Genomic DNA, 56,574 nt, shown 5'->3' on the forward strand with positions numbered 1-56,574 from the left:
CGGCGGGCGAGGGCCGGCCTCGGGGCCGCCGCCTCGGGCCCGAGGACGGGGCCCGCCTCGGGGTCGCGGGACGGGTCCCGGTCACGGCGCTTGCTCCCCCGTGGCAGGGGCGGCCAGGCGACGACGGAGCCGGCTCGCGAGAAAGGGCACGAGGTGGACGGCGGCGGCCCGGGGGGCGGCCCCGAGGACGCCGTCGTCCACCAGCTGCCCCAGGCACCCCCGGGCGCGACGCCGGTCACCGGCCAGGGCGAAGGCCACGGCGAAGCGCAGGTGGTGCCAGGCCAGGAGCCGCCGGCGAGCGGCCCGGTCCAGGGGCTCGGTGGCCCCCTGGAGCATGCGCCGGCCGGCCCGGTAGACCCGCTCGAGGTCCTTGCTGTAGCTGGCGTCCCGGTTGCGGTAGGCGACGAGGGGCAGGTCGGCCTTCACGATGGGGCCGTGTGCTGCCAGACGGCGCCAGCAGTCCCAGTCCTCGACCCCGTCGACGCTCCGGTCGAAGCCGCCGATGCGGCGGAGCAGGTCGGTTCGGGCGAGGACCGTCGAGGTCTGGAAGCGGTTCAGCACCAGGAGGTCCTCGGCGAGGAGGAGACGGGTCGGCGCCGCACTGGGGTCCTCGGGCAGCACCGGCGCCGGCTGGTCCTGGCGGACCCAGTCGCCGACCGCGGCCACCGCGTCGGGGTGTTGCGCCAGGAGGGCCAGTTGGAGCCGGAGCTTGCCGGGGAACCAGCGGTCGTCGGCGTCCAGGAAGGCCGTCCAGGCGCCCCGGGCCAGGGTGAGGCCCCGGTTGCGGGCTGCCGAAGGGCCGGCGTTGGCCTGCTGGACGAGGACGACTGCCGGCCGGTCGGCGGGCTCGTCGGCTGCGGCGGGCGACGGGCCGGCGCCGTCGCGCACTGGGCAGCCGAGGGCCGTCGCGGTGGCCCGCACGACTGCCACCGACGAGTCCCTCGAGCCGTCGTCGACCACCACCACCTCGAGGGGCGGGGGTGTCTGGGCGCAGGCCGAGGTCAGGGCCTCGGCCAGGGTGCCCTGGTCGTCGTGGACCGGCAGGACCACCGAGACCGGGCAGTGGGCCGGGGCGCTCACCAGGCACCCCCGCGGCGGCGCCCAGCACTGCCGGCCGGCGCCGGCCCGTAGCCGAGGGCCGCGAGGGCCTGGCGAGCTTCCTCGCGGTCGTCGAGGGGCAGGGCTTCTCGACCCACGTGCTGGATCCCCTCGTGGCCCCGGCCGACGATGAGCACGACGTCGCCTGCCTGGGCCTTGCCCAGGGCCAGGGCGATGGCCGCCCGACGGTCCGGCTCGACGAAGACCTCGGCGTCGGGGACCTCCCAGGTCCCGATCCGGAGCTGCTCGATGATCGAGAGCGGGTCCTCCTCGCCGGGGCTGTCGGTGGTGAGGACCACCCAGCCCGCGCTGGCCGCCACCTTGCCGGTCTGGGGCCGCTTGAAGCGGTCCCGGCCCCCCCGGGCCCCGACGACCACCCGGACCTGGCCCTCGGGGCCGGCGAGGCGGCGGGCGGTGGCGACCAGGGAGGCGAGGGCGTCGGGGGTGTGGGCGTAGTCCACGACCACCAGGAAGGGCTGCCCCAGGTCCACCAGCTCGAAGCGACCTGGGGGCCGGGGGCAGGCCGCCAGGGCGGCCCGGGCCGAGGCGTCGGGCACCCCGAGGAGGCGGGCGGCCACGTAGGCCAGGGCGACGTTCGCGCCGTTCACCGTGCCGATCATTCGGGTCGGGATGACCACCTGGCCGAGCCGCCCCTCCAGGTGGACGGTGCTGCCGGCCAGCAGGCGGTCCTCGACCCGGTAGCGGACGGCGGCGTCGGGCCGCTGGCCGACGGTCAGCACCGGCACCTGGGCCTGGGCGGCGAGCCGCTGGCCCCAGGGGTCGTCCACGCACACCACCCCCTGTTCGCAGCGCACCGGTTCGAAGAGCCGGGCCTTGGCCGCCCAGTACTGCTCCATGGTGCCGTGGTAGTCGAGGTGCTCGCTGTCCAGGTTGGTGAACAGGGCGAGGGCGAACCGGGTCCCGTCCACCCGGAACTGGTCCAGGGCGTGGGAGGAGACCTCCATGGCGACGGCCGTGACCCCCCGCTCGGCCATGGCCCGCAAGGTGGCCTGGAGCTCGACCGGGCCGGGGGTGGTGAGCCGGGCCGGCTGGCTCTCGTCGCCGATCCGGACGCTGATCGTGCCGATGAGGCCCACCTGGTGGCCGCCCTCGGCCAGGCAGGCTCGGACGAGCTCGGCGGTGGTGGTCTTCCCGTTCGTCCCGGTCACGCCGACCAGGGCCAGTCGGTTGGCGGGCCAGCCGTGGAAGCAGGCGGCCAGGGGGCCGAGGGCGGCGGCGGTGTTCGGCACGAGCACGACGGGCACCCGCAGGGGCGTGGCCGGGGGCCGTTCGAGGGCCACCGCGGCCGCCCCCCGTTCGAGGGCGTCGGCCACGAAACGGTGCCCGTCGGCCCGGGTCCCCCGGCGGGCCACGAAGAGCCAGCCCGGCTGGACCTCCCGGCTGTCCTCGGCGACACCCCGCACCAGCCCGTCGCCGAGCAGCCGGCTGCCGGGCACTGCCGCGGCCAGCTCGCGGAGCCAACGGGCCGGTGCCGTGGTGCCGCTCATCGCGCGATGCCGCCTGGGCGCACGGGCCCGACCGTGGCACCCGAACCTGAAGCCGTGGTGAACCCCGGCTGTGGCCCAGCTGAGGATCCGGGAGGGCGAGCACAGCCGGCACGCTCGGTCATCGTCGGCGCCGGCCCCCCTGGAAGACCTCGGGCGGGGGGTCGTCGAGGGGGACCCGAGGCTCGGGGCGCAGGGGCGCGCCCCGCCGCTCGACCCGGACCACGGCCGTGCCCAGCACCAGCAGCTCGACCGCCCGAACCATCACCGACACCACCGGCCGTTCCTCGAAGCGCACCCCCACGACCCCCAGGGCACCAGCAGCCGCCGCCTCGGCCCCCAGGCCGGCCATGGCCCGCTCCCGGGCCTCGTAGAGGGCCGCCGTCCAGCCGGCCAGTTCGCCGTCGCTGCGGGACCAGCCGATGGCCTGGCCGGCCGCCCGGGCCGGGAGCGCGGCCACCGCCGCACCGACCACTAGGGCGGCGGGGGCGTAGCCGGCGCGGAGCAGCAGGTGGAGCTCGCCTGGGCCGAAGGTGGTGGCGAAGGGCGCCGGTCGGCGCCGAGCGTGCCCCGGCTGCCTGCGCTGGGTGTCCCGGATGGCCGTGCCGAGCAGCTGGCAGGTGAGGAGGTTCCCCGGCTCCCGCTCCAGGCGCAGCTCGGCACTGGCGACCCCGTCGGCCCCCAGCCGGCTCGCTTCGTCCACGAGCTCGGCCCGGGCGGCGCCCAGCGCGTCGAGCAGGGCCCAGGTCCAGCCGTCCTCGCCGCCGCTGCCCACCCCGGCCAGGCTCCAGCTCGCCGAGCCCGACCCGCCGACCAGCCCCAGGGGCTCGAGGCCGACCTCGGCCAGGAGGGCCAGCTCGCCGGGCCCCAGGGTGGCGAGGACCGGCCGGCCGACCCTTCCGGGGTTCGGCTGCGCCAGGGCGGCCAGGGCCTCCTGGGTTCGGTTCCGACCGCCGCCGCTCACGGCCGGAGGGCCACGGTGGCCGTGGGGGACGCGGCGGGCAGGGGGGCGGCGAAGGGCCGGACGACCGTACCGACCGCCTCGGCCAGCTGCAGCCAGGACTCCCCCCAGCCCGGGAGGCGCAGGTCCTGCCAGGTGATGCCGAGGACCTGCCCGCCGGCCTCCTCGGCCGCGGCCTCGAGGGACCGACGAGCCCGGTCCCGGACCAGGGTCAGGGCGTCGCGCCGCTGGTCGACCCGTCCGGGCACGGTCGGGTCGCCCCGGGTCCGGCAGCTGGGCTGCACCAGGCAGGCGCCCGCGCCCACGGCCACCGTGACCGGGACCAGACCCTGGAGGAGCAGCCGCTCGAGCTGCCGGCCCGAGAAGGCGGCCAGGAACGGGGTCCGGCTGGGACGGGGCGGGTCGCCGCCCTCGGGGACCAGGGCGACCGCGGTGCCGAGGGCCTGGAAGGTCCAGGCGGTGCTCCCCCCGACCCGGCGGTCCACCGTGAGCTCCAGGCCGACCACCCCGTCGGCCCCCATGCCGAGCGCGTCGGCCCGGGCCCGCTCCAAGGCGAGGCCGAAGCCTGCGAGGACGCTCCCGGTCAGGCCCGGGTCCTCGACGTTCCACCCCCAGTGCTCGGCGGGCCCCCCCAGGAAGTGCTGGCAGGGGTAGCGCCGGGCGCTGCCCGACACCGGGCCGGCTCCGGCCCAGGCCGAGGAGACCACCTGGAGGACCGCGGTGCCCAGGACCAGGCCGACCGGGCGCAGGCCCATGCGCCGGACGGCGGCGGCCTCGGCCACGCTCAGCCGGCTGCCCGGGGCGCGTCGGGGTTCGGTCACCTCAGCGGTCCATGGGCACCACGGGCACCGGCGGGGGGATGACGTGGTCCGGTCGCAGGGACCGGACGGCGGTGCCGATGGCCAGGAACTCGATGGTGTGACTGCCCCAGAGGTGGGACCGCTCGACCAGCTGGACCCCCACCACCCCTTCGGCCCCCAGGCGGCCGGCCTCGTCCTCCATCCGGGTCATGGCCCGCTCCCGGGCCTCGTAGAGGGCTTGGGTGAAGGTCGGGAGCTCCTGGGCCCGTCCGGTCTGGGCCAGGGCGTTGCCGAGGCCCCGGTGGGCGACGTGGTAGACGCAGGTGCCGAGCACCAGGCCCAAGGGGGCGAAGCCCGACTGGAGCAAGGTCCAGAAGTCCTGGCCGGAGAGGTCCGAGGTGAAGGGCTTGCCGGCCGCGGTCCGCCAGGAACTGCCGTCCCGGGCCCGCACGGCCGTGCCCACGGCGATGAACTCGGCGGTCTGCCGGCCCCACTCGTAGTAGTTCACGTCCAGCCGCACCCCGACCACGCCGTCGGCCCCGAGGACCTCGGCCTCGTCCTCCATGCGGCTCATGGCCAGCTCCCGGGCCGTGTACATGGCCTGGGTCAGCCGCTCCAGCTCCTGGGACTGGCTCCAGCGACGGGTCTGCAGGCCGATCTGGTAGATGGAGCTGCCCAGGACCAGCCCGAGCGGCTCGAAGCCGGCCTCCTCCACCAGCAGGAACTCGTTGACCGAGAGGTCCGAGGTGAACAGTCGCCGCCCTCCCGGCCCGACCTCTTGGAGCCGACGGACGGCGTCGGCCGGCAACGCCTGCTCCGCCTCGACCAGGTTCGCTGCCACCTCGCCGGCCTCGGTGCCCGCCGGGTCGGTTCCCGCCGCCTCGGTGCTCGCCGGCGAGGGGGGCGGCTCCTCGGTGCTCGCCGGGCTCACGTCAGCAGGCCTCCGAGGGCGCTGCGGGTCTGCTCGGAACGGGCCGCCAAGGCGCCGAGCTCTTCGACCAAGGTCGCCACCCAGCTGTCGGGGGGCACCGGCCGGTTCGAGACCAGGACCCCGCGGACCGACCGGGCCACGCTGCAGCGCAGCTCCTGGCCGGCTCGCTCGGCCCGCAGGATCGTCCCGTCGCCCCCCTCGGCCAGGTTGACCTCGACGGCGGTGACCTCCGGGGGTCGGCGCCACCCCGGTCGCCGGCGTTCGACCGCGACGCGGCCGGGCAGGCTGTCGGCCAGCTTGTCGGCCAGCACCGCGAAGAAGGTGGCCACGTCGCTGGCGTCCGCCCGCAGCTCGGCGGCCAGGAGGTCCAGGCCGCGTGGACCCTCAGGGGTGGCCGGGACGGGAGGCTGGGTCGCCATCGCCTGGGTAGTCTAGGGACGCCCCCACCGGCCCCGCCGGCCAGGTGGTGGCCAGCGACCAGCGTTCGAGCAGCCAACGCCACGGAGGGAGCGAGGGATGGCCGTCGTCGAGCCGAAGCCGAGCCGACGGGAGCAGACGAAGATGGCCCTCGGGATGGCCGCCGGCGGCCTGATCGGGGCCGTCCTGGTGGGCATCGTGGCGCCCATCGTCCTGGCCATGCTGGTCGGGGCCATCTGGGGCGGCCACTGAGCCGACCTGGGGACCAGCGACGCCCGGCGTACACTGCGGCCGTGGCTGAGGGGTACCACCCACCGGTCGAGGAGTACCTCGAGGCGATCAGCGAGCTGGCCGACGAGGGGACCCCGGTCATCCAGGCCCGGATCGCCGAGCGCTTGGGCCGCTCGGCCCCCTCGGTCTCCGAGATGCTCGAGCGCCTGGCCGAGGACGGCTACGTCCGGCGGCAGGGCCGGGTCATCGAGCTGACCCCCGCCGGGCGGCAGCTGGCCGACAGCGTGGTCCGCAAGCACCGGCTGGCCGAGCGGCTGCTCGTCGACGTCATCGGCCTGCCCTGGCACCTGGCCCACGAGGAGGCCGGGCGCTGGGAGCACGTCATCAGCGACCAGGTCGAGGCCCGGCTGGTGGAGCTCCTCGGGAACCCTTCGACCTGCCCGCACGGCAACCCCATCCCCGGGGCCCCGGCCCCCGAGGAGCCCCAGGTGCCCCTCAGCGCGGTGGTCCCCGGGGAGCGGGTCCGGCTGGCCCGCATCACCGAGGCGGTCGAGCTGGACCTCGCGATCCTGCGGTACCTCGACGAGCACGGCCTGGTCCCCGGGCGGGACCTCGAGGTGCTGGAGCGAGGGCCCGACGGGACGACCACCGTGGCCCACGAGGGCGGCTCGGCCGCCCTCGGCCCGGGCCTCTGCTGTCAGCTCTACGTCTCCCGACCGGCCTTGGACGGTGCCGGCCGGCCGCTCGGCGTGGTTGGTTCGGCTCGCTGAGGCCCGACCGCCTCGGTCGTCGCAGCGCGCCTGGCTGACCGGATGTCGGCGAGGGGCACCGGGGGCCAGACGTCCGGGCTGCCCATCGGCCAGCGCCCGGCGAGCCAGCGGGCGGCGCGGGCCCCCACCAGGACCAGGCCGCTGACCAGGGCGAGCCGGCCGAGTCGCCGGGCCGGTGTGCCGCTGGCGGGCGGGGCGGCTCCAGAGCTGCCGGCGGCGAGTCGGCGGGTCGGCACGAGCCGGGAGCCTAGCGGGCCGAGCCGAAGGGCCCGTGGGCAGCTGTTGTGACCCGGCGGCCTTCAGTCGGGGAGGGGGCCGGTCGACACCTTTTCGCGTGAGGGTCCGTCGCACCGATCCGGGGGTTCGGACCGGGCGGGCGGACCGGCGCGGCGCCGGGCACCCCGCTCGGCTGGGCCGGGCCCTGCGGCACGTCGCCGGGCTCTCCTGGGTGCTCCTTGTGATCGGGTTGCTCGTGGCCGCCGTGGCCGGCTCCGAGTGGGCCGGGACGGTCCAGAGCCAAGAGCAGCGGGCCACCGACGTCCAGGCCGGGGCGATCGAGAACCGGCTGGCCGAAGCCCTCGGAGCGTCGGCTGACCTGGCCCACGCCGTCGGGGCGCTGCTCAGCGTCGACCCCCAGCTGACCAACGGCCAGTTCGACCGCTGGTTCCAGAGCGAGGGCACGGCGGCGGAGCGGACCGACGTGGTGGCTCTGGCCTACACCCAGGCGGTACCGGCCGGCCAGCTGGCCGGCTTCGCCGCCCGGGACGTGGCCGACCCCCCCTTCGGTCTTCACGTCGGGACCTTCGCCCTCACGCCCCCCGGGGCCCGGTCCCGCTACTGCCTGCTCTCACTCGGGCTCCTCCACCTGCCTCCCTTACCGGCCAGCCGGAGCGCGGCGGTGAGCCAGGCCCTCGGGGCGTTCATGGGGTTCATCGACCCGGGCAACGACCAGTGCGACGGGCCGGCCGCCCCGCTGCTGGCCGCGGCCGCCTCGAGCGGCCACGCCGTCACCGGGCCCCTCAGCCAGCTCCTCGGCATCCTCGGTGCCGAGCAGCAGGCAGCCAGCAAGGCCATCGGGCAGCTCTTCGGCGGCCTGGCCCCCTTCTTCGAGCTCCGGGCGGTCTACGACACCGCCACGCCGCCGGCCACCGTGGCCGCCCGCCAGGCCGAGGTGCGCGGCTGGGTCATCACCGTGCTCGACGCCCGGGAGCTCCTCCAGCCCGTCGTGGCCAGCCAGTCCGGGGTGGCGGTCGACCTGAGCTCCCAGCCTGAGAGCGGCCCGCCGGTCCTCCTCGAGCGGGCCGGCCGGCCCCGACCGGGGTCCATGGAGCGGACCCTGGCCTTCGACGCCGGGGGTCGCTGGCTCGCCGAGGTCTGGGTGCCGGCCTCGGAGGACCTGACTCCCACCGAGCAGGGGGTGGCCGTCGGCGGGGGCATCGCCCTGTTCGTCCTCCTCCTCGTCTTCTCCATCCGGGTCCTGGCCCTGGCCCGCGCCCAGGCCCTGGCCCTGGCCGAACGGGCCACCGGGGCGCTCCAGCACCAGGCCCGCCACGACAGCCTGACCGGCCTGGCGAACCGGTCCGAGGTCCTCGCCACCGTGGACAGCCTGCTGGCCGCCGGCCGGGACGCCGGGGGAGCCGACGGGTCCCTGGCCCTCGTGGTCTGCGACCTGGACGGCTTCAAGGACCTGAACGACGCCTACGGGCACCACGTCGGCGACCAGTTGCTCCGGGAGGCCGGGGACCGCCTCCTCGAGGTGGCCGGCCCTGCTGCCCTGGTCGGCCGCATCGGGGGCGACGAGTTCGCCCTGGTCGTCGAAGGCGAAGAGCTGCCCGACCCCGGCCAGCTGGCGGCGGCGGTCCAGGCCGCCTTGGCCCTCCCCTTCCGGCTGCCCGACGTGCCCGGCCCCGTTCGGGTCAGCGCCTCGGTCGGGGTGGCCACCGGCCTGTGGGCCTCGGCCCGGGACCTCCTGCGGGACGCCGACATCGCCCTGGCCGAGGCCAAGGCCGAAGGGCCGGCCCGGGCGGTGGTCTTCCGCCCCGAGATGCGCGCCGCCGTGGTCCGGCGCTTCGACCTGGAGAGCGAGCTGCGCCAGGCCCTGCGGCACGGCCAGTTCTTCTTGGTCTACCAGCCGACCTTCGACCTCGAGGGCCTCGGGGTGACCGGGGTGGAGGCCCTGCTGCGCTGGCGGCACCCCACTCGGGGCATCGTCCCCCCGGTGGAGTTCGTGCCCACCTTGGAGCACTCCGGGCTCATCGTCGACGTGGGCCGCTGGGTGCTCCTCGAGGCCTGCCGGCAGGTGCAGCAGTGGCACGCCCAGGGGTATCCGGTGAGCGTGGCGGTGAACGTCTCGGGGCGTCAGCTCGAAGGCGACGAGATCGTCCGGGACGTCCGGGCGGCCCTGGTCCGTTCGGGCCTCGACCCCCGGGCCCTGGTGGTCGAGATCACCGAGACGGTCCTCATGCGCGATCCCCTGAGCATCGCCGCCCGGCTCCGGGACCTGAAGGCCCTCGGCATCCGGGTGGCGGTCGACGACTTCGGGACCGGCTACTCCTCGATGGCCTACCTCCAGCAGTTCCCGGTCGACATCTTGAAGATCGACCGCAGCTTCGTGACCGGCATGGTCGAGTCCCCCGAGGGCGCTGCGCTGGTCCGGGCCTTGGTCCAGCTGGGCAAGGCCCTCGGCCTGGTCACCTTGGCCGAGGGCATCGAGGACGAGCTGCAGCTCTACCGGCTCCGGGCCGAGCACTGCGACGCCGGCCAGGGCTACCTCTTTGCCCGCCCCCTGCCGCCCGACGAGGCGGTCCGCTTCATGGCCGAGCGGGCAGCCCAGCTGGCCAGCCGGGGCCCCGAGGCGTCAAGCGGCTCGGCGCCGACCGGTCCGATGGCCTGAGCACCCCCGGTCGAGCAGCTCCAGTCGAGCAGCTCCGGCGGGGGCAGCCGACGAAGGGGCTCGAGCCCCTCAGCTCGGGTTCGGGGCCACTCGAGGGAGCCAGTCGGGCAGCGAACGCTCGTAGGCCTCGATGGCCGGTTCGTGGCGGAGGGTCAGCCCGACGTCGTCCCAGCCGTGCAACAGGCGCTGCTGGGTGAACTCGTCCAAGGGGAAGCGGCCGGCCAGGCCAGCGGCGGGGGCCTCGATCGTCAAGCGGACGACGTCGATGGTGACCTCGAGGCCCGGATCCTCCTGGACGGCCCGCAGCAGGGCCCGGCCCAGCTCGGGGTCCACCTCCACCGGCACCAGGCCCTGCTTCGTGCAGTTGGTCCGGAAGATGTCGGCGAAGCGGGGGGAGACGACGGCGCGGAAGCCGTAGTCCATGAGGGCCCAGACGGCGTGCTCCCTCGACGAGCCGATGCCGAAGTTCGGCCCGGCCACCAAGATGGTGGCCCCCTGGTGCTCGGGCCGGTTCAGCACGAACCCCGGGTCGTCCCGCCACTCCGAGAACAGCCCCCGCCCGAAGCCGGTCCGCTCGACCCGCTTCAGCCAGTCCGAGGGGATGATCTGGTCGGTGTCGACGTCGGAGCGGTCCAGGGGCACCGCCCGGCCGCTCACCACGGTCACCGGTTCCATCAGAGGTCCTCCGGGGCAGCGAAGTGGCCGGCGACCGCCGTGGCTGCCGCCACCGCCGGCGAGACCAGGTGGGTCCGCCCCCCGCGGCCCTGGCGGCCCTCGAAGTTCCGGTTCGAGGTCGAAGCGCAGCGTTCGCCGGGCTGGAGCTTGTCGGGGTTCATGGCCAGGCACATCGAGCAGCCGGGCTCCCGCCACTCGAACCCGGCGGCCTTAAAGACCCGGTCGAGGCCCTCGGCCTCGGCCTGCTGGCGCACCCGCCGGGAGCCGGGGACGACCAGGGCCCGCAGGCCCGGCCGGACCCGCCGACCCTCGAGGACGGCGGCCGCGGCCCGCAGGTCCTCGATGCGGCTGTTCGTGCAGGAGCCGATGAAGACCGTGTCCACCGGGACCTCCCGGATGGGGGTGCCCGGCTGGAGGCCCATGTAGGCCAGGGCCCGGGCGACGGCCTCGCGGGCGGCCGGGTCGGCGAACTGGTCGGGGCTCGGCACCGACCCGTCGATGGGCGCCACCTGGGCCGGGTTCGTGCCCCAGGTCACGTGCGGCCGCAAGGTGGCGGCGTCGAGCCGGACGGTGGTGTCGAACACCGCCCCTTCGTCGGTCGGCAGGGTCCGCCAGTCGTCCAGGGCCCGCTCGAAGGCAGCGCCCTTCGGGGCGTGGGGCCGGCCCTCGAGGTAGGCGAAGGTGACGTCGTCGGGGGCCACCATGCCGGCCCGGGCCCCGGCCTCGATGGACATGTTGCAGATCGTCATCCGGCCCTCCATGGAGAGGGACCGGATGGCGCTCCCCCGGTACTCGATCACGTGCCCGGCGCCGCCGCCGGTGCCGATCCGGCCGATGACCGCCAGCACGATGTCCTTGGCGCTCACCCCTAGGGGCAGCTCGCCCTCGACCTCGACGGCCATGGCGGCGGGGCGGCGCTGGGGCAGGGTCTGGGTGGCCAGGACGTGCTCGACCTCCGACGTGCCGATCCCGAACGCCAAGGCGCCGAGGGCGCCGTGGGTCGAGGTGTGGCTGTCGCCGCAGACGATGGTCATCCCCGGCAACGAGAGGCCCAGCTCGGGCCCGATGACGTGGACGATGCCCTGGTTCGGATGGCCCATGGGGAAGCAGGCGATGCCGAACTCGGCGCAGTTCTTGCTCAGGACCTCGAGCTGCCGAGCCGAGATCGGGTCGGCGACCGGCTGGTCGATGTCGGTGGTCGGCACGTTGTGGTCGGCGGTGGCCACCGTCAGCTCCGGATGGCGGACCCGCCGACCGGCGAGGCGCAGCCCGTCGAAGGCCTGCGGCGACGTGACCTCGTGGACCAAGTGCAGGTCGATGAACAGCAGGTCCGGTTCCCCCGGGGCGCGGTGAACGACGTGGCGCTCCCAGACCTTCTCGAACAGGGTCCGGGGGGTGCCCCGGTCGTCCCCGACTGGCCCGGTGCTCACTGGTCCGGTGCTCACGGGTCCAGTGCTCACTGGCCCGGTACTCACTGGCCCACCGCCACGATCTCGACCCGGAGGGTCCCGCCGGGCGCCTCGTACTCGACGGTCTCCCCGGGGCCCCGGCCGAGGAGGGCCTGGCCGAGGGGCGAAGCCGGGGAGACGACGCTCACGCCCTCGGTCTGCTCCTCGATGGAGCCCACCAGGTACCGCTCGACCTCGTCGTCGCCCTCGTAGCGGATCGAGACGACCGTGCCCGGGGCGACCTTGTCGGAGGTCCCCAGGTCGTCGACCACCTCGCAGTTCGCCAGGGTCGCCTCGATCTGGCGGATCCGGGCCTCCATCTTGCCCTGCTGGTCCTTCGCCGCGATGGCCCGGGCGATCTCCACCCGCCCCCGGGTCCGCAGGTCCTCGAGCTCGGCCTGGAGCCGCTCGTAGGTGCTGCGCGTGAGGGGGGTCTTCTGGCCGTCCGTCACAGACCGACAGGCTAGCTGGCCCTCGCCGCGGCTCGTCTCTGCCGAAGGGGCCGGAGGTTTGACCGTGGGGCCCCGGTGGACGAACATAAGAGGAATGGTCCAGCGCGCGACCGCTCTGCTTGGCGCGACGTGTCTTAGCGCGCGCCCCGGTGCCGGTGCGCAGCGCAGGTCGTGCCACACCGCTCGGGGGGGCTCCGCCGACCCCGGTCCGTCCGGACCGAGCCAGGTCGGTCGCGGGCGGGTCGGCGTACGAATTCGCCCGGCGCGTCCCTGAGCAGGGGCGCGCCGAGACGAGCGCCGGCCCGGTGCCGGCAGCCGGTCCGAGTCGGGCCCCGCGAGCGACCCGACGGCGATGGGACCGGGGCCCGCTTTCGAAGAGGGTCCAGCGGGCCGATGACGAAACGGAGCGGACGGGAGCAGGAGCAGGCATGAGCAGCGCAGGCAAGGCGCATCGGGTGGCGGTGATCGGCGGGGACGGCATCGGCCCCGAGGTCGTGGCCGAGGCCTTGAAGGTGGTCCGGGCCACCGGGGTGGCCCTCGAGACCATCGAGGTGCCCCTCGGCGCGGCCCACTACCTGGCCACCGGCGAGGTCCTCGAGGACGACACCCTGAGGACCCTCCAGGGGGTCGACGCCATCCTGCTCGGGGCCATCGGGCCGCCCCTGGGCTCCACCGAGGTCCCCTCGGGCCTCCTGGAGCGGGGCCTGCTGCTGCGCCTACGCTTCGCCCTCGACCTCTACGTGAACCTCCGGCCGTTCACCGGGGTCCCCGGGGCCATCGGGGCCGGGGCCGACTTCGTGGTCGTCCGGGAGAACACCGAGGGTCCCTACGCCGGCGAAGGCGGGTCGCTGCGCCGGGGCACTCCCCACGAGGTGGCCACCCAGGGGTCCGTGAACACCCGCATGGGGGTCGAGCGCTGTGTCCGCTACGCCTTCGACCTGGCCCGGCGCCGGCCCCGACGGCAGCTGACCCTGGTGCACAAGACCAACGTCCTGACCTTCGCCGGGGACCTCTGGTACCGGACGGTGAGCGAGGTGGCCGGCGACTACCCCGAGGTGACCTGGGACTACCTCCACGTCGACGCCTGCTGCATCCACCTCGTCGAGCGCCCCGAGCGGTTCGACGTGGTGGTGACCGACAACCTCTTCGGGGACATCCTGACGGACCTGGCTGGCGCGGTGGCCGGGGGCATCGGCTTCGCGGCCTCCGCCAACCTGAACCCGGCCCGGACCGGCCCCTCGATGTTCGAGCCGGTCCACGGCGCCGCCCACGACATCGTCGGCACGGGCAGGGCCAATCCGCTCGCGGCCATCCGCTCGGCGGCCATGATGCTCGAGCACCTCGGGGAGCAGGACGCCGCGGCGCGCATCGAGAAGGCCCTGGCCGACTACGTCGCCGACCACCAGCTCGGTACCCCGTTCCCGTCGACCACCGAGGTGGGCGACGCCATCGCAGAGAGGGTCTGAACCGTGCCCATCACCCCGACGAAGCAGGTCTGGATGGACGGGGAGCTGGTCCCCTGGGCCGAGGCCACCGTCCACGTCCTCACCCACTCCCTCCACTACGGCACCGGGGTCTTCGAGGGCATCCGGGCCTACCCGACCCCCCAGGGGGTGGCCGTCTTCCGGCTCAAGGAGCACATGGAGCGGCTGCTGGCCTCGGCCCGGATCCTCATGATGGAGGTGCCCTACGGCCGCGACGAGCTGGTCGCCGCGGCGAAGGAGGTGGTCCGGGTGAACGGCCTGGACGAGGGCTGCTACCTGCGGCCCCTGGTGTTCCTGGGCGACGGCGAGATGGGCCTGAACCCCCTGCCCTGCCGGGTCCGGGTGGCCATCGCTGCCTGGCCCTGGGGCACCTACCTCGGCGAGGAGGGCCTCGCCCGGGGGGTCCGGCTGAAGGTCTCCTCCTGGCGCCGCCACGACCCCAACGCCATGCCCACCGCAGCCAAGGGCACCGGCATGTACCTGAACTCGGCCCTGGCCAAGATCGAGGCCCTGAAGGCCGGCTACGACGAGGCCCTGCTCCTGGCCCCCGACGGCCGGGTCTCGGAGTGCACCGGGGAGAACGTCTTCGTGGTCCGGGACGGTCGGCTCCTCAGCCCGCCCACCTCGGCGGCCGGGGCCCTGCCGGGCATCACCCAGGACGCCGTCGAGACCCTGGCGCGGGACCTGGGCATCGAGGTGGTCCACCAGGACCTCGTCCGGACCGACCTCTACCTGGCCGACGAGGCCTTCCTGACAGGCACGGCGGCCGAGCTGGTGCCCATCCGGGAGGTCGACGACCGGCTGGTCGGCGACGGCCGTCCCGGCCCGATCACCACCGAGCTGCAGCGGACCTACTTCGCAACGGTGCGCGGCGAGCTCGACCGGTACAAGGACTGGTTGGACCATGTCCAGCAGGCCTGAGACCCCCCGCTCGGCCCACCGCCACGCCCCCGGGGCCCACCCGGTCCTCCCCGGTCTGCCGGAGGCGGTCGAGGTCTTCGACACCACCTTGCGGGACGGCTCGCAGCAAGAGGGCCTCTCGCTCAGCGTCGACGACAAGCTCCGGGTCGCCGAGCAGCTCGACCACCTCGGGGTCAGCTACATCGAGGGGGGCTGGCCCGGGGCCAACCCGAAGGACGAGGAGTTCTTCGCCCGGGCCCAGAAGGAGCTGCGGCTGTCGCACGCCACCTTGGTGGCCTTCGGCTCCACCCGCCGGGCCGGGGTCCGGGCCGAGGAGGACGAGGTCCTCCGGCACCTGGTGGCAGCGGGGACCGAGGCGGTCTGCATCGTCGCCAAGGCCTCCCTGCTCCACGTCACCGAAGCCCTGCGGACCACCCCCGAAGAGGCCCTGGCCATGGTGGAGAGCTCGGTGGCCTTCCTTCGCCGCCAGGGGCTTCGGGTCTTCCTCGACGCCGAGCACTTCTTCGACGGCTACCGGCAGGACCCGGCGTTCTCCCGGCAGGTCCTCGAAGTGGCCGCCCAGGCCGGGGCGGAGACCCTCGTGCTCTGCGACACCAACGGCGGCTCCCTGCCCCACGAAGTCGAGCAGGCCGTCGCCGAGGTGGTGGCCGAGTTCGACCGCCGGATCGGGGTGCACTGCCACAACGACACGGGTTGCGCGGTGGCCAACAGCCTGGCCGCGGTCCGTGCCGGGGCCACCCACGTCCAGGGCTGCGTGAACGGCTACGGCGAACGGGCCGGCAACGCGGACCTGGCGGTGGCCATCCCGAACCTCTCCTTGAAGCTCGGCATCCGGACCATCCCGGCCGAGCGCCTCGAGCGCCTGACCCCCGTGGCGCACCACATCGCCGAGATCGTCAACGTCCCCCCGAACCCCCAGCAGCCCTACGTCGGCCACGCCGCCTTCGCCCACAAGGCCGGGCTGCACACCTCGGCCATCGCCCGTCGCCGGGACGCCTACGAGCACATCTCTCCCGACGCCGTGGGCAACGGCACCCGCTTCGTGGTCTCGGAACTGGCCGGGCGCTCCACCGTGGCCCTGAAGGCTGCGGAGCTCGGCCTGGACCTCAGCTCCGAGGAGGTCGGGCGGGCCCTGGAGCTGCTGAAGGACCTGGAGCACCAGGGCTACCACTTCGAAGTGGCCGACGCCTCCTTGGAGCTCCTCCTGCGCCAGGTCGGGGGCTGGCGACCCCGGTACTTCGAACTCGAGTCCTACCGGGTCATCGCCGACCACGGGGGCAACGGCCATCGGGCCGCGGCCGACGGCCGGCCCGTGCTCACCGAAGCGACGGTGAAGCTCACCGTCGGCGGGGAGCGCCGGATCGCCACCGCCGAGGGCAACGGCCCGGTCCACGCCCTCGACGGCGCGCTCCGCCGGGCCATCGAGCCGTTCTACCCGGCGCTCCGCCAGGTCCACCTGACCGACTTCCGGGTCCGGGTGCTCGGCGGGGGGGCGGGCACCGCGGCGGTGACCCGGGTGCTGGTCGACACCGCCGACCCCGAGGCCACCTGGACCACCATCGGGGTCTCGGAGAACATCATCGAGGCCTCCTGGCAGGCCCTAGTGGACGCCGTGGTCTACGGTCTGCTCCGTGCCGGGGTGGCACCGGCCACCGGCCCCGATGTCCTGCCGACGGGCACGGCGACGCCGACGGCCGAGACGGCAGCGGCAGGAGCGACAGCAGAGGAGGTGCGGGTCCCATGAGCCAGCCGAGCTTCGCCCCCATCCTGGTCCAGGACCGGGCGCGGCCGGCCGAGCACCTCCACACCCCGAGGCCCTGGTGGGGTCAGCGACCCGGGGACCGGCGGGGGCGGCCCCGCCTGCCCCGGCACCAGCGCGGCGTCCCCGGCCCCGACCAGGGCTACGCCCTGCTGCTGGCCGAGCGGGTGCTCGAGGGTCGCCTGGCCCTCCAGCCCGGGGAGGACCACCACGACGTCCTCGCGGCCCTGGCCGAGCTGGCCTGTGCCAGGGCGGCCCGGTTCGGCCGGGCCCCGGTGGCCGGGGACCTCGAGTGGGCCGCCACCCTGCTCGGCTACCGGGGCGCGGCTCCCGCCGACCTCGTGGCCTGGCGTCGACGCCTGGTCCAGGGGGCGGGCCACGAGGACCGGCGCCGGCGCCGGCTCGTGGACGCCGTGCTGCCGGCCACCCTTCGCCTTCGTGCCGAGGAGGTCCAGGGGCGCCTGGCCGACTGGCCGGCCCTGCTGCGCCCTGGGGCGCGGCCCGGCACGGCCTGAGCCCCCGCGGTTCCCCGGACTCGTCCGCCGGCCCGGGCGGTGCGAGACTCGGAGCATGGACACCGCAACGCACACCCCTCCGTTCGTCCTGACCGAGGAGCACGAGCAGTTCCGGGCCGCCCTCCGCCAGATGGCCGAGGAGCGCATCGCCCCCTACGCGGCAGCCGTGGACCGCGAGGAGCGCTACCCGAGCGAGGGGTTCGCGGCGTGCCGCGAGATGGAGTTGCCTGCCCTCGGCATCCCCACCGCCTACGGCGGCGCCGGGGCCGACATGGTCACCCAGGCCATCATGGCCGAGGAGCTCGCCCGGGTGTGCGCCTCGACCAGCGTCACCATGCTGATCTCCAAGCTGGGGATGCTGCCGGTCATGAACTTCGGCAGCGAGGACCTGAAGCGCCGCTACCTGCCCCGGGTCGCCTCGGGGGAGGCCCAGGCCAGCTACTGCCTCTCGGAGGCCGACGCCGGCAGCGACGTGGCCGCCATGCGCTGCCGGGCGGTGCGCGACGGCGACCACTACGTCCTGACCGGCACGAAGTACTGGATCACCAACGCCGGGGTCTCCGACACCTACACGGTCTTCGCCAAGACCGACCCCGAGGCCGGCCACCGAGGGATCAGCTGCTTCCTCGTGGAGGCCGACTGGGGGGTGAAGGTGGCCAAGCTCGAGCACAAGATGGGCCTCCGGGGCAGTCCGACGGGCGAGGTGGTCTTCGACGAGGTCCGGGTGCCGGTGGCCAACCGCATCGGCGAGGAGGGCCAGGGCTTCGCCATCGCCATGCACACCCTGGACCGCAGCCGCCCCACCATCGGCGCCCAGGCGGTCGGCATCGGCCAGGGAGCCCTGGACCACGCCGTGGCCTACATGCGCGAACGCCGGGCCTTCGGCGCCCCCATCGCCGACCTCCAGGGGCTGCGGTTCATGGTGGCCGACATGGCCATGCGGCTCGAAGCCGCCCGCACCCTCGTCTACCGGGCCTGCAGCGTCATCGACCAGGGCGACCCCCGGGGGGAGCTGTCGATGCTCGGGGCCATGGCCAAGGCCTTCGCCTCGGACACGGCCATGGCCGTGGCCACCGACGCCGTCCAGCTCCTCGGCGGCTACGGCTACACCACCGACTTCCCGGTCGAACGGGCCATGCGGGACGCCAAGATCACCCAGATCTACGAGGGCACGAACCAGATCCAGCGGGTGGTCATCGCCCGGCACGTCCTGGGCTGAGCGCCCCGAGCGTGCCGGCAGGGAGGGGGTCGACCACGAGCACCGGGCCAGGGAACGAGGGCGAGGGGTCTGGAGTTCCCGAGGCCCTGCTCGGGGTGGCCGACCACTGGCTCTGGGTCGGTCCCCGGGGCGCCTGGCGCGCCGATCCCGCCTTGACCCGCTGGCTGCGCGACGAGGGCCTGGCGGCCAGCGGCGGGCCCCTTCGGGCCCTGGCGGCTGCCACGGTGGCGTCGGCGGACCCCTTGCGGCGGTTGCCCGAGCTGCGGGCCGGCAGCACGCTCGGCCCCTGCGCGTCGACCCTCCGGGTGCCGACCACCGGGACCGTCCATGCGTGGTCCTGGCAGGCCCTGCGGGAGGCCACCGGCGGCACCTGGTTCGTCGTCCAGGACCTCGGTCCCCTGCGCCCGACGGCAGCAGCTGGCGCCGCCGACTCGGCCGAGGAGCCTGGCTCGGCCGCGCTGGAGCACCTCGACACCCTGCTTCGCCTGCTGCCCGACGTCGTGGCCCTCGTCGGGCCCGACGGCCAGCTCCGGCTCATCTCCGACGCCGCCTACGACTGGATGGGCCTCTCCCGGGCAACCCCCTTGCAGGCCTTCCGGGACAGCGTGGACCTCGACGAGCAGCGCCAGCTGGCCGAGTGGTACCAGCGGCTGATGGCCGGGGAGGACCCCGGCCCCTGCCGCTACCGGTCCCGGGACCGTCAAGGGGCCCGGCTGGTCCTCGAGATGCGGGGCCGCCGCCTCCCCGAGCCCGAGGACGGGGCGGTGCTCGTCATCCGGGACGTCACCGGCCCGCTCACCGTGGAGGCCGAACTGCGGGCCGCCCTCGCCGAGGCCCGGCGGACCGCCGCCGCCCAGGGGGAGCTCCTCGAGCGGGTCGCCGAGGAGCTCGGCCCGCCCCTCGGACGGGTCCTCCAGGAGGCCGAGGCGCTCGCTGCGGGACCGGTCCCCCCGGGGCAGGCCGACAGCGTCGGCTACGTCCTCCGAGCCGCCCGCCACCTCCAGGACCTGCTGGGCGAGCTGGAGGAGGTCGCCCGGGCCGAGCGCCAGACTATGGAGGTCCGCCTGGCGCCGGTCGCCCTGCGGGCCGTGGTCGAGGACGCCATCCAGCTCACCTGGCCAGCTGCCGCCCAGGCCGGCGTGGTCCTCGAGAGCCCCGGCTGGGACGTCGACGAGGAGCCCTGGGTGCGGGCCGACCGCCAGCGCCTCCTCCAGGTGCTCTTGAACCTGTTGGCCAATGCCGTGAAGTACAACCGGCCCGGGGGACGGGTCACGGTCGACGTCGAGGCCGACCCCCGCCGGGTCCGGGTCGCGGTCTCGGACACCGGGCTCGGCATCGCCCCCGAGGACCTGCCACGGCTGTTCGACCCCTTCGAGCGCCTGGGGGCCGAGCACCGTGGGGTGCCGGGCACCGGCGTCGGGCTGACCGTCAGCCGCCACCTGGCCGAGGTCATGGGCGGGGGCATCACGGTCCGCTCCGAGCTCGGGGTCGGCAGCACCTTCACCTTGGACCTCGTCCGGACCGAGCCCGTCGACCCCGCGACCCGGGACCGAAGCGGCAGACGGCGGGACCGAGCAGCGTCGGGCAGGCCAGCGGCCGACGGCCCCCCGGAGCGGGGGATCGCGGCGCGGGGCCCCTCGGAGGAGCCTCGGGCGATCCGCCTCCCGGGGCAGGCCCAGCCCGTCGCCGACGAACCGATCGGCGCCGGTCCGCGCCGGGTGCTGCGCATCCTGCACGTCGAGGACGACCTGGCCAGTGCCGAGCTCGTCCGGCGGGTCCTGGAACGCCACCCCGGACTGGATCTCCGGCACGCCGCCTCGGGCCAGGCCGCGCTGGCCGCCGCCATCCTCGAGCGACCCGACCTCGTGCTGTTGGACCTCGGCCTGCCCGACATGCCGGGGTGGGAGGTCGCACTGCGCCTGGAGCGCCATCCGCACACCGAGGCCGTCCCGGTGGTCGTGGTGAGCGCGGACGCCGACCACGCCGCCCGGGTGGCAGCCGCCTGCCGGAACGTCGTCGACCGCCTCCCGAAGCCCCTGGTCGTCGACCAGCTGCTCGCCGTCGTGGCCTCGGTGCGACCGGGGGACGGGGGACCGACCGGTGCCCTGGGCTGAGCGACCCGGGGGCCAGGGGAGCCGGCAGCTCCCCGATCCCCGCCGGGTCCTCGTCGGCCTGCCGGGGGTCCGGTGGTGGCGGCTGGGCCCGCGAGGGGAGGTGCTGGCGAGCGGCGGCGACGTGCCGCCGGGCGCGACCGAGGCCGGGTCCCGACCGGGGCCGAGCGAGCTGGTCCACCCCGAGGACCGGGGGGCACTGGCCGACCTGCTGGCCCAGGGTCAGGGGGCCACGGCGAGGCTTCGCCTGGGCACCCCGACCGCGGGGTGGCGACCCGCCCGCTTCGGGGTCCAGCCCGGCACTGGCCCCGATGAGCAGCTCCTCGTCGCCGTCGCCCTGGCCGAGCCGGGCCCGGACGGGTCGAATGGGCCGGCGGACCCCCCGACCTCCGCCGGCGCGGTCCGCGGGGTAGGCGAGCCCGTTCGCATCCGGCGCCCCGAGGTGGCGGCGGCGATCGTGGCCGCCTGTCCGGACCTGGTGACCGTGGTGGACGGCACCGGCCGCCTCCTGCAACCCCCGACGGGGACCGGCCTGCTGGCGGCCCTCGTGCAGGGCCTCTCGACCCTCGCGGACCTCTTGGAGCGCATCCACCCCGAGGACCGGCCCCTGGTCCGCCTGGTCTACTCCCGGCTCCAGACGGGGGAAGCGGAGGAGATCGAGGTCCGCTACCGGCTGCTGGAACGGGCTGGACGCTGGCGGGTGGTGGAGTCCCGGGGGCGGGCGGAACGGGACCCCGAGGGGCGGTTGAGGGCCCTCGTGACCCTCACCCGGGACGTGACCGAGGCGGTCGAGGCCGAGACCCGCCTCCGGCAGGCCACCGCCGAGGCCGAGGCGGCCGGCGAGGCCCGCAGCGAGCTGCTCTCCCGGTTGAGCCACGAGCTGCGAACCCCCCTGAACGCGGTGCTGGGCTTCGCCCAGCTGCTGGCCCTCGAGGACCTCGAGCCCGAGCAGGCTGCCCGGGTCGAGGCCATCGGCCGGGCCGCCGCCGAGCTGGCTCGCCTGGTCGAGGACCTCTTGGACCTGGCCCGCCTGGAGACCGGCCGGGCCGATCTCCGTCCCGAAGCCCTCCCGGTCGCCGAGGTCCTCGAGCCGCTCCAGCGGGGCCTGGCCCTGACCCTCCGGCTCGACCCGGCCCTGCCGCCGGTGCGGGCCGACCGCCGCAGGCTCGTGCAGGTGCTCCACACCCTGGTCGTCGCGCTCGGCGGGAGCGAGGAGGTCCCGGTGGAGGTCTGGGCCACCCCGAGCGCCGACGGGCGGGTCCGTCTGGCCGTGGAGCGGGCCGAGGCCGAGGACGGGGCCCGCGCCGGGGCCGTCGAGCGCCGGCCCGTGGGGCCCCCGGCACCAGCTGGCCCTCCCCGGCGGTCGGTCGAGCGCGTCGAGGACCTCCCGGTGGCCCGCCTGCGCGATCCCAGCACCCGCCTCGCCCTGGCCCGCTACCTGCTCCAGCAGATGGGTGGGCGGCTCGCGATCGTGGGCGACCCCGTGGTCCGCTACGAGCTCGACCTCCCGGCCGCCAGCCCCGCCGGCGAGCGGCCCCCGACCCGAAGGGAACCCTTCGCTGCCCCGCCCGGGTCCGCCAGCCCGACCGGCACCACCGGGAGGCCCGCCGCAGAGGTGCTCGTCGTCGGCGCCGACCCGGCCCTCCTCGCCGCCCTCGAAGCCGTCGCCACCCACCGACCGTGGGTGCGGGTCCAGCGGGCCGGGACCGAGCGACGCCTCGCCGACCTCCTCGCCGCCCACCCCTCGGCCCGGCTGGTCCTCCTGGACCTGGCCGCCCTGTACGGGTCCTCCTCCGGCCAGGTGCCCGCGGCGTTTCGCGACCTCGACCGAGAGGCGCCAACCCCCGACCCGGACCGTCCCGGCGCGCCGCGGCGCGCCGCGCTCGTCGGTCTCGGGTCGGACGACGCCGTCGGCCGTCGCCTGGTCCGGGCCGGGGTGCTCGACGCGTTCTTGCGGCTGCCGCTCGACGCCCGCGCCCTCCTCGAGCTCCTCGACGGGCTCTGGGGCGACCCGGTGACGTCCCCACCAGCCCCTCGTCCCGGGACCGCACAACGATCATGACGAAGCGTGGCGAACGGGGGCGACGTGTGGTTACGATCACCCCGACCACAACGGCTGGCCGGCGTCGAGGGAGACGGCGCCGGCCCGACCACAGGGGGGTATCACCATGACCCAGCGGGAATCCGGCGCGTCGGTGCGGCCGGCTCGGGGACGGCTGCTCCGGCTCGGGGCGTGCGCCAGCGTTGCCGCCACCGTCGGTGTCGGCACGGTGGCCGGCCTGGCGCAGACGGCGGGTGCCGCCACCCGGCCGGCGGCCGGCGGGGCGCGCGACGTCCTGACGGCCAGCTCGACCAGCAGCTGCCCGACGACCCAGAACGCCGACATCGCCTTCAGCGGCACCTTGTCGAACGGCACGGCCAGCTTCGGCTCTGCGGCCAGCGCCTCGGGCATCACCGGCACGGTCTGCGGGCTGCTCGACCTGGAGAACCTGACCGCCACCATCCAGCCCCAGAACCTCAGCTTCCAGCCGACCAGCGTGACCCTCTTCGGGCTGCTGCCAGCACCGGCGACGCTGAGCGCGACCGGGCCGGCCACGGCCACCCTGCAGACCGTGGGAGCCGGGGAGTTCAACGCCACCATGACCGTGCCCCTGGAGGCCACGGTGAACCTGCTCGGCCTGTTCCGCTGCACCGTCGGGCCGTTCGAGCCGACCTTCACCACCGGCACGAGCGGGTCGGTCAGCGGCACGCCGCTCACCGGCGACCTGCTGCAGAAGCTCTCGGGCACCTTGGCGGCCGGCGAGTTCCCCGTGCCCCGGATCCAGTCCTCGATGAGCTGCCCCTGGTTCATCTCGGGGCTCTCGAACCTGCTGCTCGGGTTGCCGCTGCCGGCGGGCCGCTCGACGGTCACCACCCAGGTCAGCCTGACCCCCGATCTCGGGTCGGCCAGCTGAACCGGCGCTGAGCCGGCGCTCGACCGCGAGGTCGACGCCGGTTGAACCTGCATCGGGCCGGCGGCAGCCGAGGGGCGGGGACCTCGGCCGCTGTCGGCCCGACGCTCACCCCGAGCCGGTGGCGGCCTGGGGATTCGCTCACCCCGAGCCGGTGGCGGCCTGGGGCGTGGTGGTGAGCGTCCAGCTGCAGGACCCTGGGGCCTCGACCTCCACCGTCACCGCTCCGGCGGGCAGATCCGCACGGCTGGCGCTGCCCCGGGGCGCTGCCTGGACCACCAAGGTGGCCCGGGGACCGCTCGGACCGAGCACGACCGCCTCGGCCGAGGCCGGCGCGGTCACTGGGCACCACACCGTGAGGGTCAGGAGCCAGGGTTCGTTCGGGGCGAACCGGCCGCTGCTGCCGTCCCCGGTGCCCGAGACGGTGACCGAGGCGATCGACGGGCCGGCTGCGCCGGCCAACGCCGCGTCAGTGGCCGGGCCTGCCGTGCCCGGGCCGGTCGTCGCCCCGTGGCCCCCTCCGGTGGCCTGGCCGGGGCCCGAGTGGGCGGACCCCGCGACGCTCGTGCCGAGGCCGGCCAGCCCCCCCACGGCCAGGACGACCAGACCGGCCACCGTGCCGAGCCCCCGTCGCCGGCGGCGCCGGTCGGCCTGGGCCGGTGCCCCGCCGGGTGGTCCTGGGCGGGACGGCGCGCCTGGTCGTTCGGCAGGGTGCCGCCCGGGCCGATGCCTGCGGGCCGAGTGGCCAGGCCGGGGGGACCGGTCCGCTCGGAGGGCAGGTCGAGCGCGACCCGGCTCGCCGAGGGCCGCCCGGGCGGCCTCGTGGAGGTCCTCGGCCGCCCCGCTCGATCCCAGGGCAGCGGCTACCGCCACGAGGTCGACCAGGTCGGCGACGGCTGGGTTCGGTGCTGGCGACGGCACCGGGCCCTCGGGCAGGGGTTCCCTGCGGATCGGCGGGGGCGGGAGCGGGCCGAGCCGCGGGCGTGCGGGGGCCGGGCTGGGTGGGGCCTTGGGGACGAGTCGCCACGGCGAAGGCACGTTGGCCGGCACACCAGGGGGATCGGTGCTCGGAGCCGGCGACTTCAGCGTCCGGGGCGGTCGTTGGCGGCGTGTGGGGGGCGTTGTGGGGCGGCTGGGCCGGGGAGGGCTCGGCCCTTCCACTGGGGCCCGCCCCGGCGGTGCTGGCGGGCCGAGTCGAGGGTCATGCCGAGGTAGAGGAGGGCAGCCAGCGGCAAGCCGAGTGCCCACGGCCAGGCGACGCCCTCCTCGAGCACCAGCGGCAGGAAGGTCAGCGTGGCGATGACCCAGGCCAGCCCGCCGGCGACGGCTGCCGGAGTGTCGGGGAGAAGCAGGCCGACGACGACGGCGACCGGCGCGACGAGAAAGACCAGGGCCATGGCCAGGACCGTGCCCGCCAGGGCGGCGGGCGACCAGCGGAGCTGGGCGTAGGCGCTGCGGCGCACCATGGCCCAGAGATCGGCCAGCCGGGGGTAGGGGCGGACGCTGCGGATGCCCCGGTCGTAGCCCAGCCAAAGGCGCCCCCCGGCCCGGGCCAGGGCCTTGGCCAGGCCCACGTCGTCGATGACGGCCCCGGCCACGCTGGCCAGACCGCCGGCGGCTTCCAGACGGGCCCGGCGAACCAGCAGGCAACCGCCCGCGGCGGCGGCCCGGCGGACCGACCGGCCAGTCACGGTCCGGAAGGGGTAGAGCATGGCGAAGAAGTACACGAAGGCCGGCACGAGCAGCCGCCCCGACCAGCCGGTGGCCTCGAGGCGGGCCATGACCGACACCTGGTCCAGGCCCCGGGACTCCCCCAGGCCGACCAGGGCCCGCAGGCTGCCGGGCGGGTGCTGGATGTCCGCGTCGGTGAACAGCAGCCAGGTCGCCCAGGGCACCTGGGCCGCACCCTCGGCCAGGGCCCACACCTTCCCCGCCCAGCCCGCCGGCCGGTCGCCGGTCCGGACGACCACGCAGGCCAGCCGCTCCTTGTCCTGGGGCTCCCTGTCCGGGGGTGGCGGCGGGGCGGCGAGCTGGCGGGCCACCTCGGCGGTGCCGTCCGTCGACCCGTCGTCGACCACGACCACCACGGCCCGCCCCGGGTAGTCCTGGTGGAGCAGGGTCGGCAGGGTCGTGGGGAGGAGGGCGGCCTCGTCCCGGGCCGGCACCACCACCGCCAGGGCCGGCCAGCGTCCAGGGGGCGGCTCGGGGCCAGGACGGGGCAGGCGGGGCCGGGGGAGCCAGAACAGGTTGCGCCCGAGGGCGAGGACCACCCAGCACGCCGCGCTGAGGACGGCCAGGACGTCGAGGGCGAGCATCCCGGGAGTGTCCCACGGAGTCTCGCCGCCGGCGGCCCCCCGCCCCGGTTGGGCCAGGATGGGGCCATGACCCCTGACCCGACCCGCCGGGCCCTGCGGTCGGGCCCGTTGCTGGTCGCTGCGCTGGGTCTCGAGGCAATGGTGGCCCGAGCCGATCGCCGCCTGGGCATGGGCCCGGGGCGCGCTGCGGCCGCCGCGGCCGCGCACCTCGTGCCCGTGGCCCGGGCGGGTCGTCCCGTGGTGCTGGTCGGGCTGGCCGGTGGCCTGGACCCCGCTGCGGCACCGGCCGGCACCCCCGTGGTGGCCAGGGCGGTGGGTCGACCCGGTGGGGCGGCGCTCCCCCTGGCGGCCGACCTGGCCGAGCAGTTGGCCGGTGGCCTGGCCGACGTGCTGGTCGGGGCGGGGAGACCGGTGTGCTCCGGGTCCCTGCTCGGGGTGGACCGGGTGGTCCGGGGAGCGGCCCGGGCCGCCCTTTCGGACCGGGGGGCGTTGGCCTTCGACATGGAGACCCTGGCGGTGGCCGAGGTGCTGGCGGCGGCCGGCCTGTTGGACCGGTTCGGGGCCGTCCGGGTGGTGGCCGACGACGGCCGGCGGGGGTTCCTCCGGGGCGGCTTGATCGGCCTCCGGGTCCTCCGACGCCTCGGCCCCGCGGTCCGGGCCGTGGTGCGCTGAGCATCCGCCGGCACCTGGGCGAGCCCGCAGTCCCGCCCCGGTTGCCGGTCTCGAGCGGCCGGCTCAGCCCAAGGGGAGCACGCCCTGACGAGGACGAGGCTCGGACGGGACCGGGGACGACGAAGCCGACGAGCGGCCTCCAGCGGCCCTCGGCGCCCGGCCCCCGGGGGCAGCCTCCTCGGCGTCGACGATCACCAGGGTGCCGGCCGGGGCGGGCTGGAGGAGGTCCAGGGGGGCGTCCTCGGGGCGCGGCACCGGGGCGAGCCACCGGGGCCAGTCGGCCGGCGCCAGGGGCACGGGCATGCGGTCGTGGATGCTCGCCAGGTCCGGGCCGGCGGCCACGGTGACGACGGCCACCGCCAGGCCCTCGGGTCGGGGACAGGCGAGGCCGGCCAGGGCGAGGGGCGTGCCGTCGGATCGCTGGACCCGCAGGGGCCGTCGGGTCCCGCTCGGCCCGGTCCACTCGAAGAACGCGTCGGCGAGCACCAAGCAGCGGCCCTCGGCCATGAGCGGCCGGAAGGTCGGCCGCTCGAGGAGGGTCTCGGCCCGGGCGTTGATGAGCCGACGGGACGACCCCTGGCCGGGGCCGGTCCGGGGCAGGCCCCACCAGGCGGCTCGGAGCACCCGTCGGTCCTCCTCGGCGAGCACGACCGGCACGAGCTCACCGGGCCGGCCCATCGGCCGGGGGGCCAGCCCGCCGGCGGTCTCGGGCTCGTCGAGGTGGGCGGCCACCCAGGCAGCCAGCCACCGCGGCGGGGTCGAGAGGGCCAGGCGGCCGCACACGCTTCGAGGCTAGTGGCCCGCCGGGTCCGTCCCCGGCTCGGCGCCAGGAGGGGCCGTGGCTCCGGGAGCCGACGGCGCCGGGACGGGGCGGGCCAGGACGAACCAGACGGTCTTGCCGACCGGTTGGCCCGGCGACGCACCCGGCCGGGTCGACGACCCGTGCTCCTCCACGCCCCAGGCGTGGGCCAAGCGGCCGACGAGGCGCAGGCCCCGGCCGTGCTCGGCGGTCGGGTCGGGCCAGCTGGGCTGGGGCCGGGTCTGGTCGCCGTCGGCCACCGCCACCCGCACGACGTCCGGGGCTGCCTCGACCGTGACGGTGAAGGGGGTCCGGGCGTGCCGGACGGCGTTGCTCACCAGCTCGGAGGTGAGCAGGGCCACGGCCTCGGGGTCGGCGGCCGGCCAGGTGGCGCCCCGGCCCGGCGGGGGGTCCAGATGGGCGAGGACGAAGCCCCGGGCCGCCGGCACCGATCGGGGCACGGGAAGGAAGCGGGCCCGGGCCCGGGCCGGGGGCTCGCTTGATCCCGAGGGCTCACTGGACCGCACCTGTCCCCCTTCCGGAGCCGACATCCTCGGGGCGGGCGGCGGCGAGCAGCTGGAGGGGTGAGGTGGGTGACTGCCGGCTGCCGCCCGCCCGTCCCCCGCTGTCCTTCCCTGCGCGTGGCCGACCCAAACCCCCCCGGGGCGACAGCCCGCTCCGGGGGGCCCAGGCCGGGCGGAGCGGCGCCAGATGGGCCCGGCGCAGGCAGCCGAGCAGCACGCCGGCGCCGTAGGCCAGGTCGTCGGCCAGGCCGAGCACCAGGGCGCGGGCGGCGGCGCCCGGGCGCCCCTCGGTGGCCAGGGCCCGGCGAGCGTCGGCCAGGCTCGGGAGGAGCACCGCCGCGGCCAGGGCCGGCCGAGCCCGGGGGGCCAGGGCCCAGAGGGCCAGGGCCAGGGGCGCCCAGGGTCCCCGGAGGGTCCGGGCCGCTTGGGCCGCGGCGGCTCGCTGGCCGGCGGCGCTGAGGGCCAGGGCCAGCCGGATCCGGCCGGGTCCGGAGGGAAGCTGCCTGGCCACCCGGGCGACCCCGACCCCGAGGGCTCCGAGGGCCAGGGGCACCGCACCGTCGGCGAGCGCCAGGGCGGCGGCCGCCTGGGCCGGGCCGAGGGCCAAAGGGGCCAGAGCCCCGGGGTGCCGCTCGGCCAGCGGGGCGGCCGAGGTCCCGTAGCGGAAGCGCTGGGCCAGCCACGGGCCGAGCCGGTCCCGGCTGCGGTGCGCAACGCTGCGGGTCGGGTCGTAGCGGACCCGCCAGCCGGCCCGGTCGAGGCGCCAGACGAAGTCCACGTCCTCCCCGACGCGGAGCGCGGGGGCGAAGCCCCCGACGTGGACCAGGGCGGCTCGGCGGACGAGCAGGACGGTGCTGGGCACGAAGGGCACCGCCCGGCCCGCCCCGACCGGACCCGGGCGGCCGCCGCGGTCCAGGGGGCCCCGGATGGCCTCGTAGGCCGCCAGGGCGTCGGCCAGGGGCCGGTTCGGGGCCCGCTCGGGGGGGGCGGCTCGGACCCGGGGGGCCAGGGCCCCGAGGGCCGGGTCGGCGAAGTGGGCCAGCAAGGGGGGCAGCCAGCTGGTCGGCGGACCAGGCAGCGCCACGTCGGCGTCCACGAAGACCAGCACCTCCGCCCGGCTGGCCGCCGCCCCGAGGTTCCGGGCCTGTCCCGGGCCCCCCGGGGTCGGCCGCCGGAGCAGGCGCAGGCGCCCTGGCGCCCCGGAGCGGGGCGCATGGCGCTGGAGCACGGCGCGCAGGGCACTCGGATCGATCGAGCCGTCGTCGACGACGAGGACCTCGTGGACGAGGGGCCGGACCGCTTCGGCGCCGGGCTGCCCGTGCTCCCCCGGGGTGTCGTCCAGGAGCCGATCGAGCAGGCCATCGAGCCCCTCGGGGTCGTCCCGCACCGGCACCACCACCGCGACCGACAGCGGGGGCAGGGGGCCGGTTACGAGGTGGGCCAGGCCCCGATCGAGCAGCAGCCGGGCCAGGCGGCCCTCGGCCCGGTCCCGCACCGGCCGGCCGGCCAGCAGGTGCCAGGCGAGGGCCGCGCCGGTCGGGGTGAGGCGAAGCAGCCGGGGGGGCGAGCCGCCCAGCAGGACGCTGCGGTCCGCCAGCCAGCGGGTCCCGGGGTCCGGGCGGAGCCGACAGCCGGGCGGCACGGCCAGGTCGGCCGGGGGGTCCGCGAGCTTCGGGCCGGTCCTCATGCGAGCAGGGCGCCGAGGGCGGCGGCGGCCTCCAGGGGCCCGCGGACGAGGGCGACCCGGCCCCCGACCGCCCGGGCGAAGGCCTGGGCGGCCTCAGGGGCCTCGGCCGGGGCCAGCACGGCCACCTGCTCGGCGAAGGAGGCGGCGGCCACGGGGTCCCCGGGACCGTTGTGCTCGCAGTCCGAGAGCAGCAGGACCGTCGTCCGGGCGCTGCCGAGGTCGGCCAGGGCGTCCCGGGCCGCCCGGAGGCCGGCAGCCAGGTCGGTCGAGCCGTGCCCCTGGAGGGCCAGGAGCTCCCCGACCACCTGGGCAGCCGGGCGGGGCTGGGCCGGCTGGCGGAGAACCGCCACGTCCCCGGCGAAGGCCAGGACCGCCGAGCGCTCCGGGGCCCGCAGGACGACCGCCGCGGCGCAGACCGCCGCAGTGCAGAGCCGGGCTCCGCCCATGGAGCCGCTGGCGTCCACCAGCACGGCCAGGGCCGGGCCGGCCGGTCGGTAGCGCCGGCCGACCAGCCCGAGGGTGCTCGGACCCCGAGGGAGGAGGCCCACCAGGCTCGCTTCGAGGTCCAGGTCGGCGCCGGCGTCGAAGGGGCCAGGGCGCACCCGGAGCCGGCCGGCGCCGCCCAGGGCAGCGGCCCCGAGGCGCAGGGCCACCCGGCCGGCCACGGCAGCCGCCCGCCGGGCGAGGACCGGGTCGAGGGCCTGGGCCATCTCGGCCAACAAGCCCAGGACGCCCTCGGGGTCGCTCGCCAGGCCCTCGGCCACCGCCTCGTCGTCGAGCTGGCCGGGGGCCGGGGAGAGCCGGTCGAAGCCGGGCAGGCGGGCCAGCTCCTGGCGGGCCAGGCGCCGGCGGCGGGGCTGGAGAGCCCCGAGGGTCCGCTCGGCGGTCCCCCCGGGACCGGCCCGCCCTCGGGCGCTCAGCGGGCCGGCGGCTGGGCGGCCGGGCGGGACCGGGGAGGCCCCCCTGGGGGGTGCGTCGGCGGATCCTCGCCCCGTCCGCCCGGGGCCAGGCCTTTTCCCGCCCCCTCCAGGACGGGCGGCCCGGCCGCTCCGGCGGCGCTCTGGGGCTCGGGGGCCGGGGCGTCCCCCTCGGGGTCGGCGAGCCGGGCGGCCCAGGTGGCGTCCCAGATGGCGGCCACGATCTCGTCGGCGCTCTGGCCACCGAGGTCGTCCACCCGGACCCTGCCGGAGAGGGCGCAGAGGGCCGCGTCCTTGCCCACCTCGGGGTCGAGCAGCGAGCGGCGCCGGACCCCGGCCAGACGGTCGGCCACCAGCACGAGGTCGATGGCGCCGCGCACCGAGGCCCCCGACCGGAGTGCCGGGTGGGCCCGGGTGGCCCGGACCACGGCCAGGACGGTGGCCAACCAGGCCTCGGGCACCTCGAGCCGATCGCCGGTGGCCTGAGCCAGGGCCTGGCGGACCACCGCCAGCTCGGTGGCCTCGTCCTGGTACCCCATGGCCACCCGGCAGGTCCGGTCCGCGATGGCCTGGGAGATGCGGGCGGTGCCGACCGCGTCGAAGGGGTTCATGGCCGCCGCCAGCACGAACCCGGGGGCTGCCCGGACCTCGCCGAGGCGGGGCACCTGGACCCGGCGGGCCGACATGGCTCCGACGAGGACGTTCAGGGTCTCTTCGGGGACCCGGTTGACCTCCTCGACGTAGAGCAGGGCGCCAGCCCGCATGGCCTGGAGCAGGGGACCGTCGAGGAAGGTGGCTGGCGTGTAGCCCTCGTCGAGCACCCGGCTGGGGTCGTGGTGGCCGAGGAGCCGGGCCGGGGTGAGCTCGGCGGTGCCCTCGACGGCGACGAACCCCTGGCCAGCCAGCTCGGCGTAGGCCCGGAGGAGCGTGCTCTTGCCGGTGCCCGGCGGGCCTTCGAGGACCAGGTCCCGGCCGGCGGCCAGGGCGGCCACCACCACCTCGAGCTCCCGACGGCGACCCAGGACCACCCGGTCCAGGGCCTCGACCAGTCGGGCCAGCCGCTCAGGCTCCTCCCCCACGCCCTGCTCCTAGGCCAGGAGCTCGCCCCGAGGCAAATCGGGGACGGGCGGCGTAGCGTGGCGGGGTGCGCCGCGCAGGGGCTCGGACGGCGACCGTGCTGGCCGGTTGGGGCTGGTCGGCCGGGGTCGGGGTCGGGGCGATCGAGGCCCACAGCCCCAGCCTGGTGGCCCTGGCCGTGGTGGCCCCGGTGGCGGCTTCGGTCGCCGCCCCGGCGGCCGCCGCCGTGCAGGTGGCTGTCGGCGCCGCCCTGGCGGCCCTTGTGGTGGTGCTGGCGGCCGGGGCCGGCGCCGGGGGAGCGGCGAGCGCCGCCGCCGTCTTCGTCGGCTCGGGTGCGGCCGCCTTGGCGGCCATGGCCCGGGCTTCGGGCGAGGACGCCCTGGTGGCGGCCCTCCGCAGCGGCGAGCGGGAGCGGCGACGGCGGCGGGCCCTGGAGGCCCGCAGCCGGGTGGACCGCCTGGACGCGGCCCTGGCCGAGTGCGGGTCGGTCGGGGAGGTGGCCGAAACGGTCTTCGCGTTCGCCCAGGAGGAGCTGGGGGTCGCGGCCGGCATGCTGGGCCTGGTGGAGCCCGGTGCCGACGGGCAGGGGATCCTGCGGGTCCGGGCCGCCCAGGGGTACCGGCCGGACCTCCTGGGCCGGCGGGGCTGCGTGCCCCTGGACCCGAGCCTGCCCTCCACGGCGGTCCTCCTCGAGGGGCGGCCCCTCTTCGTCCCCGCGGTCGAGGTCTTCGCCCGACGCTGGCCGGCGGTGGCCGCCGAGGTCCGGGCAGCCGGTTTCCCCTCGCTCTGCATCCTGCCCCTCGTGCGGGCCGGCCGGGCCCGGGGCCTGGTCGCCTTCTCGTGGCCCTCCCACCGGCGCTTCGCCGACGACGACCGCCAGACGCTGCTGGCCATGGCCGAGCACCTGGCCCGGGCGCTGGAGCGGGCCACCGCGGTCGAACTGCAGGGCCGGGCCCGGCGGCGACTGTCGCTCCTGGCCGACGTGACCCGCATCCTCGCCAGCTCCCTCGACCTCGGGGTCGGGGCCCGGCGCTTGGCCGAGCTGCTGGCCGCCAGCTTGGTCGACGGGGCGGCCGTGGTGGCCCCTGCCCCCGAAGGCTCCACGGACCCGGGCCCGGGCCTGGAGCCGGTGAGCGGCGGCGAGACGGAGGCGCTCGAGGTGCTGGCCAGCGCCCACCGGAGCCTCGAGGCCGGATCCTGGCTCGAGTGGGCCCTCGGCCCGGTGACCAACGGGTCATCGGGGCCCGAGCACCCGCCTGGGGTCCCCGTCGGCACGACGGTCCCAGACGGTTCGCCGGCGCTGGCCACGCCGCCGGCGGACCTGGTGCTCGCCGCGTGGCGGACCGGCAGCGCCCAGGACCTCGACGGGCCCGGCGGGGGACAGCTCCTGGCCCTGCCCATGGTGGCCGACGGGGCCACCCTCGGGGTCCTCGTGCTGGTCGCTGGCCTCGGCACCCCGCCGCTCGGCCTGGAGGAACGGGCCCTCGCCCAGGAGGTCGCTAGCCGAGCGGCCGGCGCAGCGGCCCTCGCCCGGCGTTTCGCCCAGCAGCGGCACCTGGCGGTCCTCCTGCAACGGTCCTTGCTGCCCCGGGCGCTGCCCTCGCCTCCCGGCCTGGCCCTCTGCGCCGAGTACCGGCCCGGGACGACCGGCACCGAGGTCGGCGGGGACTGGTTCGACGCCCTGGTCCTGGCCGACGGTCGGGTGCTGGTCGGTGTGGGGGACGTGGCCGGCAAGGGCATCGGGGCGGCCACGGTCATGGGCCAGCTGCGGACCGCGGTGCGGGCCTACGCCCTGGTCGACCCCGAGCCGGAGCGGGTCCTGGCCCGGCTCGACGCCCTCCTCGGCAGCCTGGAGCTCGGCGCCGCGGGGGTGGCGAGCGCCGTGCTGGCCCTGGTGGACCCGAAGGAGGGGACCGTGCGGGTCGCCTCCGCCGGGCACCCCCCAGCGCTCCTCGTCGGACCCGGTCGGAGCCTCCCGGTCCAGGCCGGCCGGCGCCCGCTGCTCGGTGCCCCCGCACCCCTCGGCGACGGACCCGGCGAACCAGCGACGGCGCCAGCCGGTCCGGCCGGCAGCCCGCTGCGGCTGGCCCCCGGTGAGACCCTGCTGCTCTACAGCGACGGTCTCGTCGAGCGCCGGGACCAGGCCATCGGCCAAGGGATCGAACGGCTCGGGGCGGTGGCCGCCAAGGCGGCATGCGACCCGGCCTGGCCCGAGGACGCAGCCCGGCACCTCCTGCGGGCCGCCGAGGCCGACGGGCGGGTCGAGGACGACGCCGTGGTGCTGGCCCTCACCTGGCGGCCCCCGGTGCCCCGCCGTGCGGCCCCGTCCCCGGGCCGGCGCGCACCGGGTCTGGGGCACCAGGCGGGGCCGAGGGCTCGGGGCTGGCTGGAGCCCGCCGTGGCCAACCTCGTCCTGGCCGGGCAGCCCGAGAGCGTGCCGGCCGCCCGGGCCTGGGTGCGAGCGGCGCTGGCCGATCGGCCAGCAGAGGAACGAGCGCGCGCCGAGCTGCTGGTCGACGAGCTGGTGGCGAACGCCGTGCTGCACGCCGGGACCACGGTGCGGGTGGCTCTCCGGCGGGTCGGCCGGGGGGTGCACGTGGAGGTGGCCGACGACAGCCGCCAGCTGCCCCACCGCAAACTGCTGGGGGTCGAAGCCGCCACCGGTCGAGGCCTGCTGCTCCTGGACCGACTGGCCGACGACTGGGGAGTGGTGACGGCCCCAGCGGGCAAGGCCGTCTGGTTCTCCCTGGGCGCCCGGCCGCGCCCCTCGGGGCCGACCCCCCGGGCGCGGCTCGTCCAAGGTGACGCCCAGCCGATACCCCTCCCGTCCCCAGCGGCGGCCGGTGGCCAGACGGTCGTGCTCCTCGGGGTGCCGGCCCGCCGGGCCCACGCCGCCCTCGGCTACTACGAGGCCCTGGTACGCGAGCTCCGCCTGCTCCGGGCCGACGGTGCGAAGCGGGACGCCCTCGTCGAGCGGGCCAGCCGGCTGCGGGAGCTCGGCGGGGCGGTGCTCGCTGCGCTGGCCCCCGCCCTCGGGGGCTGGCCGCCGGGCCCCGCGCCGGCGGACGAGGGTCCCGTGGACCTGCGCATCGAGGTCCCGGTCGGCACCGGCGAGGCCGCCGGCGAGGTCTCCTCGCTGCTCGACGCCTTCGAGGCGGCCTCGAGCGCCGGGCAGCTGCTCCTCCCCCCGCCGCCCCCGGACCTGGCGGCCTTGCGTCGCTGGGTGCTGGCCGAGGTGGCTGGCCAGTGCGACGGCAAGCCGCCGAGCCCCTGGGGGGGTGGCCTGGTCCTCGCCCGGCCGAGGCGCCAGCCGGCCTGACCAAGCCCCGGACCCGCTCCGCCGGGCCGAGAGCGGGGTCGCTGTGGGCCTCAGCGAGCCGTCATGCCCAGGTCGCAGGCCAGCAGCGCCCCGGTCAACCCGCTGGCCTGCGGGCCACAGAGCCAGGCCACCAGCGCAGCCACCTCGGCGGGCTGCAGCAGACGGGGTTCGGCGTGGTGCTGGGCCAGTGCGGCAGGGTCCTCGAGGCCGTAGACGGCAGCCGAGGCGTCGGCCATGGCCGTGGCGGTGGTGCCCGGGGCCACGCAGTTCGCCGTGATGCCGCTGCCGGCCAGCTCGACGGCCAGGCTGCGGACCAGGCCCACCACGCCGTGCTTCGCCGCCGTGTAGGCCGCCAGGCGGGGCAGGCCGACCGAGCTGCCAGCGGAGGCCAGCACCACGACCCGTCCCCGGCGGGGCGGGGGACTGTCGAGCATGGCCGGCAGGGCGGCCCGCACGCTGCGGAGGACCCCGCCGAGGTTGACCTCCAGCATGGTGGCCCACAGGTCGTCGGGCAGCTCCCAGGCCCGGGGTCCCCCGGCGATGGCCCCCGCCGCGCAGACCAGGGCGTCGAGGCGGCCGTAGGTCTGGAGGGTCTCGGCCACGGCGTCGTCCAGGGCCCGCTGGTCCCGGACGTCGGCCGGCCGGGCCAGCACGGCACTGCCCTGCTCGGCGCAGGCGGTCGCCGTGGCGTGGAGGTCGGCCAGGCTGGCCAAGGGGTAGGCGAGGACCGGGTCGTCCCGGCAGGCGTCCAGCAGGGAGAGCCGCCAGCCCGCCTGGGCCAAGGCCTCGGCGACCGCCCGGCCGATCCCCCGGCCCGCCCCGGTCACCAGGGCCACCGGGGCGGGTTCCGCTGGCGGGTGGCGGCCAGGGGCCGGCTGCTCGGGCACCGCCTCAGCCTGGCAAGGCCCGCCCGGGCCCGCAACGGCAGGTCGGCGCTGGGGGCGGGGCCGCTGGAGGCGCCAAGCGGGTGAACGGGCGCAAGGTGACCGGCGGGGGAGCCGATACCGGGGGCACGGACCCGCCGGCCCGGAGTGGGCCCGGCGGGAGGGTCGAGGAGGGGTGAGGTCGCACCATGGCGTTCCTTCGTGACTTCCGCAGCTACCAGCGGGTCGGGCACAGCGGCCGCCGGCCGAGGGGCGAAGGGGCCTGGCCCGGCGGCGGGGACAGCTCGGCCGACGGCGGGCCGCCCGGTGCGCAGGCCGGACCGGGCGCCGAGCCCGAGACGGCGGGGGAGGCCCCGCTATGCTCAGCGGCGGCCACCAGCGAGGCGGCCGGCCCCACCTGATCGCACCACCAGGCGGCGCCGGTCGGAGCGACGGGAGCGACGGGAGGTTCGCCATGAAGGTCGTCGTGGACTTCGACGTCTGCGCCTCGAACGCCGTCTGCATGGGGATCGCCCCCCAGGTGTTCGAGGTCCGGGACGACGGCTACCTCTACGTCCTGCAGGAGGAACCGCCAGCGGAACTGCACGACGCGGTCCGGCAAGCGGCGGCCAACTGCCCGACCGGGGCCATCACGCTGGTCGAGGACGAGTAGGGCGGTGGCGGGGGCCGTCAGGGTCCGCTTCGCCCCGTCCCCCACGGGGTCCTTCCACGTCGGCAGCGCCCGCACCGCCCTGTTCAACTGGCTCTTCGCCCGGCACCACGGCGGGGCGTTCCTGCTGCGGATCGAGGACACCGACGCCGAGCGGAACCGGGAGGACTGGGTCGGGGGGATCCTCGACGCCCTGGCCTGGCTGGGCCTCGAGCCCGACGAGGCGCCGGTCCGCCAGTCGGCCATGGTCGAGCGGCACCAGGAGGCCATCGACCGGCTGCTTCGAGCCGGCCTGCTCTACGCCTGCGACTGCCGACGGGAAGACGTCGAGGCCCGCAAGGCCCCGGGCACGCCGCCCGGCTACGACGGCCACTGCCGGGACCGGGGCCTCGAGCCGGGGCCTGGCCGGGTGCTGCGCTTCAAGGTCCCCGACGCGGGCGAGGTGGTGGTCGAGGACGTGGTGCGGGGCACCGTCCGGTTCCCCCTCGCAGCCATCGAGGACTTCGCCGTCGTGAAGTCCACCGGCCAGCCCCTCTTCGTCCTGGCCAACGTCGTGGACGACCTGGCCATGGGGATCAGCCACGTGGTGCGGGGTGAGGACCTCCTGCCCTCCACCCCGAAGCAGGTCCTCCTCTGGGGAGCCCTGGCCGGTCCGGCGCGCCCCCTGCCGGTCTACGCCCACCTGCCCATGCTCGTGAACGAGAAGCGCCAGAAGCTCTCGAAGCGCCGGGACCCGGTGGCGGTCGAGCAGTACCGGGCCGAGGGCTACCTGCCCGAGGCCTTCGTGAACTACCTGGCCCTCCTGGGCTGGAGCCACCCCTCTGGCCGGGAGCTGCTCAGCCGCGAGGAGCTCGTGGCGGCCTTCCGGCTGGAGGACGTGAACCACGCCCCGGCCTTCTTCGACGTCCAGAAGCTGCGGCACCTGAACGGCGAGCACCTCCGGCGGCTGCCACTCGGTGCCTTCGTCGAGGCCTGCCGGCCCTACCTGACGCCCCCGAGCGCGCCCTGGCCTGCCGAGCGCTTCGACCCGGCGGTCTTCGAGGCCATGGCGCCCCTGGTCCAAGAGCGGGTGGCAGTGCTCTCGGAGGTCCCCGGCATGGTCGACTTCTTGTTCCTGCCCGACCCGCCGCTGGAGGCGGCCGCGTGGGCCCAGGTGGTGGCCGACCCCCTGACCCCCGCCATCCTGGGCGGAGCCCTCGAGGCCTACGCCGACTGCCCCTTCGAACCGGAGGCCCTCCACCAGGCCACCGCGGCGCTCGCCGAGTCCCTCGGGCGGAAGCTCGGCAAGGCCCAGGCCCCCATCCGGGTGGCCGTCACCGGCCGGCGGGTCGGGCCGCCCCTGTTCGAGTCCCTGGCCCTGCTCGGCCGGGAGGAGACCCTCCGGCGACTCCGGACCGCCCAGGCCCGGCTGGCCGCCGAGCAGCCAGCCGGCTAGCCGAGACGGATGGGGCGAGGGGAGCGCCGCTCGCCACGGGGCCGCCCAGCCCGGCGCCGCTGGCCCCGGCGGCTGCTCGAGGCGCTCCTGGTCCTCGTACTCGGCGTCCTCGGCTACCTCGGGGTCACGGCCTTCCAGGTCTGGCTCACCGCCCACCAGGTCGAGCGGCGACCGGCCCAGGCCATCGTGGTCATGGGTTCCGCCGCCTATGGCGAGCAGCCCTCGCCGGACTTCGAGGTCCGGCTGGCCACGGCCCTCGGCCTCTGGCGGGCCGGCCTCGCCCCCCTCGTCGTGGTGACGGGCGGCAAGCTGCCCGGGGACCCGGCCACCGAGGCGGCCGTCGGAGCGGCCTGGCTGGCGCACCGGGGCGTGCCGGCCCGGGACCTGGCCGAGGCCGGCGGGGGCGACACCTGGACCAACCTGGTGGACGCGGCCCGAGTGCTCCTCCCCGAGGGGCGCCGACGGATCCTCGTCGTCACCGACGGGTTCCACGAGGACCGCTCCATGGCCGTCGCCAGCAGCCTCGGGCTCCAGCCCTTCCCCGTGCCGGCCCGCGACTCGCCCCTCCGAGGCGCCGCCCTCGTCCCCTACTACGTGAAGGAGACCCTCGGGGTGGCCCTCGGCCGGATCATCGGCTTCGACCACCTCGAATGGGCCGACCACCTCGGGTTCCTCGACCACCTCCGCTTCTTGGACCCTGATCCCCACTGAGACGACCCGCCAGGGCGGGGGCCCCTCGGGTCAGAGTCTGGTGGCGCTGGGTGGTCGGCGCTGGGCAGTCGGTGCTCGCTGACGGGCGCTGGGCGGCCGGTCCCGGGGTCCCGTCGGACCGGCTAGCCTGGGGCCGCCTTCGGGGGTGGTGTAATCGGCAACACGACAGGTTCTGGCCCTGTTATTGGGGGTTCGAGTCCTCCCCCCCGAGCTGGAGGCGCCCGGTGAGCCCGGCCCTCGTGACCGGCCGCGGCGCTGGTGGGGTTGTCGGCGGGCGTGACCCGGGCGGGCTCCCCGGGCCCGCCCGTAGGCTGGTTGGCGTGCCCGAGCAGCCCTTCTCGTCCAGCTCGTCCCAGGTCGTCGTGCTGGCGGTGCCGGCCGACCATCCCGAGGCGGCTCGGCTCGTGGCCGCCACCGAAGCCGAGCTCGCCGAGCGCTACCAGGTGCCGAGCATCGGCCGGATCGACCCGGCCGCGTTCCGGCCCGAGGCCGGCGGGGGGTTCTTCGTCGCCTTCCTCGAGGACCGGGCCGTGGGCTGCGGCGGTTTCCACCGCCACCAACCCCTGGTCGCCGAGCTCAAGCGCCTCTACGTCGCCCCCGAAGCCCGACGCCTCGGGGTCGCCCGGCAGCTCCTGGCCCGCATCGAAGCGGCCGCCAGCACCCTCGGCTACCAGGAGCTCTGGCTGGAGACCGGGGTCGAGCAGCCCGAGGCCCTGGCCCTCTACCCGGCCGCCGGCTACCGGCCCCTTGCGCCCTTCGGGGCCCGGGCCCACGACCCCCGCAGCCGCTTCTTCGGCAAGCGGCTCGGCCAGCCGTCGCCGCTCGACCCGGAGCAGCGTGCTGGGGAGCCGTGTGGTCCCGACGCCACCTCGAACCAGGGGCGGCACCCAGGCCCGGTGGCGGCCAGCGCCCCGAAGCGGCTCTGCTAGCCTGCTTCGTCGGTCGGTCGCCGGTCTGGCCGGCAGCGGCCACAGGGCCCCATCGTCTAGCGGCCAAGGACACCACCCTCTCAAGGTGGAGACACGGGTTCGAATCCCGTTGGGGCTGCGGGAAGTTGTCGCTGGTCAGCGGGTCGGGCGGCCAGTCCTCCCTCGGATCCTCGAGAGCACTCCATGTCGCGCCCGTCGTGCGGGAGCTGCACGATCCGGGCCTTGGCGAGCCTCGCGAGCAGCTCGGCGCTGAACCGGTCCGCGCGGCGATGGATTGCGCTGTCGCCGGCGGGGTGATTGACGAGATCGCCGTCCTCCTCGACCGCGCCCAGCTGCCCTGCCTCGAGCCCGTGGCGCACATCGCCCCGGTGGTAGCAGTTCTGCTACCATGATGGGGGTGGGTGTCATCGCCCAGAAAGAGTTGCGGAACGACGTCGGGGCGGTGCTCCGCCGGGCGGAGGCCGGCGAGATCATCACCGTGACCGTCGCCGGTCGTCCAGTGGCCGAGCTCGGGCCGCCGCACCGGCGCCGGTGGGTTCGCGGTGCCGCGCTCGTTGCGATCTGGCAGACCGAGGCCCCACGGGGGCTGGAGGGCGACCTTGAGCGGCTGCCGGGCGGGCTCGTGGATCCCTTCTCGTCGTGAGGGCCCTGCTCGACACCTCGGTGCTCATCGGGGAGCTCCCCCCGCCCGAGGACGTCGAGGCCGCCATCAGCGTCGTCTCGATCACCGAGCTGCACTTCGGTGTCCTCGTCGCTGCCGACGACGACGAGCGAGCGCGCCGCGTCGCTCGGCTTGCAGCCATTGAGGCGACGTTCGACCCTTTGCCCGTAAGCGTCGAGGTTGCCCGTGTCTGGGGCCAGCTCGCCGCCGCGGTGGTCCGCCGTGGTGGCAACCCGAGGCGGCGCCAGATCGATCTGGCCATCGCAGCCACCGCCCGGGTGGAAGGTGTGCCCCTCCTCACCCAGGACGTTGGCGACTTCGAGATCATCCGTGACCTCGTCGACGCTCGGCGACTCACCGACCGCTAGCGAGGAACGGTCACAGCGGGTGGACCCACCTTGCCCCAGACGTCGACGGCGTCCCGGCCAGGAGGGTGGGCTGCAGGAACGCCCGGTGCTCGTCCTGTGTGGGCTTGACGGATCGGGTGATCACCGAGGAAGAGAGCCCAGCCGGCGACCCGTCGAGGCCCTCGAGCGGCGGTGCGACGTCCCCGGCTGGCGAGGCACCTCGTGGACCGGTCGTCGCCGAATCACGACATGACACACAAACTCCACAACGGTGCCAGGGACCGAGCGACCTCAGGGGATGAGCCGGCCAGCGCGCGCTGCGGCGCCCGTCAGGAGTCGGCGCGCACTGGTGTCCCCGTGGGGGACCCCGACCGTCGAGCCACCTTGATCCGGGCGTCGACCACGACCACGCCATCGAGTCTGGCCACGATGGGGTTGGCGTCGCACTCGAGCACCTCGGGGAGGTCCTCACCGAGCCAGCCGAGCCGCTGGAGGAGCTCGACGGGGGCGGGCAGATCCACCGGCTTGGCGCCGCGGTAGCCGCCGAGGAGCAGGGGCGCTCCTCGGAGCTCGTGGATCATCTCCTCGGCGTCCCGGTCGGTGAGCGGCGCCAGCCGAATCGCGCTGTCGCCGAGGAGCTCGACCGCTGTGCCCCCGAGGCCGACGAGGACCTGGGGGCCGAACTCGGGGTCTTGGATCACGCCAGCGATGGTCTCGACGCCAGGTGCTGCCATCGGCTGGACGACCACTCCGGTCATGGCCGCCCCAAGGCGTGCTGCCAGGTCTCGGTAGGCGGCGCGCACCGCTGCCCGGTCGGCCAGGTGCTGGACGACTCCCCCGACGTCGCTCTTGTGGACCAGGCTCGGACCAATCGCTTTCAAGGCAACGGGGTAGCCCACGGCATCGGCCGCTTGGGTGGCCTCCTCGGCATTGGTGGCCGCCAGGGTGCGGAGGACAGGGATGCCGTAGGCGGCGAGCACGCCCAGGGCTGGTTTGCCGAGGACCCAACCGTCGGGGTCGGCGGCTTGGGCGATGACCGTGCGGGCTCGGTTCGGGTCGCGGTCGGATGCCTCCAGGAGGCGGCCAGGCGGCCGGGCACGCCACTCGGCGTAGGCAGCGACCGCGCCGAGGGCCGTGGCCGCATTCCCGGGGTAGGTGAAGGAGGGGACCCGGCGAGGGGCTTCGTGGAGAATCCGGCGCCCCTCACCGGTGCCGAGAAGGCTGGCAACGACGGGCACGGCGAGGCCCTGGGCGGCGATCCGGCCACCCGCCTCGGCCAGGGCCCGGGCGACGTCGTCAGCGTTCGTGGTGAGCGGCGGGGTGAAGACGACCAGGACGGCGTCGACCTCCCGGCTCTCGGCGAGCGCCAGGAGGCATCGGCCGAACGCTTCGGGACTTGCCGCGGCGCCGAGGTCGATGGGGTTGCGGAGACTTGCCGCGTCAGGGCTGATCGTCCGGAGCCGACCGGCGAGCCCCTTCGACGGTTCGGCTACCTCGAGTCCCCGGGACACGCAGGCATCAGCTGCCAGGACCCCCGGGCCGCCCGCGTTCGTCAGGATGGCGACCCGTCGGCCTGCCGGGAGTGGCTGGTTCGCCAGGACCTCGCTCAGGTCGAAGAGCTGCTCGATGGTGTCGACCCTGAGGACTCCCGTGCCCTTGAAGAGCGTGTCGACGACCCGATCGGGGGTGGCCAACGCCGCGGTGTGGGAGGACGCGGCTCGCCTGCCGGCTCGGGACCGGCCGCCCTTGACGACCACGATGGGCTTTCGAGCCGAGACCCGCCGGGCGAGGCGGGCGAAGCGGCGAGGGTCGCCGAAGGATTCGAGGTACATGAGGATCACGGAGGTCCACTCGTCCTGCTCCCACCACTGCAGCAGGTCGTTGCCGCTCACGTCGGCTTTGTTGCCGACCGAGACGAACCCCGAGAGGCCGATCGAACGGCTGGCCGCCTCGGCCAGGATGGCGATCCCGAGGCCCCCGGATTGGGAGACGAACCCGACGTCCCCGGGGATGGGGAGGTCCTTGGCGAACGTGGCGTTCAGCCGGACGCTCGGATCGGTGTGGGCGACGCCGAAGCAGTTCGGTCCGACGAGCCGCATGCCGCCCTGGTGAGCCAGGCGGACCACCTCCTCCTGGGCAGCCCCACCCTCGGGGCCGGTCTCGGCGAAGCCGGAGCTGACCACCACCACCGCCCCGACCCCTTTGTGGCCGCAGGCCGCCACGACCTCGGGGACGAGCGGGGCCGGCACTGCCAGGACGGCGAGGTCCACCGGGCCCGGGATGTCGGTTACCGAAGGCCAGCAGGGCACGCTGGCGATGGCTTCGGCATGGGGATTCACTGGGTAGACAGGTCCGGTGAACTCGCTTCGGAGGAGGTTCACGAGCAGCTCGTGGCCGATCTTGCCCGGTTCTCTTGACGCCCCGACGACGGCCACCGAGCGAGGCCGGAGGAGCCGCTCCATCGAGGCGACCACCGCTTGGGCGTCCCGTTGGTCGGCCCGAGCCTTTTCTTCCTCGGTTGTCGCCGTCTCGAGCACCACCCGGACCACGCCGTCTTCGAGCGAGGCGTGCTCGACGAAGCCGACGCTGGTGAGAACGTCGAGCATGCGGTGGTTGGTCGGCAGGGTGTCGCCTACCAGGCGCCGCACCCCGTGGTGGCGACCCAGGAGGGCCAGGTGCTCGAGGAGCAGGGTCCCGATGCCTCGGCCCTGAAAGGCGTCCTCGACCAAGAAGGCCACCTCGGCCTCCTCCTGGCCGACTGATCGCTCGTACTCGGCTGCCGCCACGACCCTCCCGTCTCGCTCGACCACGAGGACGACGTGGTCCGGGTCGAACGGGGTCGTCGGGCCAGCCAGGTCCCCCGTGGTCAGTCGGCGTCGAGCGGTGAAGGAGCGCTGCCCCCTGGTCTCCTCGAAACAGCGCTCGTGGAGGGCCAGGAGGGCCTGCCGGTCGTTCGGTGTCGCGGCTCGGATCCGAGCGGTCGAGCCGTCGCGTAGCAGGATGTCCACGCCGTCCCCAGCGCTCAAGGTCGCCAGCGTCCGCTGTGCCCGTGCCCGCTCGTCCGCCGACTCGGCGCCTCGGAGTAGTCCGCTCGTTGGAACCGCCGTCTCGCTGCCCATCAGCTCCCTCCTCCATGCCGGCGGACTGCCGATGAGCACGGCACCAGCTCGGATCCGGGTCGAGCCCGGCTGAGCGGCCCGGTAGTCCGGCGCCATCGGGACCAGCCTGTCCCCCGGTGGGCTCGCTGAGGCAGGGTCCAAGGTCCCGACCACACCGTTCCCGCTCCGCGGTCAACCCATGCCGCTCTTCGTGATCACACAAACTCCACAACGACGTCGAGGGGGTTCAGCAGGGGCGCAGTTCGAAGCCCCTCCCTGCTCCCTAGGCTCGCCCTCGGGCACCAACGAACCAGCGACACAAGGAGGCAGCGGATGGGAGCAGTGGAGCTCTTCGAGGCCAGGGACCTGACCGGCCAGGTGGTGGGGGTGACGGGGGCCACCTCGGGCATCGGCCAGGCGGCCTGCCGGCTCCTCGTGGGGGCCGGAGCGAAGGTCGTGGCCAGCGGCCGGCGGGCGGAGCGCCTGGAGGCCCTGGTCGACGAGCTCGGCGCCGAGCACGTGGCTGCTTACCAGCACGACGTGCGGGAAAGCGCCAAGGCTGAGGGGTTGGTGCAGCGGGGGCTGGAGGCCTTCGGCCGGTTCGATGGCCTGGTGGCCTCGGCCGGGGTGGGCGTCTACGGCAGCATCCTGGACTACAGCGACGAGGTCCTCCAGGACATGCTGTTGACGAACGTGGCCGGGACCATCTGGCCGATCCGAGCGGCGGTCCGCCACTTCCTCGGCCAGGGTGGGGGCGACGTGGTCATCGTCTCGTCGGTGGCCGGCCTCCGGGGGAACGCTGACGAGGCGGTCTACGCTGCGACGAAGTTCGCCCAGGTGGGGCTGGCGGGCGCCTTGGATCGGGAGCTCGCACCGAAGGGCATCCGCGTGACCGCCATCTGCCCGGCCGGGGTCGAGACCGAGTTCGCCATTGGGACGGGCCGGACCGCCGGGGACCCAGCCCTGGCCCAGTACCTACGACCCGAGGACGTCGCCTCGGCGATCCTGGCGGTCCTGGCCCAGCCGCGGCGGCTGCGGACCGCACTCTGGTCGATGTGGCCCATGTCCCAGCAGAGCTGAGGATTCCCCGGACGAGCACCGAAGGTGCCGGAGCCCAGGATCAGACGACGCTGAGCCCACCAGCCACGGGTCGGCCGGTGAGGAGCAAGAGGAGGTCGGCCGCGTCGGGTCGCTGGCCGGCCAAGCGGCCGGCCAGTTCGCAGCAGGTCGGCAGGGCCGGGCCGAGCGCAGCCGGTGGGGGCTGACCGATCGCCCGGGCGAGGTCGAGGGTGTGGACGGTGAGCTCGAAGGTCCGGGTGGGGAGGTAGCCGGCGAGGGTCATGGGGCCGGCGGGGGTCTGGCAGGGAGCCTGGTCGTCGACTCCAGCGAGGGCGGCTTGGGCCTGCTCGGCCAGCTCGGCGACGAGGGCGGCGGGGCGGTCCCCCAGTTCGAGGCCGGCGGCCTGGCCTCGCTCGGCGATGGCCCGGTGGCGCTCGGCCTGGCGGGCCGGCTCGTCGCCGGGCGGAAGGACGGTCAGGTAGTAGGCCACCGGGTCGTCCAACAGCGGTCCCCTGGGTGCTGCTCGGAGATATGCCGGCAGGTTGGCGAGGGACCGGGCGGTGTGGCCGACCAGTCCGCGGACGTCCCAGGTCCCGAGGCCCGACTGGGTCCACTGCTCGTCGCCGATCGTGCTCACCAGCTGGACGAAGGCGCCGCTGGCGGCGAGGAAGGGGTCGAGGAGAGCAGGACTCGGCACGGGCTCAGTCTCCGCCCCGGGCGGGCCTCGGTCAACCGGCGGCGGTCAGCGGTCGACTGGTCAAGAGGCTCGGGTGGCCCGGGCTCTGGCGGCCTCGATGGCAGCGAGGGTGGCCGTCGGGTCGGGGACCTCGACGACGAGGTAGCGGTAGCGACCGTGGTCGCACTCGACGACGAGCGCGCCCTTGCCGCTGCCCACCGCCCAGAAGGACCAGCCCTGGACGCCGTGGTAGCTGCCGTAGCGGAAGAGGCCGGGGGTTTGCCGGGCTCGGGTTCGGCGGAGGCCGACTGGCACGCGGCTGCGGGGGTAGGGGTCGTGGGCGACGGCGGTGATGCTGGCCAGGGGGACCCGGACGCCGCGCTGCAGGGCCAGCAGGCGCCGCCAGCCCCGGAGCTCGACGACGAGCTCGTCCGCGGTCACCTCGAGGCGGACGGGCTGCTCCCGGGGGGCCATCGGCGCCGACCGTAGCGCCCAGCTGGTCGGGGTCGGGCGCGCCAGGAGAAGGTCGTTGCGGCTGTCTGCTTGGCCGCTCCGGGGTGGACGGCCGCTCCCCCGTGGTCGAAAGCACTGTACCGTCTGGACGGTACAGTTCTGGGCATGGGTCGGGCCGAGGAGACGAGAGAGCGGATCCTGCGGGCGGCGGAGGACGTGGTCCTCGACGAGGGGGTGGCCGCCTTGACCCTGGAGCGAGCGGCGGCGGCTGCCGGGGTGAGCAAGGGCGGGGTGCTCTACCACTTCCCCACGCGGGACGCCTTGGTGACGGCCATGGTGGCTCGGCTGACCGAGCGTTTCGAGGAACAGCTGCGGCGGCACGGCGCGAACGGCCCGGGCCCTGGGTCCTTCACCTTGGCGTACCTGCGGTGCGAGGCGACGCCGACGACGGACCCGGAGGACGAACGGGTGGACCGCCTGGGGGCGGCCCTCTTGGCGGCCTTGGCCGCCGACCCCTCCCTCCTCGCTCCGTTGGCCGAGGCCTACGAGCGCTGGCAGCGACGCTGCGAGCTCGACGGCTTGCCGCCGGTGACGGCCACGCTGGTGCGTCTGGCAGCAGATGGGCTGTGGCTGACCGAGTTGCTGGGGCTGGGCGTGCTGAGCGCCGAGCGGCGCCGGTCGGTGGTCGAGGAGCTGGAGCGGCTGGTGGCCGCCGGCACCGAGGCGTCGGGCCCGGGAGCGGGTACGAGGGCGCGGCGATCTCGGCCGGGCGCGAGGAGAGGCGGTGGCCGATGAGGCGAGGAGCAGCTTCGCTGAAGCCGGAACGGCGGCCCCTCGTGGTGGTCGCGGCCTTGGTGGGCTCGACCGCGTTGCAGTGGCTGGGCGCCGGGGCGGCGGCAGGGGGCGGGGGACGGGCTGGTCGGGGCGGTGATGGCCGGGTTCTTCGTGGCGGCGCTGCTGGTGCAGCTGCCGGGTGGCCGGCTGGCCGACCGGGTGGGCCGGCGGCCGGTCCAGGTGGGGGGTCTGGTGCTTTTCGCCCTGGGCAGCGTGGGGTTCCTCGTCACCGGTGCCCCCCTGGCGGCCCTGGGGTTTCGGGCCCTCCAGGGGGCGGGGACCGGCCTGACCCAGGTGGCGGGCGCTGCCCTGATCGGGGACGTGGTCCCCGAGGGGCTGCGGGGCCGGGCCTACGGCGCCCTCTACGGCGGCCAGATCGGGGGTCTGGCGGTTGGGCCGCTGGTCGGGAGCCTGCTGGGGGTCGGGCGGATGCCCCTGCTCTTCGCGGCGGCCGCCGTCTCGAACGGGCTGGCGGTGGTGCCCCTGGTGACCCTGGTGCCCGCCGGGACCGGCCGGCGGGGTCCGCGGCGGGTCGGCCGGTCGAAGCCCTGGCAGGACCGAGGAGTCCGGGGCGTGGCCCTGGCGATGGCGGCGAGCGGGTTGGTGAGCGGCATGTACGAGGTCTGCTGGACCCTCCTGCTGCACCTGCGGGGGGCGGCCTCGTGGCAGATCGGCCTCTCGTGGACGCTCTTCGCCGTGCCGCTGGTCCTGGTGGCCGGTCCGGCCGGCTGGCTGGTGGATCGGCTGGACCGGCGGCGCCTGGCCATGGCCGCCATCGTGGGCTCCGCCGGGTTCGCCGCCCTCTACCCCTTCGTGGCCAGCGTGGCCTGGCTGGTGGGCCTCGGGGCGGCCGAGGCCCTGGCGGTGGCCGTGGGCTACCCGGCGGTCATGGCCGAGCTGGCCCATCGGGTGCCGGCGGCCCGCCTGGGGGAGGCCCAGGGGTTCTGCGGCGCGATCCAGACGGGAGCGATCGCGCTGGCGGCCAGCGTGAGCGGCGCGCTCTTCGGTGTCCGCCCATGGCTGCCCTTCGACGCCACGGCCGTCCTGATGGTCCTCTGCGTGGCCTGTCTGCCCTGGGTCTGGGGAGGTCGACCGGAGCAGGGTTCGCCACTCGGCGAGGCGATCGACCGGGGTCCGGCGGGACCGGAGGGGGCCACGTCCGGAGTCGTCGCCGGCGCCGTTGACCGGGCCGAAGGGGACACCTGGCGGACCGTCGGCTGAACGCTCTCGGCCCCTTTTTGGTCCTGGGGTCTCAGGCGTGCCCGGCCAGGCGGGCCACGAGGGAGCTGAGCACCGAGGGTCGTCCGCTGAGTCGCTCCAACCGGTCGGCCAGGCGGGCGGCCAGGAGCCCGGCGTTGATCCCGAGGAAGCGGAGCGGCTCGGGCTCCCAGTCCGGGGAGCGGTGGCCCACCCAGCAGAGGGTCGTGAGGTCGGACTCCCGCCGGAGCACGAGGTCGGCCAAGGTGCGGCCTGCCAGGTTGGTGGTCGTGACCCCGTCGCCCGCGTAGCCCCCGGCCCAGGCGAGCCCGGTCCGGGGGTCGTAGCCGACCGAGGAGTGCCAGTCCCGGGGGATGCCGACAGCGCCGCCCCAGCGGTGGGTGACTCGGGTCTGGGCCAGGGCGGGGAAGAGCTCGACGAGGGCCCGATGGATGCCCTGGTGCACCCGCTGGTCCTGGTCGTAGCGCGGGGCGATCCGCGAACCGAAATGGTAAGGGGCGCCGCGGCCCCCGAAGACGACCCGGCCCTCGGTGGTGAACTGCCCGTAGACCAGGACGTTGCGGTAGTCGGAGAAGGTTGGCCGCCCCCTCCTGGTGAGCTGCTGGAACACTTCCGGGGGGATCGGCTCGGTGGCGACGACCAGGGAGTAGACGGGTGCCAGGCGACGTCGCTGGCCGGGAAGCAGGCAGGTGAAGGCCTCGGTTGCCAGCACGACGACGTCCGCCTGGACGGGTCCCGCCGGTGTCCTCACGAACGGCCGGCGGGACACGGGCCCGGGCGAGCCCGGTACCACCTCGAGCACCGGGGTGCCCTCGTGGACGGTCCCGCCGAGGCGTTCGACGGCCCGGGCCAGTCCGCGAACCAGCCGTCCTGGGTGAATGGCAGCGCAGTGCGGGGTGAACGTGGCCCCGAGGGCCCGGCTGGCGTCGAGGTAGTCCCGGAGCTCGCCGGGGCCGAGCCAGCGGAGGTCGTCCTCGGGGATGCCCAGCTCCCTGGCCTCGGCCAGCTCGAGGGTGGCCTTGGCCAGCTGGGCCTCGTCGCGTGCGAGGACCACGGTGCCGTCCCGGGCGAACCCGCAGTCGATCCCCTCCTCCCCGACTGCCTTGTCGATCTCGTCGATGCTGGCCTGCATGGCCCGGCGCATGCGGTGCATGGCCTCGAGGCCGTGCAGTCGGGCCAGGCGACCGGGACTGGCGGCGAAGAGGGCCGAGGCCCACCCGCCGTTGCGGCCCGAGGCGCCGAAGCCGCAGACCTCGGCCTCCAGGACGACCACCCGGAGGTCCGGCTGGGCCCGGAGCAGCGATCGGGCGGTCCAGAGGCCCGTGAAGCCGCCCCCGACGATGCAGACGTCGACGTCCAGGGGCCCGGGCAGCCGTGGGCGGACGACGAGGGGCTCGCCGAGGCTGTCGAACCAGTACGAGAGACCCTGGTAGCGGGGCATCATGACCGGTTGCGCCGTGTCGATCAGATCTGCTTCCAGGCCTCCGAGAGCACGTGACGGAGGATCTCCCCGATCTCCTTGAAGTGCTCGGGTCCGCAGATCAGGGGCGGGGAGAGCTGCACGACCGGGTCGCCCCGGTCGTCGGCTCGGCAGATCAGCCCGGCGTCGTAGAGGGAGGGGGAGAGGATGCCCCGCAGGAGGCGCTCGGACTCCTCGTCGTCGAAGGTCTCCTTGGTCGTCTTGTCCTTCACCAGCTCGATCCCGTAGAAGTAACCCGCACCGCGCACGTCGCCCACGATCGGCAGGCCCCGCAGGTCCTCCAGGACCTGGCGGAAGCTCGCCTCGTTCTCACGGACGTGTTCGCAGATCCCCTCGTCTTCGAAGATCTGCAGGTTCCGCAGACCCACCGCGCAGCTCACCGGGTGACCGGCGAAGGTGATGCCGTGGAGGAAGCTCCTGGTGCCCTCGAGGAAGGGCTCGACCAGGTGCTCCCGGGCGATCAGCGCGCCCAGAGGGGCGTAGCCGCTGGTCAGGCCCTTGGCCACGGTGATCATGTCCGGCTGGAACTCGTAGCGCTGGGCACCGAAGTAGTGGCCGAGGCGGCCGAACCCGCAGATTACCTCGTCGGAGACCAGCAGGACCCCGTAGCGGTCGCAGATCTCCCGCACCCGCGCGAAGTACCCCGGCGGCGGCGTGAAGCAGCCACCGGAGTTCTGCACCGGTTCCAAGTAGACGGCGGCGACCGTCTCGGGTCCTTCCGCGAGGATGGCTTCCTCGATGCGGTCCGCCACGTACCGTCCGAAGGCCTCGATGTCGTCCGCGTGCTGCGTGGCACGGTAGAAGTTGGTGTTCGGCACCTTCACCGCACCGGGCACCAGGGGTTCGAAGACCGACTTGATGTCCGTCACGCCGGTGACGGAGAGGGCCCCCATGGTCGTCCCGTGGTAGGCGACCTCGCGCGAGATCACCTTCGTGCGCAAGGGCTGACCCGTGACCTTGAAGTACTGCCGGGCGAGCTTCCAGGCGGATTCCACTGCCTCGGACCCACCGGTGGTGAAGAACACCCGGTTGCAGTCCCCAGGGGTCAGCTCGGCGATCCGCTCAGCCAGTTCGATCGAGCGTGGGTGCGCGTAGCTCCAGATCGGGAAGTAGGCCAGTGTCTCCATCTGCGTCGCCGCGGCCTCGGCCAGCTCCCGCCGTCCGTGGCCGAGCTGGCTGGTGAACAGGCCGGCCAGGCCGTCGAGGTAGCGCTTGCCGTGCTGGTCGTAGACGTAGGGGCCCTCGCCTCGCACGATGACGGGGATCTCGTGGTCCCGGTAGGCGCCGAGCCGGGTGAAGTGCATCCACAGGTGCCGCCGCGCCGCCTCTTGGAGGTCCAGCCCCGCCCCGGTCGAGGGGTCCGTCGCCCCCCGCCGGTGGCTTCCGCTCGAGGTCGGGTTCGCCGTCTGTGTCATCGTCCTTCACTCCCCCTTGGCGCCGCGCCGGCACCTGCTCGGTTCCCAACCGTCACGTCGTATCCGCTGCGTGATTCGAGGAAGGCGAGCGAATCAGTCGTGACGAGACTGATCCTATACGGATTCCATCGTCCTGACCAGCCCCTAGGTGCGCCTCGGTGGAACCGAGGCGCCGGACCGGCGACGACCGGCCCTCTGGCTGGGTGGCCTCTGGCCGGGTGGCACCCTGCCTTCCTTCGGGGCCGTCCTTCGGGTCGGAGGCACCAGGCGCCCGACTGACGGGCCACCGCGCCCAGGCCAGGCCCAGCGCAGCGGAATCCGTTGCATGGAATCTCCATTGACACGAAATCCCTTGCCATTCCCGCTGACTGATGGCATGATCAACACGCATGAGCCGCTCCTGCCTCAGGGCGGCAACGGCAGTGTCCCAGGCGATCCGAGGGGGAGGTCAGGATGGCAGTAGCGGAGGGACAGGGGCAGCAGCTGGTCGGGCGCCTGCCGATCGTCGGTCGCTGCGCTCTGACGCGGCGACGAGTCTGGCGGGCAGCCCAGGCCCTGGCGGCCGTTGCCGTCGGCTCGCTCCTCCTGGCAGCCTGCTCGTCGAGCACCAGCCCCTCGAAGGCGGGCGCGCCGCCGTCGGTCACCGGCAAGCCGGTGAACGGGGGTGTCGCCAGCTACGCCATGCCGATCGGGGAGGACTTCTCCTGGATGCTCCCGTTGGAGAACCAGGCGAACTACGAGGACTACGACTCCAACGTCGAGAGCGGCATGTGGCGGCCCCTCTACTTCGCCGGTGGGCCCGGGACGACGGGGATCAACTACAAGCTCTCCATCGGAGAACCGCCGGTCTACTCCAATGGTGACACCGAGGTCACCATCACGCTCCACAAGGGATGGATGTGGTCCGATGGCGTCCCCGTGACCACGAGCGACGTCCGCTTCTTCTTCGAGCTCGAAGCCGCTGGGGCGAAGCTCGGGAAGTACGCCCCCTACGTGCCCGGTGAGATGCCCGACGACATCGCCAGCGTGACCTACAACGGGCCGTACCAGTTCACCATCCACCTGACCAGGGCCTTCAACCCGGCGTGGTTCACGGGCAACCAGCTGACCTGGATCTACCCGCTCCCGAGGCAGGCCTGGGACAAGACCTGCTCGAGCTGCGCGGTCGGCCACGACGCCTCGACCCTGGCGGGCGCCAAGGCTGTCTACAACTTCCTCTACAAGCAGTCCGAGGACCTTTCGACCTACGCCACCAACCCGCTGTGGAAGGTGGTGGACGGTCCCTGGGTGATCAAGTCCTACGACCCGACCACGTACGAGACCGAGCTGGTGGCGAACCCGGCCTACACCGGACCGGACAAGCCCCACTTGGCCGGCTACCGGATCTACAGCTTCTCCTCGGACACCGCTGAGCTCGACGCCGTGCGCTCCGGGACGGTCGACTTCGGGTTCATTCCTTTCACGGACACCGCCGAGATTCCCTACTTCGAGAGCCACGGGTACAACGTCGAGCCCTGGCGGGTCTTCTACAACGAGGACATGGAGTTCGGCTACACCGGGCCCTGGAAGGCCCTGGTCAGTCAGCTCTACATCCGCCAGGCTCTCCAGCACCTGGTGAACGAGAAGCTCTACTTGACCCAGACCCTCCACGGGTACGGCCTGCTCGACTATGGCATCGCTCCGGACTTCCCCGGTTCCGACCTCGTCTCGCCGGAGCTCAAGCACGACCCCTACCCCTACGACCCGGCGGCAGCGGCCAAGCTGCTGAGCGAGCACGGCTGGGTGAAGAGCTCCTCGGGGATCGACGTCTGCGAGCGACCGGGGACGGCGGCAAACGAGTGCGGTGCGGGGATCCCGAAGGGCAAGACCCTGAGCATCCTGTTCATGTACTCGACCGGCACCCCGAGCTTCCTGGCCCAGGTCGAGGCGTTCCAGAGCGCGGCGAAGCAGGTCGGTGTGCAGATCAGCCTCGACGGCCAGACCGAGGACACGATGTACTCGATCGCCGGCGTCTGCCCGCCGGGACCCTGCGACTGGGGGATGGCCGGCTACTCGGAGTTCATGTGGGACTTCGGGCAGTACGAGGTCATCCCCGGTGGTGGCAACCAGTTCGGTCAGGGCAACTACTGGGCCGGCGGCTACAGCTCGGCGCAGGCGGATTCCCTGATCAAGGCTGTCCACCAGAGCGCCGGGCTGTCGGCGCTCTACGCCGAGGAGAACTACATCTCCAAGCAGGTGGCGTCGTTGTGGTGGCCGGTCTCGGACTACGAGATCGTGGTGGCCCCGAAGGACCTGGGCGGCTGGTACCCGCTGAACCCCTACGCCAACTACCAGCCCTCGACCTGGTACTTCACTTCGAAGTGAGCGCAAGGGGGCGATGATGACGAGCAACACCGTGTCCGCAGGACCGCCTCCGGGAGACCAAGCGAGCCAGGCAGGCGAACAGGAACCGCGGACCCTTGGGTGTCTCGTCGACGGTCGGACGACGGTGCCCGCCGCCGAACGAGTCCTCGAGATCCGGAGCCCGGCGACGGGGGCCCACATCGCCACGGTGCCGTTGCCGGGGCGCCGGGAGGTGGACCTGGCGGTGGCGGCAGCCCGGCGGGCCCAGGTGGCCTGGGCGGAGGTCGGGGTGGCGGAGCGGGCCCGAATCTGCCACCGCATCGGCGAGGCCATCGAGGCCCGGCTCGAGGAACTGGCTCGCCTGCAGACCCTGGAGCAGGGCAAGCCGTTGGCCGAGTCCGAGGCCGACGTGCGGGAGGCCGCCACGCTCTTCCACCTGCACGCCGAGGACGTGCTCCGGCTCCACGGCGAGACCATGTCGGCGTCGGATCCGCGCAAGCGGATGCTCACCTTCTACCGACCGGTCGGCACCTGGGCGATCGTGACCCCGTGGAACTTCCCCGTCCTCATGATGGCGGAGTTCGTCGCCCCCGGCCTGGCGACCGGCAACGCCCACGTCGTCAAACCCCCGGCCCACACCGCGATGGCCGTGCTGGCGGCCGTCGAGTGCTTCGCCGAGGCTGGGCTGCCCCCCGGGCTGGTCAACGTCCTGCCGGGTGAGGCGAGCGTCGGAGAGCTCCTCGTCACCCACCCCGGGATCGACGCCATCGGCTTCATCGGCTCCTCGGCGACCGGTGAGCGGATCCTGTCGGTCGCCGGCATGAAGCGGACGGTCATGGAGTGCTCGGGCAACGGGCCCTTCGTCGTGTGCGCCGACGCGGACGTGGAGCGGGCCGCCCAGGCGGCCGTCGAGGGAGCCGCCCTGTGCTCAGGCCAGGTCTGCTGCGCCACCGAGCGGGTCCTGGTGCACGAGGCGGTCCACGACGAGTTCGTGGCCGCCTGCTTCGAGCGGGCGAAGGGCATCCGTCTGGGCGACCCGTTCGACCCGGCGACCACCCTCGGGCCCCTCAACAACGAGGACGTGGCGGCCAAGATGGATCGGCACCTGGCCGACGCCCGGGCCTCGGGCGCCGAGGTCCTCCTCGGTGGTGCCCGCCGGCCGGGGGCCCCGACCGACCTCTACTACGAGTTCACCCTCGTCGACCGGGTCCAGCCCGCCATGGCCGTGGCCCGGGAGGAGTCCTTCGGCCCGGTCGTCCCCGTTCTGCAGGCCTCCTCGGACGAGGAGCTCCTCGCGCTGGCCAACCAGGACGCCCTCGGCCTGCAGGGAGCGGTGTTCACAAGGAGCCTGGACCGCGCGTTCTTCTTCGCCGAGCGGCTGCAGGTCGGTCAGGTCGTGGTGAACGAGGCGAACAACTGGTGGGACGTGGCCATGCCCTTCGGGGGCGCGGCGGGCACGCGGACCGGATGGGGTCGAATCGGCGGGAAGCACACGCTGCTCGAGATGGCAGACCTCCGGACGATGGTCGTGCACCTCGGGGCCTAGCCGCCCGTGCCCGATCCTCCCCGTTGGGAGGTGCCGTCGTGGACCACGGCCCCCTCCACCAGGGTCGCCACGACCCGGCAGTCCTCGAGGCCGGCACCACCCGACCCGAAGGGGTCGTGGTCGAGCACCGCGACGTTCGCCAGGTAGCCGGGGAGCAGGGCGCCGAGGTCCCCCTCCCGATGGTTGACCCAGGCCACCGCTTCCGTGAAGGCCGCGAGGCCCTGGTAGAGGTCGACCGCCTCCTGCGGGAGCAGGGGCTCCTCGGTTTCGGGCGTGCCGAGAACCCCCAGCCGGGGCGAGAGCCGGCGGTGGACGGCGACGTAGAGCTCCTCCAGGGGATCGGGGCTGGAGACGGGCCAGTCGCTGCCGAAGGCCACCCGAGCGCCAGTTCCGGCCAGGCTGGCGATCCGGTACTGCCAGGACGCCCGCTCTGGTCCGACCCGGGGCAGGGTCAGCTCGGTCATCTGGGGGTCGTTGCAGGCCCAAAGCGGCTGGAAGTTCGCGGTCGCTCCGAGCTGGGCGAAGCGTGGCAGGTCCTCGGGCCGCACGAACTGGAGGTGGGCCAGGTGGTGACGCGCCCGGTGCCTCTCGCCCACCGGGATCGCCTCGAGGGCGTCCAGCCCGACGTGGACGGCCCGGTCGCCCAGGGCGTGGAAGTGCAGCTGGAAGCCCTCGGCGGCGAGCGCCGTCACGATGGCGCGCAGCTCCTCGGGCGAGAAGAAGAGCGTGCCGCACGCGTGGCCGCCGTGGTCGACCACCCCCAGGTAGGGCTCGGTCATGGCTGCGGTCAGGGTCTCGCAGACGCCGTCGAGCATGAGCTTGACCGAGGTGGCCCGGAACCGCCCGGCCGACGCGCCCTCCCGCCTGGTCAGAAGGTCCTCGAGCTGCGAGAGGCCGCGGTGCCGCTCGAACCAGAGCGCGCCCACGACGTCGAGGGTGAGCCAGCCCTCGTCGTCGGCAGCCCGGTAAGTGTCGTAGGCGTCGACGGCGCCGAGCTCGGGGGCGGTACCCACGCAGGCGTCCTGGAGAAAGGTCACCCCGAGGCGGTGCAGTTCGGCCTGGGCCAGCCGGAGCGCCCGGCGGAGCTCGGCTGGCGACGGCGGGGGGACGAGTCGGCCGACCAGGGCCATGGCGCCCTCGTGGAGCACCCCCGTCGGTGTGCCGTCGTCCGCCCGTTCGATCCGACCGTCCGGCGGGTCGGGGGTCCCCCGGTCGATGCCGGCGAGCTCGAGCGCTCGGGTCGACACCCACGCCGAGTGATGGTCCCGGTTCGGGAGGAAGGCGGGCCGATCGCCGCAAGCGGCGTCCAGGTCCCGGCGGTCCGGGAGGCCGCCGGGGAAGGCCTCCATCGCCCAACCCCCGCCGAGCAGCCAGGTGTCGGGTCCGAGCCCAGCCGCGTGGTCGGCGATGGTCTCGAGACACTCCTGCCGGGATCGGGTCCCGAGGAGGTTGCAGCGGGCCATCTCCAGGCCCCCGAGGACCGGGTGGATGTGGGCGTCCCCGAAGCCGGGGACCGCGACGCCCCCGTGCAGGTCGAGCACCTCGGTGCGGGCGTCGCAGTGTTCCAGCACCTCCTCGAGTCGCCCGGCCGCCACGACCCGGCCGCCCTCGACGGCCAGGGCCTCGGCCCAGCTCGCCGTCGAGGGCCGGAGCAGGATGCGGCCCCCTCGGAGGAGGAGCGAGGCGGCCATCTCAGCCCTCTCCCGGACCAGGGTGCGTCCTCGGGGCGGGCCGGGGCGGAGCGACCGGCGCGCCCCGGCGCACCGCCAGCCCCGCGAGGACCTCCAGCACTACCCGGTGCGCGTTGTTCACCGTCAGGTCGGCGTGGTCGTAGGGCGGGGAGACCTCCACGACGTCGAGGGCCACCAGCGGGACCTCGATGGCCAGGGCTCGCACCGCCCGCAGGAGGTCGGCCGGTGCGAGCCCACCGGGTTCGGGGGTGCCGGTGCCTGGAGCGAAGCCGGGATCCAGGACGTCGATGTCGACCGAGAGGTAGAGCGCCTCGGCGGCTTCGGTGGCCTCGGCCACCGCGTCCCGCAGCACCGCGGGCAGGCCCCGTTCCCAGACCTCCTGCATGGTGTGCCAGCGCATGCCCTGCTCCCGCATCCACGCGAAGGTCTCGGCCGGGGGCCAATAGCCCCGCAGCCCGACCTGCACGAAGGCCGAACCCTTGACGGCGCCGGACTCGATCAGGCGCCGCATCGGGGTGCCGTGGCTCGCCAGGTTGCCCTCGATCTCGTCGGCCGTGTCGGCATGGGCGTCGAAGTGGACGACCCCGATCCGACCCCAGCCCCTGGCCTCGGCCACCGCCGTCGCGGCTGGCCAGGTGATCGAGTGGTCCCCGCCCAGGACGACCGGGAAGATCCCCCGGGTGGCCACCTCCGC

Annotated in this window: 50 protein-coding genes and 2 tRNA genes (2 of these 52 running past the window's edge); 27 read left to right on the forward strand and 25 right to left on the reverse strand. The window is 75.1% G+C overall.

What is annotated here, in order from left to right:
• The 7 genes from Acit_RS04970 to Acit_RS05000 form a co-directional block, all read right to left on the reverse strand.
• Position 1: a 1-nt sliver of a Kelch repeat-containing protein gene (locus Acit_RS04970; RefSeq protein ID WP_248106368.1), read on the reverse strand. The gene continues 1,067 nt to the left of window position 1, outside the view; a 1-nt sliver of its 1,068-nt coding sequence is all that appears in the window; its start codon straddles the left edge of the window (only 1 of its three bases is visible, at position 1); its stop codon lies off the left edge, out of view.
• Between the two features lie 80 nt (positions 2-81).
• A complete protein-coding gene (locus Acit_RS04975) occupies positions 82-1,080 on the reverse strand; it encodes a glycosyltransferase family 2 protein (protein ID WP_248106383.1) in 999 nt (332 codons plus the stop codon).
• Positions 1,077-2,606 (reverse strand): UDP-N-acetylmuramoyl-L-alanyl-D-glutamate--2,6-diaminopimelate ligase, encoded by a 1,530-nt coding sequence (locus Acit_RS04980; protein ID WP_248106386.1) that lies wholly within the window; start codon positions 2,604-2,606, stop codon positions 1,077-1,079. The genes Acit_RS04975 and Acit_RS04980 overlap by 4 nt, the downstream gene beginning before the upstream one ends.
• A 118-nt stretch (positions 2,607-2,724) precedes the next feature.
• On the reverse strand, positions 2,725-3,567 hold the full coding sequence (locus Acit_RS13505; RefSeq protein ID WP_248106389.1) for a heavy metal-binding domain-containing protein: 843 nt from the start codon (positions 3,565-3,567) through the stop codon (positions 2,725-2,727).
• Positions 3,564-4,385: a hypothetical protein gene (locus Acit_RS04990; RefSeq protein ID WP_248106392.1), complete on the reverse strand. Its 822-nt coding sequence runs from the start codon at positions 4,383-4,385 to the stop codon at positions 3,564-3,566. Before Acit_RS04990 ends, Acit_RS13505 begins: the two co-directional genes overlap by 4 nt.
• Position 4,386: 1 nt before the next feature.
• The gene (locus tag Acit_RS04995; protein ID WP_376746010.1) at positions 4,387-5,205 is read right to left on the reverse strand and encodes a heavy metal-binding domain-containing protein; all 819 of its coding nucleotides are present in this window, start codon (positions 5,203-5,205) and stop codon (positions 4,387-4,389) included.
• A gap of 86 nt (positions 5,206-5,291) precedes the next feature.
• On the reverse strand, positions 5,292-5,714 hold the full coding sequence (locus Acit_RS05000; protein WP_248106394.1) for a hypothetical protein: 423 nt from the start codon (positions 5,712-5,714) through the stop codon (positions 5,292-5,294).
• 97 nt (positions 5,715-5,811) lie between these two features.
• Between Acit_RS05000 and Acit_RS05005 the strand changes: the two genes are divergently transcribed.
• The 3 genes from Acit_RS05005 to Acit_RS13510 all read left to right on the forward strand — a co-directional run bounded on the left by Acit_RS05005 (position 5,812) and on the right by Acit_RS13510 (position 9,606).
• Entirely contained in the window at positions 5,812-5,964 is a 153-nt protein-coding gene (locus Acit_RS05005; protein ID WP_248106397.1) for a hypothetical protein, read from the forward strand.
• Between the two features lie 41 nt (positions 5,965-6,005).
• Complete coding sequence (locus tag Acit_RS05010) at positions 6,006-6,713, forward strand: metal-dependent transcriptional regulator (RefSeq protein ID WP_248106400.1); 708 nt, start codon at positions 6,006-6,008, stop codon at positions 6,711-6,713.
• Positions 6,714-7,047: 334 nt separating this feature from the next.
• Positions 7,048-9,606, forward strand: a complete 2,559-nt coding sequence (locus Acit_RS13510) for a putative bifunctional diguanylate cyclase/phosphodiesterase (protein ID WP_248106403.1) — start codon at positions 7,048-7,050, stop codon at positions 9,604-9,606.
• A gap of 69 nt (positions 9,607-9,675) precedes the next feature.
• On the opposite strand, the gene leuD is transcribed toward Acit_RS13510, so the two are convergent.
• Genes leuD through Acit_RS05030 form a run of 3 tightly spaced genes read right to left on the reverse strand, consistent with a single transcriptional unit; the run spans position 9,676 to position 12,181 of the window.
• A complete protein-coding gene (gene leuD / locus Acit_RS05020; RefSeq protein ID WP_248106406.1) occupies positions 9,676-10,281 on the reverse strand; it encodes a 3-isopropylmalate dehydratase small subunit in 606 nt (201 codons plus the stop codon).
• On the reverse strand, positions 10,281-11,711 hold the full coding sequence (gene leuC, locus Acit_RS05025) for a 3-isopropylmalate dehydratase large subunit (protein WP_248106410.1): 1,431 nt from the start codon (positions 11,709-11,711) through the stop codon (positions 10,281-10,283). Before leuC ends, leuD begins: the two co-directional genes overlap by 1 nt.
• 41 nt (positions 11,712-11,752) lie before the next feature.
• Positions 11,753-12,181: a GreA/GreB family elongation factor gene (locus Acit_RS05030; RefSeq protein WP_248106412.1), complete on the reverse strand. Its 429-nt coding sequence runs from the start codon at positions 12,179-12,181 to the stop codon at positions 11,753-11,755.
• Between the two features lie 428 nt (positions 12,182-12,609).
• Here Acit_RS05030 and Acit_RS05035 point away from each other — a divergent pair, with 428 nt between their 5' ends.
• From Acit_RS05035 to Acit_RS05070, 8 genes are all read left to right on the forward strand, one after another.
• Positions 12,610-13,647 carry a 3-isopropylmalate dehydrogenase gene (locus tag Acit_RS05035; RefSeq protein ID WP_248106414.1) on the forward strand — a complete coding sequence of 346 codons (1,038 nt, stop codon included), beginning with the start codon at positions 12,610-12,612 and terminating at the stop codon, positions 13,645-13,647.
• A 3-nt stretch (positions 13,648-13,650) separates the two neighbouring features.
• Complete coding sequence (locus Acit_RS05040) at positions 13,651-14,586, forward strand: branched-chain amino acid transaminase (protein ID WP_248106417.1); 936 nt, start codon at positions 13,651-13,653, stop codon at positions 14,584-14,586.
• Entirely contained in the window at positions 14,570-16,330 is a 1,761-nt protein-coding gene (gene cimA / locus Acit_RS05045) for a citramalate synthase (protein ID WP_248106420.1), read from the forward strand. The genes Acit_RS05040 and cimA overlap by 17 nt, the downstream gene beginning before the upstream one ends.
• On the forward strand, positions 16,327-16,860 hold the full coding sequence (locus Acit_RS05050) for a hypothetical protein (protein WP_248106423.1): 534 nt from the start codon (positions 16,327-16,329) through the stop codon (positions 16,858-16,860). Before cimA ends, Acit_RS05050 begins: the two co-directional genes overlap by 4 nt.
• Before the next feature lie 55 nt (positions 16,861-16,915).
• On the forward strand, positions 16,916-18,079 hold the full coding sequence (locus Acit_RS05055; RefSeq protein WP_248106425.1) for an acyl-CoA dehydrogenase family protein: 1,164 nt from the start codon (positions 16,916-16,918) through the stop codon (positions 18,077-18,079).
• Between the two features lie 11 nt (positions 18,080-18,090).
• Complete coding sequence (locus Acit_RS13515) at positions 18,091-20,193, forward strand: ATP-binding protein (protein WP_248106427.1); 2,103 nt, start codon at positions 18,091-18,093, stop codon at positions 20,191-20,193.
• Positions 20,180-22,252, forward strand: coding sequence for a sensor histidine kinase (locus tag Acit_RS05065; RefSeq protein ID WP_248106429.1), 2,073 nt, complete (start codon positions 20,180-20,182; stop codon positions 22,250-22,252). Before Acit_RS13515 ends, Acit_RS05065 begins: the two co-directional genes overlap by 14 nt.
• Before the next feature lie 106 nt (positions 22,253-22,358).
• Entirely contained in the window at positions 22,359-23,144 is a 786-nt protein-coding gene (locus Acit_RS05070) for a hypothetical protein (protein ID WP_248106431.1), read from the forward strand.
• 138 nt (positions 23,145-23,282) lie between these two features.
• On the opposite strand, the gene Acit_RS05075 is transcribed toward Acit_RS05070, so the two are convergent.
• Together Acit_RS05075 and Acit_RS05080 are read right to left on the reverse strand one after the other, a co-directional pair.
• Entirely contained in the window at positions 23,283-23,756 is a 474-nt protein-coding gene (locus Acit_RS05075) for a hypothetical protein (RefSeq protein WP_248106432.1), read from the reverse strand.
• Between the two features lie 467 nt (positions 23,757-24,223).
• The gene (locus Acit_RS05080) at positions 24,224-25,456 is read right to left on the reverse strand and encodes a glycosyltransferase (protein ID WP_248106434.1); all 1,233 of its coding nucleotides are present in this window, start codon (positions 25,454-25,456) and stop codon (positions 24,224-24,226) included.
• A gap of 66 nt (positions 25,457-25,522) precedes the next feature.
• Here Acit_RS05080 and Acit_RS05085 point away from each other — a divergent pair, with 66 nt between their 5' ends.
• On the forward strand, positions 25,523-26,128 hold the full coding sequence (locus Acit_RS05085) for a phosphorylase family protein (RefSeq protein ID WP_248106436.1): 606 nt from the start codon (positions 25,523-25,525) through the stop codon (positions 26,126-26,128).
• 63 nt (positions 26,129-26,191) lie between these two features.
• Here Acit_RS05085 and Acit_RS05090 read toward each other — a convergent pair whose 3' ends face one another.
• The 5 genes from Acit_RS05090 to Acit_RS05110 form a co-directional block, all read right to left on the reverse strand.
• Complete coding sequence (locus tag Acit_RS05090) at positions 26,192-26,911, reverse strand: SOS response-associated peptidase (RefSeq protein ID WP_248106437.1); 720 nt, start codon at positions 26,909-26,911, stop codon at positions 26,192-26,194.
• Between the two features lie 9 nt (positions 26,912-26,920).
• Positions 26,921-27,454: an ATP-binding protein gene (locus Acit_RS05095; protein WP_248106440.1), complete on the reverse strand. Its 534-nt coding sequence runs from the start codon at positions 27,452-27,454 to the stop codon at positions 26,921-26,923.
• Entirely contained in the window at positions 27,441-29,138 is a 1,698-nt protein-coding gene (gene mftF, locus Acit_RS05100; RefSeq protein ID WP_248106443.1) for a mycofactocin biosynthesis glycosyltransferase MftF, read from the reverse strand. Before mftF ends, Acit_RS05095 begins: the two co-directional genes overlap by 14 nt.
• Positions 29,135-29,902: a VWA domain-containing protein gene (locus Acit_RS05105; protein WP_248106445.1), complete on the reverse strand. Its 768-nt coding sequence runs from the start codon at positions 29,900-29,902 to the stop codon at positions 29,135-29,137. The genes mftF and Acit_RS05105 overlap by 4 nt, the downstream gene beginning before the upstream one ends.
• 152 nt (positions 29,903-30,054) lie before the next feature.
• Positions 30,055-31,134, reverse strand: a complete 1,080-nt coding sequence (locus Acit_RS05110) for an AAA family ATPase (protein ID WP_248106447.1) — start codon at positions 31,132-31,134, stop codon at positions 30,055-30,057.
• A gap of 65 nt (positions 31,135-31,199) precedes the next feature.
• On the opposite strand from Acit_RS05110, the gene Acit_RS05115 reads away from it, so the two are divergent.
• A complete protein-coding gene (locus tag Acit_RS05115) occupies positions 31,200-34,451 on the forward strand; it encodes a SpoIIE family protein phosphatase (RefSeq protein WP_248106450.1) in 3,252 nt (1,083 codons plus the stop codon).
• Positions 34,452-34,501: 50 nt separating this feature from the next.
• Here Acit_RS05115 and Acit_RS05120 read toward each other — a convergent pair whose 3' ends face one another.
• The gene (locus tag Acit_RS05120) at positions 34,502-35,338 is read right to left on the reverse strand and encodes a mycofactocin-coupled SDR family oxidoreductase (RefSeq protein ID WP_248106453.1); all 837 of its coding nucleotides are present in this window, start codon (positions 35,336-35,338) and stop codon (positions 34,502-34,504) included.
• Between the two features lie 185 nt (positions 35,339-35,523).
• Here Acit_RS05120 and Acit_RS05125 point away from each other — a divergent pair, with 185 nt between their 5' ends.
• From Acit_RS05125 to Acit_RS05165, 9 genes are all read left to right on the forward strand, one after another.
• Positions 35,524-35,736 (forward strand): hypothetical protein, encoded by a 213-nt coding sequence (locus tag Acit_RS05125; protein WP_248106456.1) that lies wholly within the window; start codon positions 35,524-35,526, stop codon positions 35,734-35,736.
• Positions 35,737-35,789: 53 nt separating this feature from the next.
• Positions 35,790-35,987, forward strand: a complete 198-nt coding sequence (locus Acit_RS05130) for a ferredoxin (RefSeq protein WP_248106459.1) — start codon at positions 35,790-35,792, stop codon at positions 35,985-35,987.
• A 4-nt stretch (positions 35,988-35,991) separates the two neighbouring features.
• Entirely contained in the window at positions 35,992-37,419 is a 1,428-nt protein-coding gene (gene gltX / locus Acit_RS05135; RefSeq protein WP_248106462.1) for a glutamate--tRNA ligase, read from the forward strand.
• 9 nt (positions 37,420-37,428) lie between these two features.
• The gene (locus Acit_RS05140) at positions 37,429-38,130 is read left to right on the forward strand and encodes a YdcF family protein (RefSeq protein WP_248106463.1); all 702 of its coding nucleotides are present in this window, start codon (positions 37,429-37,431) and stop codon (positions 38,128-38,130) included.
• 139 nt (positions 38,131-38,269) lie between these two features.
• Positions 38,270-38,341: transfer RNA gene (locus Acit_RS05145), tRNA-Gln, on the forward strand.
• Positions 38,342-38,450: 109 nt separating this feature from the next.
• Positions 38,451-39,059: a GNAT family N-acetyltransferase gene (locus tag Acit_RS05150; protein ID WP_248106465.1), complete on the forward strand. Its 609-nt coding sequence runs from the start codon at positions 38,451-38,453 to the stop codon at positions 39,057-39,059.
• Between the two features lie 45 nt (positions 39,060-39,104).
• Positions 39,105-39,177, forward strand: a tRNA-Glu gene (locus tag Acit_RS05155).
• Positions 39,178-39,450: 273 nt separating this feature from the next.
• Entirely contained in the window at positions 39,451-39,702 is a 252-nt protein-coding gene (locus Acit_RS05160; RefSeq protein WP_282436349.1) for a type II toxin-antitoxin system Phd/YefM family antitoxin, read from the forward strand.
• Positions 39,699-40,088: a PIN domain-containing protein gene (locus tag Acit_RS05165; RefSeq protein WP_376746007.1), complete on the forward strand. Its 390-nt coding sequence runs from the start codon at positions 39,699-39,701 to the stop codon at positions 40,086-40,088. The genes Acit_RS05160 and Acit_RS05165 overlap by 4 nt, the downstream gene beginning before the upstream one ends.
• 308 nt (positions 40,089-40,396) lie before the next feature.
• Here Acit_RS05165 and Acit_RS05170 read toward each other — a convergent pair whose 3' ends face one another.
• Positions 40,397-43,186: a bifunctional acetate--CoA ligase family protein/GNAT family N-acetyltransferase gene (locus Acit_RS05170; protein WP_248106476.1), complete on the reverse strand. Its 2,790-nt coding sequence runs from the start codon at positions 43,184-43,186 to the stop codon at positions 40,397-40,399.
• A gap of 312 nt (positions 43,187-43,498) precedes the next feature.
• On the opposite strand from Acit_RS05170, the gene Acit_RS05175 reads away from it, so the two are divergent.
• Entirely contained in the window at positions 43,499-44,245 is a 747-nt protein-coding gene (locus Acit_RS05175) for an SDR family oxidoreductase (RefSeq protein WP_248106477.1), read from the forward strand.
• 40 nt (positions 44,246-44,285) lie between these two features.
• Here the strand turns inward: Acit_RS05175 and Acit_RS05180 are convergent, their stop codons facing one another.
• Together Acit_RS05180 and Acit_RS05185 are read right to left on the reverse strand one after the other, a co-directional pair.
• Positions 44,286-44,921, reverse strand: coding sequence for a maleylpyruvate isomerase N-terminal domain-containing protein (locus Acit_RS05180; RefSeq protein WP_248106478.1), 636 nt, complete (start codon positions 44,919-44,921; stop codon positions 44,286-44,288).
• A gap of 60 nt (positions 44,922-44,981) precedes the next feature.
• Positions 44,982-45,374, reverse strand: coding sequence for a hypothetical protein (locus Acit_RS05185; protein WP_248106479.1), 393 nt, complete (start codon positions 45,372-45,374; stop codon positions 44,982-44,984).
• A 144-nt stretch (positions 45,375-45,518) separates the two neighbouring features.
• Between Acit_RS05185 and Acit_RS05190 the strand changes: the two genes are divergently transcribed.
• Positions 45,519-46,148, forward strand: a complete 630-nt coding sequence (locus Acit_RS05190) for a TetR/AcrR family transcriptional regulator (RefSeq protein WP_248106480.1) — start codon at positions 45,519-45,521, stop codon at positions 46,146-46,148.
• A 120-nt stretch (positions 46,149-46,268) separates the two neighbouring features.
• A complete protein-coding gene (locus Acit_RS05195) occupies positions 46,269-47,408 on the forward strand; it encodes an MFS transporter (RefSeq protein WP_282436351.1) in 1,140 nt (379 codons plus the stop codon).
• 31 nt (positions 47,409-47,439) lie between these two features.
• On the opposite strand, the gene Acit_RS05200 is transcribed toward Acit_RS05195, so the two are convergent.
• The gene (locus tag Acit_RS05200; protein ID WP_248106483.1) at positions 47,440-48,846 is read right to left on the reverse strand and encodes an NAD(P)/FAD-dependent oxidoreductase; all 1,407 of its coding nucleotides are present in this window, start codon (positions 48,844-48,846) and stop codon (positions 47,440-47,442) included.
• 23 nt (positions 48,847-48,869) lie between these two features.
• Positions 48,870-50,300, reverse strand: a complete 1,431-nt coding sequence (locus tag Acit_RS05205; RefSeq protein WP_248106485.1) for an aspartate aminotransferase family protein — start codon at positions 50,298-50,300, stop codon at positions 48,870-48,872.
• 453 nt (positions 50,301-50,753) lie between these two features.
• Between Acit_RS05205 and Acit_RS05210 the strand changes: the two genes are divergently transcribed.
• Complete coding sequence (locus Acit_RS05210) at positions 50,754-52,664, forward strand: ABC transporter substrate-binding protein (protein WP_248106486.1); 1,911 nt, start codon at positions 50,754-50,756, stop codon at positions 52,662-52,664.
• A 124-nt stretch (positions 52,665-52,788) separates the two neighbouring features.
• Positions 52,789-54,189, forward strand: a complete 1,401-nt coding sequence (locus Acit_RS05215) for an aldehyde dehydrogenase family protein (protein WP_248106489.1) — start codon at positions 52,789-52,791, stop codon at positions 54,187-54,189.
• On the opposite strand, the gene Acit_RS05220 is transcribed toward Acit_RS05215, so the two are convergent.
• Positions 54,186-55,880 carry an amidohydrolase gene (locus tag Acit_RS05220; protein WP_248106493.1) on the reverse strand — a complete coding sequence of 565 codons (1,695 nt, stop codon included), beginning with the start codon at positions 55,878-55,880 and terminating at the stop codon, positions 54,186-54,188. The genes Acit_RS05215 and Acit_RS05220 overlap by 4 nt on opposite strands.
• A gap of 1 nt (position 55,881) precedes the next feature.
• Positions 55,882-56,574, reverse strand: partial view of an agmatinase gene (gene speB / locus Acit_RS05225; protein ID WP_248106495.1) — the 3' portion only. Its footprint extends 378 nt past the window's final position; 693 of the gene's 1,071 nt are visible here — the last part of the coding sequence; the start codon falls outside the window, past its right edge — the gene reads right to left on this strand; it ends in the stop codon at positions 55,882-55,884.

This window comes from Aciditerrimonas ferrireducens (assembly GCF_023130475.1).
GTDB lineage: Bacteria > Actinomycetota > Acidimicrobiia > Acidimicrobiales > UBA8190 > Aciditerrimonas > Aciditerrimonas ferrireducens.

What these genes read in the sequence shown, in the direction of transcription:
- Acit_RS05170 (WP_248106476.1), bottom strand. Translation starts at nt 43,186, where the DNA reads ATGGGCAGCGAGACGGCGGTTCCAACGAGCGGACTACTCCGAGGCGCC.
- cimA (WP_248106420.1), top strand. Translation starts at nt 14,570, where the DNA reads ATGTCCAGCAGGCCTGAGACCCCCCGCTCGGCCCACCGCCACGCCCCC.
- Acit_RS05205 (WP_248106485.1), bottom strand. Translation starts at nt 50,300, where the DNA reads ATGACACAGACGGCGAACCCGACCTCGAGCGGAAGCCACCGGCGGGGG.
- Acit_RS05080 (WP_248106434.1), bottom strand. Translation starts at nt 25,456, where the DNA reads ATGCTCGCCCTCGACGTCCTGGCCGTCCTCAGCGCGGCGTGCTGGGTG.
- Acit_RS05005 (WP_248106397.1), top strand. Translation starts at nt 5,812, where the DNA reads ATGGCCGTCGTCGAGCCGAAGCCGAGCCGACGGGAGCAGACGAAGATG.
- Acit_RS05220 (WP_248106493.1), bottom strand. Translation starts at nt 55,880, where the DNA reads ATGGCCGCCTCGCTCCTCCTCCGAGGGGGCCGCATCCTGCTCCGGCCC.
- Acit_RS05160 (WP_282436349.1), top strand. Translation starts at nt 39,451, where the DNA reads ATGGGGGTGGGTGTCATCGCCCAGAAAGAGTTGCGGAACGACGTCGGG.
- Acit_RS04980 (WP_248106386.1), bottom strand. Translation starts at nt 2,606, where the DNA reads ATGAGCGGCACCACGGCACCGGCCCGTTGGCTCCGCGAGCTGGCCGCG.
- Acit_RS05035 (WP_248106414.1), top strand. Translation starts at nt 12,610, where the DNA reads ATGAGCAGCGCAGGCAAGGCGCATCGGGTGGCGGTGATCGGCGGGGAC.
- Acit_RS05185 (WP_248106479.1), bottom strand. Translation starts at nt 45,374, where the DNA reads ATGGCCCCCCGGGAGCAGCCCGTCCGCCTCGAGGTGACCGCGGACGAG.
- Acit_RS05130 (WP_248106459.1), top strand. Translation starts at nt 35,790, where the DNA reads ATGAAGGTCGTCGTGGACTTCGACGTCTGCGCCTCGAACGCCGTCTGC.
- Acit_RS05055 (WP_248106425.1), top strand. Translation starts at nt 16,916, where the DNA reads ATGGACACCGCAACGCACACCCCTCCGTTCGTCCTGACCGAGGAGCAC.
- Acit_RS05125 (WP_248106456.1), top strand. Translation starts at nt 35,524, where the DNA reads ATGGCGTTCCTTCGTGACTTCCGCAGCTACCAGCGGGTCGGGCACAGC.
- Acit_RS05085 (WP_248106436.1), top strand. Translation starts at nt 25,523, where the DNA reads ATGACCCCTGACCCGACCCGCCGGGCCCTGCGGTCGGGCCCGTTGCTG.
- leuD (WP_248106406.1), bottom strand. Translation starts at nt 10,281, where the DNA reads ATGGAACCGGTGACCGTGGTGAGCGGCCGGGCGGTGCCCCTGGACCGC.
- Acit_RS05000 (WP_248106394.1), bottom strand. Translation starts at nt 5,714, where the DNA reads ATGGCGACCCAGCCTCCCGTCCCGGCCACCCCTGAGGGTCCACGCGGC.
- Acit_RS05050 (WP_248106423.1), top strand. Translation starts at nt 16,327, where the DNA reads ATGAGCCAGCCGAGCTTCGCCCCCATCCTGGTCCAGGACCGGGCGCGG.
- Acit_RS05175 (WP_248106477.1), top strand. Translation starts at nt 43,499, where the DNA reads ATGGGAGCAGTGGAGCTCTTCGAGGCCAGGGACCTGACCGGCCAGGTG.
- Acit_RS05190 (WP_248106480.1), top strand. Translation starts at nt 45,519, where the DNA reads ATGGGTCGGGCCGAGGAGACGAGAGAGCGGATCCTGCGGGCGGCGGAG.
- Acit_RS05140 (WP_248106463.1), top strand. Translation starts at nt 37,429, where the DNA reads ATGGGGCGAGGGGAGCGCCGCTCGCCACGGGGCCGCCCAGCCCGGCGC.
- Acit_RS05210 (WP_248106486.1), top strand. Translation starts at nt 50,754, where the DNA reads ATGGCAGTAGCGGAGGGACAGGGGCAGCAGCTGGTCGGGCGCCTGCCG.
- mftF (WP_248106443.1), bottom strand. Translation starts at nt 29,138, where the DNA reads ATGAGGACCGGCCCGAAGCTCGCGGACCCCCCGGCCGACCTGGCCGTG.
- Acit_RS05070 (WP_248106431.1), top strand. Translation starts at nt 22,359, where the DNA reads ATGACCCAGCGGGAATCCGGCGCGTCGGTGCGGCCGGCTCGGGGACGG.
- Acit_RS05200 (WP_248106483.1), bottom strand. Translation starts at nt 48,846, where the DNA reads ATGCCCCGCTACCAGGGTCTCTCGTACTGGTTCGACAGCCTCGGCGAG.